This is a genomic window from Bradyrhizobium sp. 956_D2_N1_4 (assembly GCF_052076025.1).
GTDB lineage: Bacteria > Pseudomonadota > Alphaproteobacteria > Rhizobiales > Xanthobacteraceae > Bradyrhizobium > Bradyrhizobium barranii.
Genome location: NZ_CP197237.1, coordinates 56,104 through 112,028, shown reverse-complemented (window position 1 = coordinate 112,028; position 55,925 = coordinate 56,104). Strand labels below are relative to the sequence as shown.

Sequence of the window (55,925 nt, the reverse complement as noted above, 5' to 3'; positions counted from 1 at the left end):
AGCTTGCCGGTCTCGAGCAGGCTCTTGAGCTGGGACAGGATCGCCGGCCAGCCGTTGGAGACGGCGCCGAGATATTTGCCACCCTCGACGAAGCCGTCATGCAACACGGTCAAACGCACGAGCGAGCCGAACGGTTCGATCGTGAAGACGACGCGCGATATCGGCTCGCCGCGCAGCTCTTCGAACTTCTGGTGCTTGAAGCTGTAGGACAGGCGGCGCGGCGGATCGGCCTCCAGAATCTCGCCGGAATCGGTGACCTCGCCGTCGAGCGTGAGCGCGAAGGGTGAGCCGACCTTCCAGTCCGACCTGACCTCGGCGCCGAACCAGTATTGCCTGGTGAATTCGCTCGACGTCAGCGCCTCCCACAGTCTTTCCGGCGTGGTCTCGATATAGCTAACATAGACGAATTGGGGCTTACTCATCGCGCTTCTCCAACTGACGTTTCAACTCGCTGAGCGCGGCGAGCTTGCTGCGCTCGAATTTCCTGATCCAGCGTTCGCCGATCTGATGGATCGGCACCGGATTGAGGTAATGCAGCTTCTCGCGGCCATGCCTGACGGTCGTGACCAGGTTGGCCTCTTCGAGAATGACAAGGTGCTTGGTCACGGCCTGGCGCGTCATCGCGAGGCCCTCGCAGAGTTCGTTCAGCGTCTGGCCGTTCTTGGCGTGAAGCCTGTCCAGCAGCGACCGTCGTGACGCATCGGCGAGCGCTTTGAAGACCTCATCCATGGCGGCGATAATAGGCAACCAAATGGTTGCATGTCAAGATGGTGTCTTTGGCGCCCGGAAATGGCTGTGCTAGCCTCGAAGCTCAGCCAACGCAGATTGGTTCCGGGAGAGCTTTGATGTTCCGTTGCGTCCCACTCGTTGCAGGCCTTGTCCTTTTCGCCTGCAGCACCACGGCCCAGGCACAACAGAAGCAGACCATCGGCGCGCCGCCGGAAGCGTCCAATATGAAGCTGGTCGGCACCAACGACCTGCAGGCGCGCAGCGCGTACCAGCCGACCATCCATCATCAGGGCGATCGCTGGATCGCCTATATCGGCCATCACGGCGGCACCGACGACGTGCCCGCGCCGGTCAACCCGATGACGGGGCAGGCCGAACCGAACGGAACGTCCATCGTCGACGTCACCGATCCCGCGCGTCCAAAATATCTGCGGCATCTGCCGGGCCAGGAAGGCAAGTACGAATCCGGCGGCGCGCAGATGGTACGGGTTTGCGACGGCAAGTCGCTGCCGAAGGGCGATCCCAATGCGGTCTACATGCTCCGCACCTTCGGCAGCGAGGCGCATGAGATCTGGAACGTCGCCGATCCCGCCAATCCCGTGCTCGTTACCCGCATCGGCGGGCTGAAGGACACCCACAAGAGCTGGTGGGAGTGCGACACCGGCATAGCCTTTCTCGTCTCCGGCGCGCCGGACTGGCGCACGCGGCGCATGACGCAGGTCTACGACCTCAGCGATCCCGCGCATCCGCAGAAAATCCGCGACTTTGGCCTGCCCGGCCAGGAGCCCGGCTCGACCGGCGCCGTGCCGACCGAATTGCACGGGCCGATCTCGACCGGACCCGACGGCAATCGCGTGTTCTTCGGCTACGGGACCAACAAGGGCGGCATTTTGCAGATCGTCGATCGCGACAAGTTGCTGAACGGGCCGAAGGAGCCGATGCCGGACAATCTGCGCTATCCCGAGATTTCGCGCATGCCGATGTCCGCCTTCAACGGCGCGCATACGACGTTCCCGATGCTCGACATGCCCGTCGCCGAATTCGCCGAGGACAAGGACGGCAAGACCCGCGACATCGTCATGATCGTCGACGAGGCGATCTTGAACGAATGCGGCGAGGCGCGGCAGATGGTGTGGTTCGCCGACGTCACCACCGAGACGCGGCCGATGATGATCTCGAGCTACACCGTGCCGGAGGCGGGCGGACAGTTCTGCCAACGCGGCGGCCGCTTCGGCTCGCACTCCTCGAACGAGAGCATGGCGCCGGTCTATTACAAGAAGATGGCCTTCATCGCCTTCTTCAATGCGGGCGTGCGCGCGCTCGACATCCGCGATCCCTATCATCCGAAGGAGGTCGGCTATTTCATCCCCGCGATCACGCCGGCCACCGACAAGCGCTGCATTCCCGTCGAGGGCGGCGAGCGTTGCAAGGTCGCGATCCAGACCAACAATGTCGAGACGGACGATCGCGGCTACATCTACATCGTCGACCGCGCCAACACCGGTCTGCATATCCTCGAACTGACCGGACCGGCGCGCGCGGCCGCCGGCCTGCCGAGGAACTGACGATGCGGCGCGGGGCGGCGATTGCGGCCGTGGCCATCGCGCTCGGTGCATCCGGCGTCGGGGCCTATCGGCTTGCGCCGGCGCCGGCGGCGGAATCGGCGGGCTGGCGCGAAATCGCATGGCCGTTCCCGCGCGACGGCTGGCCCGCCGGCCGCGCGTTCCGCTGCGACGGTGTCTGCGCGGGCACCCTGCTCTACGTGCGCGCCAAGCGCGGCTTCTGCAATTGCGACCGCGGCGTCGCCGACGATGATGAGGTCGATCGCGTTGCCGACATCGATCTGATCACCCCGCGCTTTGCCGCCGTCGCGCCGGGTGAGGAAGTGGGACTTGGCGAGATGCGTGGTCGTGCCAGGCGCTATGATCTCGATATGGCCGACGGCGTCCGTCATGCCGCGATCGGCATCGCCGTCTCGCGCCGCTGCGATCTCTTCGTCGCTGCGGCCCAGGGGCGTGGCGAAGCAGGCGCCGTGCAGCGCGCAGCGCTGGCGTTCCTGGAGACGCCGGAGATGAAGCTATGGGCGACCGCGGCGCTGGACGGACAGTGAGTGTCATGCATTAATGCGCCAAACCGCTCTCAGCGAGTCCTCCCCATGATGTCCATGCAAGCCTATTTCGCCTTCGTCGCCGCCTGCATTGCGCTGGCCTTGCTGCCGGGGCCGATCGTCACCCTCGTCGTCGCCAACGGCCTGCGTCACGGCACGCGCGCGGCGTTGACCAATGTCGCGGGCGCGCAGGCCGGGCTTGCCATCGTCATCGGCATCGTCGCGGTCGGCCTGACCTCGCTGATGGCGACCATGGGTTACTGGTTCGACTGGGTGCGCTTTGCCGGCGCCGCCTATCTGATCTGGCTCGGCATCAAGCTGATCTGGGCGCCGGTCGAAGGCCTCAATGTCGACGAGCCGCCGGCGCCGCCGCGCGGCGGGTTCTTCCTGCAAGGCTTCCTTGTGCTGCTGTCGAACCCGAAAGTGCTGATCTTCTTCGGCGCCTTCATTCCGCAGTTCATGGACATGAACCGCGATCACTTCCCGCAAGTCGCGCTGCTGGGCGCCACGTTCATGGTCACCGCGGCGATGACGGATGCGCTCTACGCTCTCGCCGCGGGGCGCGCGCGAAAATTCTTTTCGGCCCGCCGGACGCGGCTGATGTCGCGCATCTCCGGCGGCTTCATGATCGGCGGCGGTATCTGGCTGGCGCTGACACGGGCAAAATAACCTCCCTCGTACCGGTTCGCGCTTGAACCCTTCGCGGCGGCGATGCGTCCAATCGGGCATTGCCGCTGACGAAGGAATTTGGCCGTGCCCGATCTGCCCTGGTTCGTCTATGCGATGCTGTTCGCACCGCTCGGGCTGTTACTGGTCGCCGCCGTCGTGAAGACCTGGCAGGCGCGCGAGGCGCGAAGCTGGCCGCAGGCATCGGGCAAGGTCGTCCGCTCGGTCGCCGAGGTGCGCGAGGTCAGGGTGTCCGACAGCGACCGCGAGGAAGGCTATCGGCTCGAGAGCCGCAATTTTGCGAACGTGACTTACGAATATCCGGTCGGCAGCCGCAAGCTGAGCTGTAACCGCATCTCGATCGGCGAGGACCTCGGCAATTTCGAGGTCGCCGAGAAGCTCGCAAAATATCCCGCCGGCAGTGTCGTCACCGTCTATTACAATCCGCGCCATCCCGATCAGGCCGTGCTCGAGCGCGACCTGCCCAAGGGGCTGTGGGGCTGCCTCGGCATCGGCACGGCGATCGCGTTTGGCATCGTGTTCGGCTCGGCGTTCGGTCTCAACCAGACTTATGCCTACCTTGCGCACCACATCGGGCGGCCCGATCTCGCCGGCCTCGTCGTCGGCTTCGGCGCGTTCGGCTTCGTCATCGCGCTGATGGGTTATGGAGTGCGGCGGCAGGCGTTGAAGGCGGCGCGCTGGCCGGTGGTGCCGGGCACGATCAAGCTGTCGGGGATCGAGCAATATCACGAGGCCAGCGAGCCGGGCGAGCGCCGCGGCACCGAGATGTTCGGCAAGCGCGTGACCTACACCTATCGCTATCAGAATATCAGCTACACCAATGAATGCGCGCGCGTCTCGGCCGGGACGCAGTCCGGGTCCGACGAGATGTTGAAGAAGCTGATGTCGCGCTACAAGCACGGCGCGACCGTCGAGGTGCGCGTCAATCCCGACAACCCGGCCGAGGCAACGCTCGATACAAGCGGCCCCGTCCGCATCGCCTGGCTGCTGTGGGGGATCGCTGCGATTTTCGCTGCGCTCGCGGTGTTCGTCGCGACGCGGGGCGGATGAGCCTGAGACAGTTGCTCAGCAGCTTCGTCGTACTCCGCTGCGTTCCCTCCCCCGCAAGGGGGGAGGGAACGCAGCGTGCCCTACACCAACAGCTCCGCCTTCAACTCCAGCTCGATCTCCGCAAAAATCCTCGCCAGCCGCTCCGCCCATTGCTGCTGGCCGGACTGATCCGCGATCAGATCCTGGCGGATCTCGATGCCGGTGTTGACGAGACCGCGGGCTTCGCCGTGGACGGGGATGGTGTAGTCGCTGAGGTCGCTCACCGCATAGGGCTCGTTGTCGCCGACGACGAGATCGCCTTCAGCGCGCAAATGCTTCAGCAGCAGCTGCGGCAGCACGGTGTCGCGGTTATACAGCGCGGCGATGTGCCAGGGCCGGGCGACGCCGGCATAAACCGGCGTGAAGCTGTGCAGCGACACCAGCACCGCCGGCCGCGTGTCGTGCAGGCGGCGGTCGATCGCGGCATCGATGCGGCGGTGATAGGGCTCGAAGATCTCGCGCCGCCGCGCCGCGCGCTCGCCCTCTGAGATGCCCTCGTTGCGCGGGATCGCGGTCGCCTCGGATATCACGGGAATCGAGCTTGCTACGCCGGGCGAGCGGTTGCAGTCGATCACCAGCCGCGAATAGCGCTGCGCGATCAGATGCGCATCGAGCATTTTTGCCAGCCGCTCGGCGACGCCGGCAATGCCGATGTCCCAGGCGATGTGCCGCGTCAGCTCGCTTTCCGCGACGCCGAGGTCGCCGAGCGCGCGCGGCAGAATCCGTCCGTAATGATCCGAGGTGAGCAGGAAAGGCGATGCCCCATCCGCATTGACCTCATGCACCGGCGGAATGTCCCCCGCGCCGAGCAGTTGATCGGTCGCGTCGGCCGTGTTCAAGTCCATCCTGATTGCCTATGGAAAAAGCAGGTACCGTCCAAATTGGGCAGCAATCGCTTGCAGGTCGGTCCACCCAAAATCATCATGATCGCCAGACGATGCCGTTGCCGGCGATTCATCACAAGACCAAATCTCGCTTGCCCCCGGGACTTCGCTCGGACGTGGAAATGTGCGGCTGTCGTTTCGCTCGATTGACGGCTATAGACACCCCATGACCTCCGATCGTCTTTTCGTCTACGGCACCCTGATGCGCGGCTTCGACCATCCGATGGCGCGGCTGCTTGCAGGGCATGCGGACTTTTTGGGTGACGCGACGTGTCGCGGGCGGCTCGTTCTCGTGAAGCATTATCCCGGATTGCTGCTGTCGAACGCGGCCTCCGATGTCGTCCATGGTGAGCTTTTTCAATTGCGCGTGCCCGATGAGCTCCTGCGCGAGCTCGACATGTACGAGGCCTGCGGCGAGGGCTTTCCGGAGCCGACCGAATATCTGCGCAAGCTGATCGACGTGACGCTGCCTGATGGCACCACGGAGAAGGCCTGGACTTACGTCTACAATTGGCCCGTCACCGATCTGCCGCGCATCGAGTCCGGGCGCTTTCTCGAGCACTAGGCGCGGATGCGGACTTCACCTCTCCCGCGCAAGCGGAGCGAGGGATCGCACCTTCATCGTGGCCGGCGTTCGATCACTAAGCCGACAGCACTTCCTTCACCAGGCGCACGTCGATCTCGTGCTCGACGTAGCTCCACTCCTCGGTCTGCCTCAGCATCGCCACCAGCTCCTCGAACAGCGAGGCATCGGGGGGCGCGAACTCGAACCATGTCAGGAAGTCGAAGGGACCGCCGAGATCGCGGCTGTGATAGAGCTGCCGCGCGATGGCGGGCAGGAAACGAAGAGTGCTGGCGATGTGGTGCGACTTGTCCTCGAAGATCTTGCGGCGCTCTTCCTGCGTCAGCTCCCACCACGCCTCCGATTTGCGGATCGGAATCAGCGCCGCGGAAGTGGCCTCTAACCGGCCGAGCTCGGCCTGCACCGCGGTGAGCTGCTGCTTCTCGGCGCGCTCAGTGTAGCGCGTCGTGCTCGCAACGCCGACCAGCCGCCACGCATTGCGAGAGGGCACCAGGGGCAATGAAATCGCCTCGCTGTCGGTCACCGACAGCGCCGGCACGAAGGGCAGGGGCTCGCCCACCACGGGTGAAATCGAGGTCACACGCCAGCCCCCGCTGTGGCCGCCGCGAAACATCCTGAACATGGCCTATGGAAGCGCGGAACCGGTCCGGGTTCAAGTCTTTCCGCGGTCATTCCGGGCTCGATGCTTCGCATCGCCCCGGAATGACGCCTGTGCATAGGTCGAATAACCCGGATAAGCCGGACAAACCTGACTTTTGGGCAGGCCGCGCCTATATCCGTAACCCTTCGCCCGACTTACGTTGATTCGCGCCAGACCCAGAGCCCATGCGCTTCACGCCCCAGTTCCTCGACGAGCTTCGTGCCCGGCTTTCGGTCTCCGAAGTCGTGGGCAAGCGCGTGAAGCTGAAGAAGGCCGGGCGGGAATGGAAGGGGCTGTCGCCGTTCCAGCAGGAGAAGACGCCCTCCTTCTACGTCAACGACCAGAAGGGATTTTACCACGACTTCTCCTCCGGCAAGCACGGCGACATCATCACCTTCGTGATGGAGACCGACGGCCTCCCGTTCGCGGAGGCCGTGGAGCGGCTCGCCAACATGGCGGGGCTGGCGCTGCCGGCGGTAACGCCGGATGCGGCGCGGCACGAGCAGCGGCGCCGCACGCTGCATGACGTGATGGAGCTCGCTGCAAAATTCTTCGCCGAGACGCTCGCCTCGCGCGCCGGCGCCAAGGCGCGCGGCTATCTCGCTGACCGTGCGATCTCGCCGGCGACGCAAGTGCAGTTCCGCCTCGGCTATGCGCCGCCGCCACCCGAGCGCTTCGCGCTGAAGGAGCATCTCGGCAAGCTCGGCGTCTCCGTCGAGGACATGATCGAGACCGGCCTGCTCGTAGCCGGCAACGACATTCCCGTGCCCTACGATCGCTTCCGCGATCGCGTGATGTTCCCGATCACGGATCTGCGTGGCCGCGTCATCGCCTTCGGCGGGCGCGCGCTGGAAAAGGACGTTCCGGCAAAATATCTAAATTCGCCGGAGACGCCGCTCTTCCACAAGGGCGACAATCTCTACAATCACCAGACCGCGCGCAAAGCCACCCACGATGGCAGCGCGCTGATCGTGGTCGAAGGCTATGTCGACGTCATCGCCATGGTGACGGCAGGCTTTGTAGGTGCCGTGGCGCCACTCGGCACCGCGCTGACCGAAAACCAGCTCGCGCTGCTCTGGAAGATGGCGGACGAGCCGATCCTCTGCTTCGACGGCGATCGCGCCGGACAGAAGGCGGCTTACCGTGCCGCCGACCTCGCCTTGCCGTTTCTTGCGCCGGGCAAGAGCCTGCGTTTTGCGCTGCTGCCGGAAGGTCAGGATCCCGACGATCTCGCCCGCTCGGGCGGCCGCGGTGCGATCGAGGATGTGATCGCGGCGGCGAAGCCGCTCGCCGAGATGATTTGGTCGCGCGAGCTCGAAGGCGGCAACTTTGCCACGCCCGAACGCCGCGCCGCGCTCGAGGCGCGCGTCAAGGAGCTGTCCAACGGCATCCGCGACGAGGTGGTGCGGCGCTATTATCGCGACGATTTTGCCGAGCGGCTTCGGCGTACCTTCGCGCCTGAAGGCGGCCGCGGCGGATTTGCCGGCCGGGGCAATTTTCAGGGCAATTCCGGCCGCTCCTTCCAGCCGCGCAACGGGGGGCAGGCGAATCGATTCGGGGGGCAGGGATTCGGCAGCCAAGGGCGGCGTGGGGGCCCCGGTCCCGCCTTTATTCCCTCCGGCCCCTACCAGGCGGCGAGCCCCCAGCTGGCGGCCAGCCCGATCATGAAGGGCCAGCGCAGCGCCATATCCCGGCGCGAAGCCCTGATTCTGCAAATCCTGATCAACCACCCCTGGCTGCTGCACGACCACCTTGAGGAGGTCGCCGCCCTGGAGCTGGCCCATCCCGAGGCCCATAAGCTCCGGGCCGGCATCATCGCCGCCTTTGCCAACGACCACCACCACTCGCCGGACCCCGGCGAGCTGGCCGAGAAGATGCGAGCCGACATCGAGAAGGGTGGATTTTCACAGCTTCTTCAAAGGGTTGAGAACGGTATCACGACCGCGGCGGTGTGGGGTGCCCGCGAGGGCGCCGCCCGGGACGACGTTCTCTCCACCTGGCACCAGCTCGTTGCCTTGCATCGGCAATACCATTCACTACTTAGAGAACTGAAGGACGCCGAGCTGGCCTTGGGGGAGGACCCCAGCGAGGCCAATTTGGCGTGGCTGCGTGACGTCAAGGCTCGGATAGGAGAAGTCGACGGTACCGAGGCCCTGATCGAGGGTTTTGGCGAGCTGTCGGGCCGGTTCCAGAAGAGCGTGTGATGAAAGAATCATGCGGACGGCCGGGACCGGAACCGCTAAAAGACTCGCCAAATCCAAGGTTTGGCGGCAAAAACAGGGTTAATCGAGGCTTAACGGTCTTGTAGCACTTTGGCCACCAGGCGGCCGCAGGCAGAACAGACGCGTCAGGAATAAATCCGCGCAATCGCTGTTGGCACTACACCTGCATCCGCTGCGACAAAGAGGCTCACGAAGCGTTAGGCAAATCCGGCGAGAGAGAAGGTCGGGGTGGCGAGAGATATCCGCGCCGCCCTTTCCGTGTCGCGATCTGACGAAGCGAGAGCGTCGAACAACAGGTTCAAGTGAATTCAGGCGGGCGGGCCGTTCGGCCTTCTGCATGAAGCGCGTTTAGGAGCAATGGATGGCCACCAAGGCAAAGACGCTGCAGGCGAAGGACAAAGAGAAAGACGACAAGGCAGCGGACGCGCCGGAGAAGGACTCCCAGGACGCGCCGTCGCCGTTGCTCGATCTGTCCGACGCGGCCGTGAAGAAGATGATTAAGCAGGCCAAGAAGCGCGGCTTCGTGACCTTCGATCAGCTCAACGAAGTTTTGCCGTCCGACCAGACCTCCCCCGAGCAGATCGAGGACATCATGTCCATGCTCTCGGACATGGGCATCAACGTCACCGAAGCCGACGATAGCGACGGCGAGGAGGACAAGGACGAGGGCGGCGAGGACGAGACCGACAACGAGCTCGTCGAGGTCACCCAGAAGGCCGTCACCGAGGTCAAGAAGAGCGAGCCGGGCGAGCGCACCGACGACCCCGTGCGCATGTATCTGCGCGAGATGGGCACGGTCGAGCTCCTGTCCCGCGAAGGCGAAATCGCGATTGCGAAGCGCATCGAGGCCGGCCGCGAGGCCATGATCGCAGGCCTCTGCGAAAGCCCGCTGACCTTCCAGGCCATCATCATCTGGCGCGACGAGCTCAACGAAGGCAAGATCTTCCTTCGCGACATCATCGATCTCGAAGCGACCTATGCCGGGCCCGACGCCAAGGGCGGCATGAACACCGCGATGATCGGCGGTCCGACCGGCGAGAACGGCGAAGCGTCCGCCGAAGGCGGCGAAGCCGTTGTCGTGAACGGAGCTGCGCCGGCGCATGTCGCGCCGCCCGCCGCGCCGCCGTCGCCGACCCCGTTCCGCGCCGCGCCTGCGCCCGGCAATGCCGGCGAAGGCGAGAAGGATCCGGGCGAAGCCGCCGCCGAAGCCGACATGGACGAGGACGACGAGTTCGAGAACCAGATGTCGCTCGCGGCCATCGAGGCCGAGCTCAAGCCGAAGGTCGTCGAGATCTTCGACAAGATCGCCGACAGCTACAAGAAGCTGCGCAAGCTTCAGGAGCAGGACATCCAGAACCAGCTCGAGAGCACCTCGCACGGGCCCTCGCTGTCGCCGCACCAGGAACGCAAATACCGCAAGCTGAAGGACGAGATCATCGTCGAGGTGAAGTCGCTGCGCCTGAACCAGGCGCGTATCGACTCACTGGTCGAGCAGCTCTACGACATCAACAAGCGCCTCGTGTCGCACGAGGGCCGCCTGATGCGCCTTGCCGACAGCCATGGCGTCGCGCGTGAGGACTTCCTGCGCAACTACACCGGCTCGGAGCTCGACCCGCGCTGGCTCAACCGCGTCTCGAAGCTCTCAGCCAAGGGCTGGAAGAACTTCGTCCATATCGAGAAGGACCGGATCAAGGACCTCCGTCACGAGGTGCACCAGCTCGCCGCGCTCACCGGCCTCGAGATCGTCGAGTTCCGCAAGATCGTGCACTCCGTGCAGAAGGGCGAGCGCGAGGCCCGCCAGGCCAAGAAGGAGATGGTGGAAGCCAACCTCCGTCTCGTGATCTCGATCGCCAAGAAGTATACCAACCGCGGCCTGCAGTTCCTCGACCTGATCCAGGAAGGCAACATCGGCCTGATGAAGGCGGTCGACAAGTTCGAGTATCGCCGCGGCTACAAGTTCTCGACCTACGCCACGTGGTGGATCCGGCAGGCGATCACCCGCTCGATTGCCGACCAGGCGCGCACCATCCGCATCCCCGTGCACATGATCGAGACGATCAACAAGATCGTGCGTACCTCGCGCCAGATGCTCAACGAGATCGGCCGCGAGCCGACCCCGGAAGAGCTCGCCGAGAAGCTCGGCATGCCCTTGGAGAAGGTCCGCAAGGTCCTCAAGATCGCCAAGGAGCCGCTGTCGCTGGAGACGCCGGTCGGTGACGAAGAGGATTCACATCTCGGCGATTTCATCGAGGACAAGAACGCGATCCTGCCGATCGACGCCGCAATCCAGTCGAACCTGCGCGAGACCACGACGCGTGTCCTGGCGTCGCTGACGCCGCGCGAAGAGCGCGTGCTGCGCATGCGCTTCGGCATCGGCATGAACACCGACCACACGCTGGAAGAAGTCGGCCAGCAGTTCTCGGTGACCCGCGAACGTATCCGTCAGATCGAAGCGAAGGCGCTGCGCAAGCTGAAGCATCCGTCGCGGTCAAGGAAGCTGCGGTCGTTCCTGGATAACTAATTCGGATCGTCGTGCCCGGGCCTGATCCGGGCATTCATCCAAACGCAAACGGCGGGCCGAAAGCCCGCCGTTTTCTATTTGTACTGACGCTTCGCAAGTCGGGCGGAGCCTACTTCTTCTTCGCGCCGACCCGGTCGAGGGTCTTGATTGCCAGCGGCGGGCGGCCGGACTTTTCAGCGATCTCGCGGTCCTGCTCCATGATGAAGCCGCGCGCGGGCTCGTCGCCGTCCAGGCCTCCGAGCAGCTCCGCAGGCACGCGCCGGTTGGAGCGTTGGGAGCCGTCTTCGTAGAAGACGTTGAAAAAGGCAAACTCGCCCTTGGGATTGGTTCCAGGTTTTTTGGCCATGGCGGGCTTGTCGTCGATCAGGACGCTATAGTCAAATGACTTTGGCCGGTTTTCCGGTGGTCACACGGACCTGTCGCGGCGGTATCGGCTGCGCAATCGATCGATGAAGTCCGTTTGCGGGATGTTCGGATGCATCCGGCGCTTCGTAAAATCCGATGCGACCCCTCGCTCAATAAACGGCGGGCCGCAAAGCCCGCCGTTTATTTTTGGTCTTCAGCGTCGCCCGGGGCTGGCGGGGCGACAACCTAGACTAGAAGACTATAACTTGCGCCATAACGTGGCAAGGCAAATCGTTGACGCTGTGATGTCGCATCGAGCGCGTCAGATATGCGCCGGTCGCGACATCTGGTTTCGATGCACATCAAAGCAATTGTTTGGATGGCCAAATCACTTTGTTCATATTTCCCGCTCTCGCAACGCAACGAGAGGTGCGTGCTTTGTAAAAAAGCGCGTTCGCCTGCACGTCTTCCGTCCGCGTGCACAGGTTGTGTTCCATTGTGCGAACGAGTTCCATGTCCACGGTTGCACATCTCACTGCGTACACGTGACGAGTTCCGCTACGACGAACCACTTCTCCACCGACAACGCCATTCAAGAGATACTCAGCGTGCAGGTGGGAAGATGAGTGAGGCCGTCACGGTGCTACCAGCTCCACGCGCCGGTTGAGCGCGCGGCCGGCGTCCGTAGCGTTGGAACCGACTGGTGCCAGCAATCCGACGCCGGCGGTGCGCAGCCGCGTCTGCGCGATCCGAAAGCTTTTCACGAGTTCGGCTGCGACCGCTTCGGCGCGGCGCTTCGAGAGATCGAGATTGTATTCGTAAGCGCCCTGGCCGTCGGTGTGGCCGACGATGAAGACGTTGAGCTGCGGCTGACTCGTCAGCAGCTTTGCGATCTGCTCCAGCGTCGGGCGGCTCTCCGGCTTCAGAACCGCCTTGTCGGTATCGAAATAGATGCCGTAGAGCGCGATGTGGCCGGTCTCGCCAAGGCCCTTCGCCATCGCGGCAGCATCGACCATCTTGTTCGCGATGGCGCCGAGCTCGGCGACCGTGACCTGCGCGGTGATGTCCTGGTTGTTCTGGCTGACGATGACGCTGGCATAGGTCTCGCGTCCGCCCTCGCTCTTGCGGCCAGAAAAATAGCGGTAGTTGAAACCGTCGACCCACATCTGCGGGACCGGCAGCGTGTCGATGCTTTCCGTGAAGGGAATGGCGCCGCAGGCGTCGGTGTCGCAGGCGAGTAAGGTCTCGAAGCCCGCTTTCGCAAGCTGCGTCTCGAAATTGCGCGACACTTCCAGGATCGAGGGGCCGGGATTGGTGCGATAGGCGATGCGGAAGATTCGGCCTTCGAGCCGCCGCGCATCGGCCGGCTGGCCGTCCCTAAAGGCGGCCGCCTGCATCCGTGCGGCGTCAAAATCCTTCGTCACGTAGCCGGTGATGACGCTGCCGGTGAAGCGGCCGATGCCGGGATAGTCGCGGCTGCCTGCGACATCGCGGGTCTGCGCGGCGGCGGCGGTGGCGGTGAAGGAGAGCAGGGCGAGGACAGCGAGCATCCGGTGCGGAATGGGCATGGTCATCTCGATCGGTTGGGGACGGGGCGAGCGCAATTCATTTGTCGCTCCCAAGATGCGATCGGTTCTGGTGAGGATCTGCCGCTTTGACGCGAATCCGGTTCCCGGGCATGATCCACATCCGCTGCGCACATTTTTAGGAGTTTCTCGCATGTCGAGATACTCCCTGGCTACCGCTTTCGTCGTCTGGCTGCCGGTTGGATCGGCAAACGCGACGGGGCGAGAGTGAATTTCGCGGTACAGCCTTCGGACGCATCTGGGACAGCAAGATTGCGCCGCGCCAAGCTGAGGTCGACTCTTGCGGACTAGCGCGGCACTTCGAGATAAGCGCAAGCGGCTGCAATCACCTTACGGCCAGCGTGAAGCAAGCTTCGATCTCGCTAAGTATACTTTCAGTTTCTCGAGCCGATCTTGGAAAAGCGTTTGCCTCGTGGGCGAACCGGTTTCGCGCGACGCGGACGTTTTGTCCAAAACGGCGAGCATTGGCTGCATTCAAATACCCAGGTTGTCCATACGGGATGCTCTCGAGTTGCCGGAAGATTGGGCCCAGCGAATGACCAGGCGAAATTCCGTGACTTCGGACAACTTCCTTAAGGGCAGTTTCAAGTGATCTGATCGCGTGCAGTAATTGCAAGAGGTTCTTGCGTTTTTCCGGATTGATGCGCGCGACTGCGGCAAGCTCCTGCAGTTCTTGGTCGACATGATTGAAGATGTTTGAACCAATTCGGGTGCGAGCACTCTTTGCGATTGCGCGCAAGGTATTTACTCTGCGAAGTGAACTCATGACCTTCGTCCTTGGCGCATTCGTTTCGCAAACCGAGGAAGTTCGCTGCGAAGCTCGGCAAGCACAAAAGCCCATCCGCCAAACGCGGCAGAAAGAATCAGCTTTTCTGAATCTCGAGGTCTGGCCGGCCAATCTTCAATCACCGCTATTCCTAATGGTTCTCTCGCGGCGAATGGAATCCCGCCGTCCAATGAAAAATAGTAATTGGCTTGTTCATACACGAGATCGTTCACCGTCGATGAGTCAACGTCGGCATCCGATAATTCTGACAAGTCGACCTGCTGCTCCGTCGAGGCGGAATTTCTATCTATCTGCGGTCGTCGCTTGCTGTGTCTTATCGCAGATCTGATCGGGCGCCTAAGTTCTGAGACTTTTTCGTCAAATGCCGCGCTGAATGGTCGGTTTGTCAGTCGACTACTCAGTCGCATCACAGCCATTGCATTTGCGAAACGTATCTGGGCGTCGCCAGAAATGTCTGGCGGGACATCCTTATGATGGCCAAAAGCAGTCACGTCCGTAATCATTTCGGAAATTCCTGCCCGATTGTTCCATTCCAGAATATTTGCAAAATCGTTCGCGAAAGAGTTGGCAATCGAGTAGTCCTTTTCTTCAGCTACTAGTATGCAGCGAACATAAGGAGGTAAAGCCAGACGACTAAGTATAAAGCGCGCTTTGAGTAGACCTTGGTTTGTTCGCTCCGCGGCTAGAGGCATAAAGACGGCAGTCGTCGCTCTCTCTCCCGCAACAAGGAGATCCGGGCCACGAAGTAACAGAGGATGGTCGGGATTGGGTACAACTAGGAATTCATTTGGTAGCTCCCGACGCAACAACTGGGTGAGCGTCTTTCTCCGATAATAAATGTTGGCCATGCCGGTCCGCGCGGAGTTCTTGTGTTCAACCAAAAATAGAATCTAAGCAATGCTCCACTGGTCTGACAACCGATTTCTGCTATCAACTGCCGACGCCTTCTGAGATTCTCGTGGAAAGATGTGGCTTTGACGATCCTATTTCCTGCAGGATTAAGGCTCGCGCGAAAATTTGAAAGGACACTTAGGGCATGTGGCGGTTTGGGCTAATCTGTCTGTTTGGGTCTGTCCTCTGTCTGGCCGGCGGATCGGCGCAGGCCGCGCGCTGCGGCGGCGACTTCAACAGCTTCGTCGCCAGCATGAGCTCGGAAGCGCAAGGAGCCGGCGTCTCGGCGAGCGTGACCAGCGCGGCCTTCAGCGGCATCGCCCAGGACGGCGCCGTGCTCGCCTTCGACCGGCGCCAGCGCTACACCTTCAACAAGAGCTTCGAGCAGTATGTCTCGACCCGCGTCGGCCCCGGCCGCATCAATGGCGGCAAGGCACTGTTGCAGCGTCACGCGGCGCTGCTCTCGCGCATCGAGCGGCAGTTCGGCGTGCCCCGCTATATCCTGGTCGCGATCTGGGGGCTGGAGAGCGATTTCGGCAAAGGCGACATCGGCAAGCTGCCGGTGATCCGCACGCTCGCCACGCTCGCGCATGATTGCCGCCGCACCGAGCTGTTCCAGGGCGAGCTGCTCGCCGCGCTCAAGATCGTGCAGCGCGGCGACCTGCCGCTGCGCGACCTCATTGGCGCCTATGCCGGCGAGATCGGCCAGACCCAGTTCCTGCCGTCGTCCTACATCAAATACGGCGTCGATTTCGACGGCGACGGCCACGTCGACCTGCGCCACAGCGTGCCCGACGTACTCGCCTCGACCGCGAACCTGCTTCACACCAGCGGCTTCAAGATGGGCCAGCCCTACGGCGAAGGCACCGCCAATTTCGAGGCGATGCGGGAGTGGAACAGGGCGGTGATCTACCGCAAGACGATCGGCTATTTTGCGGACCGGCTGGCGGGGCAGTGACCACATACTCGGTGTCATCGCCCGCCTTGTGCGCACTTGCGCACTGGGGCGGGCGATCCAGTATTCCAGAGGAGGCGCGGCTAGAACCGAGAAGCCGCGGCGTACTGGATGCCCCGGTCAAGCCGGGGCATGACAGCGGTGGTGTGGCGACAGCGGAGCACGCAGCGGCGATGCCGTCGCGTCACGCCTACTTCGCCGTCCCCTTCGCCATCTTCTCCAGCTTGCGCTGCAACGGCGCCCAATAGGTGCCCGGGCGGAAGCGCTGCAAAATGTCCATGAAGCGGGCGTCGTTGCCGATCAGGATGCGGGGCTGGTTGTTCTCGATGCCCTTGATGATGCGCAGCGCGGCGTCTTTCGGCGTGGTCTTTGCCGCGTTCTCGAACCGCTCGATCGATTGCGCGCGGCGCGCATTGTCGGTGACGCCGACCCCGGTGCGCGAATTGCGCGCGATGGCAGTGGCGACGCCACCGGGATGCACCACCGACAGTTTTACGGGGCTGCCCGCGACCGCAAGCTCGTGCCGCACGCTCTCGGAAAAGCCGCGCACCGCGAACTTGGCGGCGGCATAGGCCGACTGTCCCGGCGGCGCGATGATGCCGAAGATCGAGGAGACGTTGACGATGTGCGCCTCTGCCAGCGTCTTCAGATGCGGCAGGAAAGCGCGCGTGCCGTGCACCACGCCCCAGAAATTGATGTCGAACAGCCACTCCATCTGCGCCTGGTCGATCTCCTCGAACGTCCCCATCAGCGCCACGCCGGCATTGTTGATGACGATGCCGAGCGCGGGATGTGCCGCGATCGCATCACGCGCGAACTCTGCGATGTCGCCGGGCTCGCTGACGTCGACGCGATGCACGCTGACCTTGCGTGCGGCACCGATCTCGGCGGCGAGCGTCTTCAATCCGGCCTCGTCGCGATCGGCGAGCGCGAGATCGCAGCCGCGATTGCCGAGCTCGATTGCCAGCGCGCGCCCGATGCCGCTCGCCGCTCCCGTGATTGCGGCGGCACCGCGAATGGCAGTCATGATGTCCCCCCGTCAAGCCGGTCGTGTGGAACTATGATCTACATTTTTCATGATGGAACTGAACCACCGGCGAACTGGCTCCTTAACATAGGTTACGCAAGCAAGCACTGGAGCGGCCCCATGGGACAGGCAGAACCATTTCGCGCGACGGCGCTGATCGTCGAAGACGACGTCATGCAACGGGAGATGCTCAGTCTTCTGCTGGAGGAGAGCGGCTACCAGGTCATCCAGTGCGATAGCGCCGAGGCTGCCCAACGGGTGCTCGACAGAAGCGCCGGCGCGCTCTGTCTGATGCTGACGGACGTTCAGCTTGCGGGGCACATGACCGGGGTCGAGCTCGCGCACGTCGCCAAGGACCGCAATCCAAAGCTCGACATCGTCGTCACCTCCGGCCGCCCCTTGGCGCAGCCCTTGCCCGATGGCGCGAAATTCTGGGCCAAGCCATGGGCGCCGCTCGACGTGCTCCGCGAAGCCGAGCTCGCGCAGCCGTCCTGATGGTCGATGCGGGGGCTCGCTTTCTTGCCGTGAGGCACGGTGATAGGGTCTGCCCATGACCTTTTCCTTCCTGCTCACCTCGCTCATCGTCGTCGCCTCGCCCGGCACCGGCGTGCTTTACACCCTGGCTGCGGCGCTGACACGCGGCTCGCGCGCGAGCGTCGCTGCCGCCTTCGGCTGCACGCTCGGGATCGTGCCGCACATGATAGCTGCGATGCTCGGGCTTGCCGCGGTGCTGCATACCAGCGCGCTTGCCTTTGCCGCGCTGAAATGGGGCGGCGTCGCCTATCTGCTCTACATGTCCTGGCAGGCGCTGCGTGAGACCGGGGCGCTGGCGGTCGATGGCGAGATCAGGGAGCGGTCGAGCCGCCGCGTCATCGTCACTGGCTTCCTGATCAACATCCTCAATCCGAAACTGTCGATCTTCTTCCTGGCCTTCCTGCCGCAGTTCATCGCGGTGGACGAAGCCCATGTGCTGGCGCGGATGCTGGAATTGAGCGGCGCCTTCATGGCGATGACCTTTGCGGTGTTCGTCCTCTACGGCCTCTGTGCGGCGTCGGTACGCGAGCGCGTCATCTCCCGCCCACGTGTCATGGCCTGGCTGCGCCGCAGCTTCGCCACCGGCTTCGCCGCGCTCGGCGCCAAGCTTGCGTTTGCGGAGCGGTAGGCTTCGCCTTCACCTCTCCCCGCTTGCGGGGAGACGCCGCAGCTGAGTGCGGCCAATAAAAAAAGCGGGCCTTGCGCCCGCCATCTCCAAACTCTCTCGACCTTTTACCCGACGCCCGGGCGGAGCGAGGCTCCACCCGGGCAAAGAACATGCTGGCTACTTCTTCTTCGCGGCCTTCTTGGCCTTTTTCTTCGTCGCCTTCTTCGCCTTCTTCGCTTTCTTAGCCATAGTATCCTCTCAAGGGTTCATGGTTAAACGCGACACGAGGGATGCTCGGCGGAGGGCCAGCCTCGCAACATCCTCGACCACAAACTCAGCAGATTCGCGGGCGGCTGCCCCGTGCTGTCACATCTGTGTCATTACGTTATCCACAGCTCAGATGCATTTTCGGGTGATTTTTGCCCGCGAATCCGCATCGCAATGCGCATCGGCGTGGCCGCGCAGGGAGGCCGCGACATGCCTAACGATCCGATAATCGCGGCGCACTGTTCATGAATCCAAAACCAAGGGCGAGCTTTCGCAGATCGCAGTGAGGTTCCGTTAAGTGCAATCCGCGCATTCTTCCCCGCAAGAACGCGGGGAAGGGTCATGGACGAACGGCTGCCAGAGACGGGGGGGGCGACGCTGCGCGTGCCGCACGCGCCATGCTGAACGTACCGACACTCTGGACGGTCTTCGTCGTCAACTTCCTGGCGCTTGGCCTGATCTGGGCCTACGTGACGCGCTCCTATCCGAAATTTGCAGCGGCGCGATTCTGGATGGCATCGTCGTTCGTCGGCGCCGCCGGCGCGATGACAGCCCTGGTCCGCCTGTTCGTCGCCTCTCCCCTGCCGCTTCTTGTCGGCGCTGCCGGTATCATCGCGGCGAGCTGCCTCGCCGCCATGGGCATTCAGCGCTTCTATGACCGGCCGGTCTCATGGCGCGTCATGGCCGCAACGGGGGTGCTAAGCCTCGCCGGCGTCGTGTTCTTCATGGTCGGCTTCGAGCACATGCAGCTGCGCATGCTCAGCTACACGCTCGGCCAGGCCTTGCCGCTGGTGCTGGCGCTGCGTCTGCTCCTGGCGCCGCCGGAAGGCCGCGTCAGCCCGGGTGCGCGGCTGTCCGGCATCGTCATCCTCACCATCATCGGGATCTTTGCGGTTCGCACGCTGGGCAATCTGCTCGGCCACGATTTCTCGGCGCGCGCCGGCGGTCAGGCTCATGGCGTCATGGTGCTGGGCCTCCTGTTCCTGTCGATGACGCTCAATTTCGGCTTCCTGCTGATGGCGATGGATCGCCTGCGCAACGAGGTCGCCGACCTCGCGCTGCTTGACGATCTCACGGGCGTCGCCAACCGGCGCCATTTGTTGCAGCGCCTGTCCGAGGAATGCGCCCGGTCTGAGCGCAGCGGCGAGCCGTTCTCGCTGCTGGTGATCGATCTCGACGGCTTCAAGGCCATCAATGACTCCCATGGTCACGCCGCGGGCGATGCCTGCTTGCGGCACTTCACCCTGATGGCGCAAACGCGGCTGCGGCCGGGCGACATGCTGGCCCGCACCGGTGGCGACGAGTTCTGCGTCGTGCTGCCGTCCTCGTCCCTGCGCGAGGCTGCCGCGATCGCCCGCCGCGTGCTCGAGGTCTGCCGCCAGGACGCCGCGGCCTGTACAACCAGGGACATCCCGATCGCGATCTCGATCGGCGTTGCCGAATGGGACCGCGGCATCGGCCAGTTTCCGGACCGCCTCATCGCCCATGCCGACCACGCCCTCTATGCCGCCAAGAAAAACGGCAAGAACGACTTTGCCGTCTACGATCCGGCTCCGCCGCTCTCGCCTGAGCGGCCCGGGCTCGGCGAGGCCACGCGCAAATTCGCATAAAGCCTGCTAGGATTTGGGTCCGCCTTGGACCCGTATGATGATATTCCGCCTGCTCGCGACTTTTCTCGCCGCCCTTCTTCTGCTCACCCCAGCCGCCGCAACGGACGCCGAACTCGCGAAGATCGCGCGCGTCTCCGGCACGCCTGACATTCCCGGCCTGAAAATGGTCTGGCTCGCGCCATGGGGCGATGTCCGCGACGCCCATCCCTGGCGCAACATCATCGTGCACCAGACCGAGGGGCCGACAGGCTCGGCGCGCGGCGGCGCGGCGGAGCAGTCGAAGAACCCGACGCGCCGCGGCGTCACCGTGTGGGTCGAGACCGACGGCACGGTCTATTGGGCGGTCGCCGAGAACCTGGTGCCGACCCATGGCGACGGCGCCAACCGTAACGACAACAAGTACATCGACAACAGATCGACCTATCGCCAGGTCGTGCGCGACAACTCGATCGGCGTCGAGTTCGCCGGCAACTATCCGGATGTCACCACAGGCCCGACCGAGGCGCAGGTCGCGGCATGGAAGATCCTCGTGAAGGTGCTGCGCGCGCGCTACGGCATCCCGCTCGACCACGTCTATGCGCACAACTGGATCGACTACAAGGACGCCCGCTATTGCGAAGGCTGTTGGCTCGCGACGCTGGCGCGGACTTGGGGGGAGTGACGAGCAGGCGCGTCCGGCAACCGAAGGCCGAAACCTCCGGTGCCGGACGGCCATCGAGAGCGATCGCTATCGGCTCTCATCGCCATCCTAAGTCCACCGGTCTTCCCGGGCTCAGGGGAATGCCTTGGGAAGATCGGCGGAAGGCTTCGTGACGATCTGGTGCGCGTCGCGCCAGATCACTTCGCGCTGGCGTGAGGTTGTAATCGTGCGCACCGGCAGGCCGCCCTCCTCGAGCAGCCAAGCGCAGTAGCGCGCGCAGCTGACAGCCTCGCGGGCTTGAGGATCGAACCAGCAAATGCCCCAGATCGAATCGCGCCGCTTGAAGTGACGCGCGATGCGTCCAGGAAGCGGCAGATGCTGCGCGAACCAATTGAACTGGTCCGAGAGCTCATGCCGGATCCAGTCCGGACAGTTGTTTCGCTGGACATACCAGGACGCACGAAAGAAGCCGCTCTCCACGCGACTGTGCGGGTGGATGAGCGGTGTAACGAACCGCAAATGCATGACGACACGGCGCGACGCCTTGTTGCGTCGCGCCCCTCGCAGCCAGATGCAATGAATGGAGAACAGCGCGCGAAGCGGCGTTCAGCTTATGACCGATTGCCGATCAAAGAGTTCGGCGGTCAGAACGTATCGATCTACTTTTCATGCCGCCTCCCTTGGTTGCGCTGAACAACAAAGGCGCGATAGCGCGCCGGGCGGCAGCACATACATCAGCAATCGTCCTGCGGCAAGCGTGATCGACAAGGACGATTGAGCGGGAAGCATTCATGACGCGCTCCGGAATGACGAGCTAAACCGGCTGCGCCATCCAGCCGAACAGCCGTCGCATCAATCCCGGCCGCCGTGGCAATTCCGGCGGGCCGTCCGACGCCAGCACGCGTTTGAAGAAGTAGTCCAGGAACACCATGTCGTTCGGCTCGGTGACGGTGAATTGTTCGTCGCCGAAGAACACGCTGTAATTATAGAAGAACGGGCCCATGAGCGGGATCGTCGCGGTCGAGGCATAGTCCTTGGAGATGACGAACTCTGCGGGATCGAGCCCGTGCTCGCGCATCGCCTGCTCGACCAGCGGCAGCTTGCGCATGAACTGGGCGGAGAAGCCGCCGACGGTGGATTGCAGGATGATCGACACGGTTGGTGTCCGTTCAGTTGAGGCCGCCGGCCCGATCATTCTGGGTCGGTCGACCGGACGCGCGGGTTCAAGGCAAGCCCGGTTCTACGTCGGCCAGGGGAAGGAGACTGTGACGGCGGTCTCACTTGGCAGGACCTTCCGCCACAACCACCGCTGTCATCGCCCGGTTCAACCGGGCGATCCAGTATTCCAGGGGCCTGCGTTCGAGATCTCGCTGCCGGTACCGGTTCAAGCCGGGGCATGACAGCGAGTGCGGCGCGCTTCGCATCGCGCAGAGAAAGCACGGCGGATCACTCAAACAGAGCATCGCCACAAACAAAAAAGCCGGCGTTGCCGCCGGCTTTCTGTCTCTTGTCGATCCGCCAATATCTACCGCGAGAAGAGCCCGCTTAATGCGCGGCTTCCAGCGCGGCCTGTTCCGCCCGTGCGATCGTGCCCTTGACCGCGGCCTGCACCTTTTCGAAGGCGCGGACTTCGATCTGGCGGACGCGCTCGCGCGACACGCCGAACTCGGCGGCAAGGTCTTCCAGCGTCATCGGCTCATCGGCGAGGCGGCGCGCCTCGAAGATGCGGCGTTCGCGCGGGTTGAGCACGCCCATGGCGCCGTTCAGCGCGTCACGGCGTTCGTCATACTCCTCGTGCTCGGCCAGCATGGCTTCCTGGTTGGGCGTGTTGTCGACCAGCCAGTCCTGCCATTCGCCGGCTTCGCCGTCATCGCGGATCGGAGCGTTGAGCGACGCGTCACCACCGAGGCGACGGTTCATGTCGATCACGTCCTGATCGGTGACGCCGAGGCGCTTGGCAATGATCTTCACCTGGTCGGGGCGGAGATCGCCCTCGTCCAGCGCGTTGATCTTGCTCTTCGCCTTGCGCAGGTTGAAGAACAGCTTCTTCTGGTTCGCGGTGGTGCCCATCTTCACGAGCGACCAGGAACGCAGGATGTACTCTTGAATCGACGCCTTGATCCACCACATCGCGTAGGTGGCGAGACGGAACCCCTTTTCGGGTTCGAAACGCTTCACCGCTTGCATGAGGCCGACATTGCCTTCCGAGACGACCTCGGAGATCGGCAGGCCGTAGCCGCGATAGCCCATGGCGATCTTGGCCACGAGGCGGAGATGGCTGGTGACGAGTTGGTGCGCCGCGTCGCGATCGTCATGCTCACGCCAACGCTTGGCGAGCATGTATTCCTGCTGGGGTTCCAGCATCGGGAACTTGCGGATCTCGGCGAGGTAGCGAGAAAGGCCGGATTCTCCATTGAGGACCGGCAAAGCAGCGGTACGGGCCATGATGAAGCCCTCCAAGGTTCAGGCCCCCGATAGCGGCGGGCCAGGCAGACGACCGCTGTGTTAAAGCCGGCCGTAGCTGCGATGTTCCGTTGGTCATTTCCAACGCAAGCGCAATATACCCCAAGGGGGGTCAAAAAGGGAAGGATTGCTGACGTCACGTCCCCGTGTGGCAGCTATAACTTTTTGTAATGTAACGCTTTTCCAAGGTGGCCTGCGTCATAGCGCCGCTTTCAGAGCGCCCTGAAGGAGAAGCAAATCCTTCGGCAGAGGCGCTTCCCAGTGGAGTAATTCTCCGGTTCTCGGGTGCTCCAATACCAGCAAATAGGCATGCAGGGCCTGCCGTCCAAGCGTGGCCAGAGTCGCCTGCGACTCCGGGCCGAGGTGGTTCGCCTTGGTCTTGAAGTGCGGGCCATAGACGGCGTCGCCCATCAGGGGATGGCCAATATGGGCGAGGTGGACGCGGATCTGGTGGGTGCGTCCGGTCTCGAGCTCGCAGGCGAGCAGGGAGGCGATCGGCTTGCCGTCACGCCCCGCAAAACTCTCCAGAAGCTCCCAATGCGTCACCGCCTCGCGGCCGCCCTGGCGCACCGCCATCTTCTCGCGCGCATACGGGTGGCGGTCGATCGGCGCATCGACGGTGCCGCGGTGGCGTCCCGGCAGCCCCCAGGCGAAGGCCATGTAGCCGCGGCGCATCGCGCCCGTCCGGCCGTGGTCGGCGAATTGCGCGGTGAGCGAGGCATGGGCGAGGTCGTTCTTGGCGACTACCATCAGCCCGGTCGTGTCCTTGTCGAGCCGGTGCACGATGCCGGGCCGGCGTACCCCGCCGATGCCGGAGAGCGAGCCGCCGCAATGGGCGATCAGCGCGTTGACCAGCGTGCCGGTCTCGTGCCCGGCCGCGGGGTGCACGACGAGGCCCTTCGGCTTGTTGAGGACGACGATGTCGTCGTCCTCGAACACGATATCGAGGGCGATATCCTCACCCTTGGGCTCCGGCGGGGCCGCCTCCGGCACGTCGATTGTGATCGTATCGCCGGATGTGACGTGATAAGCGGGGTCGCGGATCGCGGCGTCCTTGAGGCTCACCGCGCCCGCCAAAATCAGGGCTTTCAGCCTCGATCGCGACAGGTCGGTGAGGTGCGCCGCCAGCACGCGGTCAAGCCGAGCCGAGCCCTCGTCGCCGGCGACGACAACTTCCAACCTTTGCGCAGAGCCTGAGCTATCCATGACGACGTCTGATACCGCTGTTCCCGAACCGAGCCCCGAGCAGGCCGCGCTGTTCGCGCGGGTGCGGCGGATGATGCTGATCGCGGGGTTGACCACGGCGCTGGCAATCTGCGCCGTCCTGATCGCGGTGGGCTACCGCCTTTTCAAGTCGGAGGGAAGGGCGTCCGAAATGGCCGGCGACGTCACCGCCGCCCTGCCCAAGGGCGCCAGGATCGTCTCGACCGGGGTCGCCGGCGACCGCCTCGTGGTCACGCTGGACGTTGGCGGGGTCATCGAGATCCGCACTTTCGACGCCCACACCCTGAAGCCGGCCGGAAAGCTGAAATTTGCCAATGAGCCGTAGGGCTGGCCGCGGCTGTTGATCGTTCTCCGGTCCAGTTTGTCTTGCCGCGCAACTTCTGATTTAGCTCTCGGGCTTGGGAAGTTGGGCTGGGACTGGGAATGGGACGTATCAAGTCGCGCGTCGTCGCAATTGCACTCGTTGTCGGGTCGTACGGATGCGCTGGATTTGCGGCGCTCGCAGAGCCGGCCAAGCAGCCCACAGCGCCAGCCAGGCAGGCTGGACTTGCCGCGCCGGCCAAACAACCCGCGGCGCAGGCCAAGCCAACGGGCTCGCGGAACGCACGGCTCTATTTCTTGCGCGAGAAGGGCATTTTCGGCGCGATGGGCGGAATGGCGGCCTCGTCGGAAATCCTGATCGACGGCAAGTCCGTCGGTAAGGTCGACATGGGGACGTTCTTCTTCGTCGACCGGCCGCCGGGCGTCCACAAGATCGCTTCCCACATGAAGATGTCGATGACGGACTATGAGGTCGAGGTCCCCGTCGAGGCCGGCAAGACGTATTATTTCGGCGTCGGGACGCAGCGGACAGGCGCCATCGGCCAGGACCTGCTCAACCAGGCCGTCGCCGGCAGCAGCGGCCAGCAGATCCGCTCCTCATCGCCGTTCAAATCCGCCTTTGCGGGCGCGGGCCTGTTCCGCCTTGAGCCGGCCGCGGGCGCTGCGGCGATCGAGAAACTGAAGCAGCCGTGAGTGTTCCCGGCGGTTTCGTAGGGCGCGCGGCGGCCCGCCGCGCAATTAAGCCTAAGCCGCATTGACCGTGCATATCCGGGGTTCTCGCCCCCGATCGAGGCTTGCCGCCGACAAAATTCGCGGCTATGTCCTGTCCCTCACGCTCCCTTCGTCTAGCGGTTAGGACGCGGCCCTCTCAAGGCTGAAACAGGGGTTCGATTCCCCTAGGGAGCGCCATTGCCTTGAAGCTACCTTCCCTTGATCTCGATTTGATTGTTCCCCCCGCTGGGTGAGCGCTTGTGGCATTGGCGATCAACGTTCGAGCCGATAACAATTCAGCAAGTGAGATCGAGCGGCTGTGGGATCAGGTCGTAGCGTTCGAAGTCGAGCCCTCGATGCGCGCCCTTGGCTATCGGCCACATTTTACATTTGCGATCTACGACTCGCTTGCGATCGACGAAAAGATAGCATGGGCCGCCATGCTGGCGGCCGTTGCTGGCGAAGCGCAATTTCGCATCGAGTTCAAACGGATTCGTTGGTTCGCAGGCTCGCCTCTCGTTCTCTGGGCGGAGCCGAGCTCCAATGAGGCGCTAACCCGCATCCACAGCTCGGTCAGCGCCGCAATCGACCCGGCGCATTGCCGCCCTCATTACCGGCCCGGGGCATGGACGCCGCATTGTACGCTCGGCTTGCGCATCGCCGATGAGCGGCGTGATGACGCGATTGCTTTTGCGCGATCGTTTGATCGAAGCATGGAAGTGCTGTTCGACGTGGCAGATTGCGTTACCTTTCCGCCGGTTCAGGTAATCGCTGAGCAGCGATTGCCCCCGTAGTCGATGGCACGGCCACGGCGGGCAAGGTCGGTAGCTTCGACGCCAAGTCGCTAGCAAACATGTTGCAGGCGAAGGCGCGATCACTGCGCCTGCAATCGCTTCAGGTCGGCAATGGCGGCACGATACTCTCGAAACGAGGTCGGGCATCCGTCTCGCGCGGCTGCAAACTCGTTCCGGGCCGCCACTGTATCTTTGCTCTTGAGCTGAGCGATCCCAGCGTAATAGTGTGCCTCGCAAGTTTGATCTGAATTCCTGACCGAAGCCAGGGCTGCGGCGGGCGTGATCCGGCCGACAAGCAATTCGCCGACGGTTCTCGGCCAATCCCTGAGCTGGCCCTTGTCGAGTGCAGCGGACAGCGCGATGCCGGCATCGGCAGATCGTCCCTGCATCCGCGCCACCGATCCCCAAATCACGCCGTAGCCATCGGGATCGGAAAACCGCGCCTCCCGGTCGTAGTCCGAAGCGGCATCCCTGAAATCGCCTCTCCGATAGTACGCATCTCCCCGGGCCGCGTAGTAGTCAGTCGCGACGCGATCGGCCTCCGGACGACTCACCTCCTGGTCTTTGGCAAAGGTGGTGTTCTTGTCGGGTCCAAGCCTGATGGCATCGGTGAAATCCCGGATCGCCTCGTCCAGCCTGTCCTCGGACATATAAATCTGCCCGCGAATGAACCGGCTTGCGGCACCTGAGGGATCAAGATTGATGGCCTCGGTGAGCGAAGCGATTGCGCGTGTGGTGTCGCCCTTTTTGGCCAAGGTCAGTCCCAGCTCGTGATGAGCGTAGTTGTTCTTCGGGTTGAGCCTGACCGCCTCGGTGAAGTCGGCTTCAGCCGCATCCATGTTGCCGAGTGCAAAATTTCCGAAGCCATGCTTGAGCAATGCCATGGATCTTGCACCGGGAGGTAGTCTGGCGTCCTGGGAGAGGCTGCTGCACGCTGCCATCATGCGCGGGACATCGGTGCTGTCCTGACAATCGTTCAGGTCTTGTGGGGTGGCCGCAAACGCGCTTGCCGCCGAGACGACGATGGAGATGATCAAAGCTGCCCTGCAGCTGATGCGCAGGCCCTGATTTGACATTGCAGACATTTCGCTCCCTTGCACGACACACTTGGCCGATGATCCCGACGCAGGCAACGCGACCTGCCGCGACGACAACCTTATAGAGATCTTTTCCATCATTCTACCGGAGGTTTGTTGGGCCGTTGCCCTTCGGGCAAGGCACGCCGCGAGGTCGCGAGCGCATGCAGCATCGGCATCAGTGCCGGTAGTCGTTCTCCCCAAAATCTGCACTATGCGCTCCGCGCCTCCGGAGCTTCTGCAGGGCTTTCGGAGGTTCTGGCAATAGCATGCGGAGTGACGACATGAGCGGTTTGGTGATCTCTGGCGGCCGGGTGGTGGATCCCGCGAGCGGAATGGACGCCATCGGTGATGTAGCGGTGATGGACGGCAAGATCGCCGGCGTCGGCACGGGCCTCGGCGGCGCCGAGCGGGTGATCGACGCGACGGGGCTCGTGGTCGCGCCGGGCTTCATCGACCTGCACGCGCATGGCCAGTCGATCCCGGCCGACCGCATGCAGGCGTTCGACGGCGTGACGACGACGCTTGATCTCGAGGCCGGCGTGCTGCCGGTCGCCTCCTGGTATGAGCGCCAGGCGCGGAAGGGACGCGTGCTGAACTACGGCGCCGCCACCAACTGGGCCTTTGCGCGCATCGGCGCGATGACCGGCTCGAATGCGGAGAGCTCGCTGGAAGCGTTCGGCAACGCCATGCGCGATCGCCGCTGGATGGACAACGTCGCCAGCGATGCGGAGGTCGCCGGCATCCTCGAGCGTCTTTCGCGCGGCCTGAACGAGGGCGGCATCGGCATCGGCATCCTGAACGCCTATGCGCCGGGCGCCGGCGTGCAGGAGCTGACCGCGGTCTGCCAGCTCGCGGCCAGGCAGGACGTGCCGACCTTCACCCACGTCGCCTACATGTCGCGCGTCGACCCCGAAAGCGCCGCGGAAGCCTATATCCGCCTGATCGGCTATGCCGGCGCCACCGGCGCGCACATGCACATCTGCCATTTCAACTCGTCGAGCAAGACGGATATCGAACGCTGCCGCGTGCTGGTCGAAAAGGCGCAGGCGCAGGGCTTGCCCATCACGGTCGAAGCCTATCCCTACGGTACCGGCTCGACCGTGCTGGCCGCGGCCTTCTTCAGTGATCCCCAGTTCGTCGAGCGCAACGGCACCGGTTACGATTCAGTGCAGCGCGTGACCGACGGTCACCGCTTCCGCGATCGCGAGGAGCTGCTGAAGGCGCAAGCCGAAGAGCCGTCCTCGCTGGTGCTCTGGCACATCCTCGATACCGACAACAATGCGCATCATCGCGATCTGCTCGATATGTCGGTGCTGTATCCCGGCGGCGCGATCGCGTCCGATGCGATGCCGTGGACGACGTCGGACGGCAAGACCTACACCGGCGATGCCTGGCCGCTGCCGGATGACGCCACCTCGCATCCGCGCTCGGCCGGCTGCTTCACGAAGTTCATCCGCGAATGGGTGCGCGAGCGCAAGGCCGTGTCGCTGCTCGAAGGCGTGCGCAAATGCGCGCTGATCCCCGCAGAGATCCTTTCGCAAAGCACGCCCGCGATGCGGGCCAAGGGCCGCCTTGCCAAGGACGCCGATGCCGACATCGTCGTGTTCGACTACGAGAAGCTCTCGGACCGCGCGACCTTCACGGCGATGAACCGCCCCTCGGACGGCGTGCGGCATCTGATCGTCAGCGGCCAGCCGCTGATCAGCGATGGCGTGCTGGACGTGGCGGCGCGGCCCGGCCGCCCCGTGCGTCGCCCCGTCGTCGAGGGCTGATCCCATGCCGGTCCCCATTCTCCTGGTGACGGGCTTTCTGGGGGCGGGCAAGACCACGGTCGTCAACCATCTGCTGGCGAACGCGGAGGGACGGCGTATCGCGGCAATCGTCAACGATTTCGGCGCGATCAACATCGACGCGGAGTTGATCGCGGGCGCGAGCGACGGCGTGGTCAGCCTCGCCAATGGCTGCATCTGCTGCTCGCTCGAAGGCGATCTCCTGCGCACGCTCTCGACGCTGCTTCGGCGCGATCCGAAGCCCGAATATATCGTCATCGAGACCAGCGGCGTCGCCGATCCCGCCGACATCGTCCGCAACCTGATGGACCCCGTGATCCTGCGCGAGGCGCCGCTGGAAACGGTGCTCTGCGTGATGGATGCGGCGACGCTACCTGCGGCCCTGGATGATGCGCTGATGCGGTCGCAGCTGCGCGCCGCCGATATCGTGGCGCTGAGCAAGCTCGATCTGGCGGACGAGAGCGCAGGCGCCCGCATGCGCGAAGCCATCCGCGCGCAGCGTGTCCCCGCCGTGGTGGTCGATGCCAGGCACGGCGAGATTCCGTCCGCGCTGTTGTTCCCCGCGGCTGTTGATCGCGCGCCCGCGCCGCGCGACCCTGGACCACGACGGCCGTCCGAGGAGCGCTTCGAGACGCTGAGCTGGACCTCGGATCAGCCGCTGTCGCTGCAGCGCCTGCAGCCGGCGATCGGCCGCCTGGCGCCAAAGCTTGCGCGCGCAAAAGGCCTGTTCGAGACCGTCGAGCAACCCGGGCGCCAGATGGTGTTTCAGTTCGCCGCCGGCCGCGCGACGCTCGCGACGGGCGGTGCACCGGCGGAAGGCGTGCCGCGATCGCGGATCGTCTTCATCACCGAGCTCGGTGTGCTCTCGAAGGCCGAGCTCGACGGGATCATGGCGGCGTGCGTTGCGGGTGGGTGAAGCAAGCGATCACGCCAGAAGCACGCCCCTCACTTCACGCGAATTGCGCGATGCCGTTTCCGACGGACCAGTTCTCCGCGGGGGCATCGAGCACGTTGACGAACACGTCCTCCGGCCGGATGCCCGGGTTTTCGCCGAGTAGGTCTGCGATCCGCCGGTACAGCACCATCTTCTGCTCCGCCGTGCGCGAAGCGAACACGGTGATCTGGATCAGCACGGCGTCGTCGCTGCGTTTGACGCCATAGGCATTGCCGCAGCGGAAGTTCGAGGCGTCATGCTCGCTGATGGTCATGAACTCGTCGCCCTCGGGCACGTTCAGTGCCTCGCGCATGGCGCGGTACAAACCATCGAGGATCGCCTGCCGATAGGCTTCCGGTTTGCCGGCGCGCATCGAGATGTGAAGGAGAGGCATGGGCGGGTCCCTTTTGGCATGCGAGCCCGATCGGCCAGGGCGCACGCAAGCGCCGGCCGTTGGGCCCATTGACGGAACGGGCTATCAATCCCAATTAGTTTTTGACACGATGTCGAGAAAACACGTTATTGACATCGTGTCAAATATTTTTGCCGTACCGAGGAGCAGGATTTGAGGCCGCGCGAATTCGACCACGACGACGTCCTGCGTATCGCGTTCGACCAGTTCTGGCGCAAGGGCGTGCGCGGCACGTCGCTGTCGGACATCGCGCGCGATGCCGGTGTTCAGCGCGGCAGCCTCTACAATGCCTTCGGCAGCAAGGAGGCGCTGTTCCTCCAGGCCTATGAGCGTTATGCGGGCGATTATCTCCTCGCCCTGCAAAAGGCGCTCGGCGCGGGCTCACTGCGAAAACGCCTTACCGCGTTCTTCGACCTGACCATCACCAACTTCCGCTCGGGCTCGCCGCCGCGGGGATGTCCGACCACGCGCGGATTGATGGAGCTCGGCGCGGCCGAAGGGGAGGGCTTGGATGAAGACGCGCGTCAGGCCTTTGCGGGCCTCATCTCGCGCATCACCATGCTGGTTCAAGAGACGTTGGCGGCAGGCGCAGAGCGCGGCGAGTTCAATGGCAATCCCGCGGCCGCAGCGCTGCATATCATCACGGTGACGCGCGGCCTTGGCGTGCTCGAACGTGCCTTCGGCGACGAGCCGCAGCTGCGCAAGATCGCGGCTCACACCATCGATCTCGTGCTTGGCAAGAAGGGCGGTTAGGCCAGGCCGCAAAACGACGACCCCAGCGGTGGTGATCCCTGGGGCCGTCTGGAGGTTTTATGGAGGGCATCGAACACTGCGTCTCCATGGCGATGTTGATAGCGCAAGGTCGCTTGAGATGCGACTAGAACCCATCAAAGCGTCAGCACAAGGCAAGCGCGTTGACGGCCCGCGTCGTCGCGATCTCGTTCTCGTTCCCGACGTACTGGCAAACGATGGATTCGAGTTCGCCCGGCTGGTTGCGGCGTGCGACCGCCAGCAGTCGCATCAATTCCGCCTCGTCCTGCGACAGGCGCCGGCACGAGGGCGGCATGAAGCACAGTTCGCACGGCCGGCCGCTGCGCAGGATCCTGACGAGCGCAGCAGCGCGCGCCACCAGCAGCGGACTGTCGGCGATGCCCGGCGCCTCGTCGGCGAAGCGATAGGCCGCTTCCCAGCAATCGGAGGCGCCGGTCGTATAGGCCGCTCCGATGAATCGGAACAGCGACAGCGCAACGCGGGAAAATTCATCGTAGCTCTCGACGCAGGGACGCGCCGCAAGCGCGGCCTGGAGCGGACAGAGCCGCGGCTGGCCGGCTGTTTCGACTGGCGCAGAACCGCACGTATCGTGGAGCATGAACGATCCCGTCAGTGCAGCGTGGGACTTCCGACCAGCCAGCTCTTCATTGCCATCGTCCGGTCATGGTCGAAAGACTGAACGTGTCGGTCGGGCAGGATGAGGCCGGCCATGCGGAAGATCGTTGCAAGCCCCCGCACGGGCGCGAGAGCCCAATCGGCACCGACCGGCGGCAACCAGCTCTCGAACTGCTCGCGCGCGACGTCGATGCGTTCCTGTTGTGCCGCGGCGATCGCCCGCAAGATTCCGTGCTCGCTGTCCGACATCTTCGGACAGGTCGGACAATGAACTTCGATGGCCGTATGCGCCGTGCACGCGAAGATCTCGATGATGGATTCTAGCGACGGCACGGCGTCGCCCACGCGAAAGTGGTCGTACACTTGCTGGATATCGGCCGCAGTCGGAACGGCGCTTCCGCTGCGTGCCTTGGCCCGAAATCCCCAGATGAAAAGCCGCTCCGCCGCGCACAGCGCAGGAAGGTCGAGGGACTTGCCATATGTCGATTGATGCATTGAGCCTCTGGCCTTCTGTGCAGCTCACGCCACAGCTGGCGCTGATGATCTGCGCCGATCGTTCCGCCAGAGCCGACCGCAAGTCAACGCTCGCAGCGGCGATATCGAGGTCTTCTAGATCTAAAGAGCCGGGATCCCGGATGCAGCCAAGCCTCGCCAGCCTGCCAAGTCGCACGCCGCGCGCCGGCTGCCTCCAACGCAATTTCGTGGGGATTTGGGGAACCCGAATGCTTAAAGCTTCGCTAAGGGGTGCGGGATAAACTGGCATATCAGCCCTTCCAATTCTTGCGAGCTCCGATGTTTTTCTCCCGCATCAGTTTCAAGCTAGTCCTGATTGTCGGCATCAGCCTCCTCGGCATGATCGCTCTGGCGCCGATCGCGCTCTCGACCCTGCGTGCGCAGATGATTGCCGACCGCCAGGCCAAGACGCAGCACATGGTCGATGTCGGCTACGGCATCCTGGCGCACTATCAGAAGCTCGAGAGCGAGGGGAAGTTGCCGCGCGAGCAGGCGCAGGCCGCCGCGATCACAACGATCAAGAGCCTGCGTTATGACAAGGTCGAGTATTTCTGGATCAACGACATGGCCCCCAAGATGGTCATGCACCCGATCAAGCCCGAGCTCGACGGCAAGGATCTCTCCGGCATGAAGGACCCCGCCGGCAACGCGCTGTTCATGGGCTTCGTTGACGTCGTCAACAAGCAGGGCGCCGGCTTCTACAGCTATCTCTGGCCGAAGCCGGGCTTCGAGCAGCCGGTCGGAAAAATCTCCTATGTGAAGGGCTTTGCGCCCTGGGGATGGATCATCGGCACCGGCATTTATCTCGACGACGTCGACGCCGTTTTCCGCCAGAACGCGACGACATTCGCCTACATTTGTCTGGCCGTCCTGGTCCTGGTGCTGGCCTGCTCCTTCGTGATCGGCCGCAGCGTGACCCGGCCGCTCGCGAAAATCACCGCGCTGACCGAGCGACTCGCCGCCGGCGACAGCGCGTTCGAGGTGCCCTACACCGGCCGCAGCGACGAGGTCGGCGGGCTCGCCAAGGCGCTTGCCGTGTTCAAGGACAATGCGTCGGCGGTGAGCCGCATGCATACCGAGCAGCAGGAGACGAAGCAGAGGGCCGACGACGAGAAACGCAAGACGATGGGCGATCTCGCCGGCAAGTTCGAGGCGAGCGTTCAGGCCGTCGTCCGCGACGTCTTCACCGAGGCGCGCGCGATGCAGCAGGCCGCGCAAGGCATGTCGGAGACCGCGAACAAGGCGACCGACCGCGCAAGCTTCGTCGCGACCGCCTGCCAGCAGGCGTCGAGCAATGTGCAGACGGTGGCGTCCGCCGCCGGGCAGCTGTCGTCCTCGATCACCGAGATCAGCCAGCGTGTCGCGCAGGCTGCAAGCGTGGCCGACAAGGCGGCCGCGGACGGTCAGCGCACCAACGACACCGTGCAGGGGCTGGCCGCCGCCGCGCACAAGATCGGCGAGGTCATCGACCTCATCAACCAGATCGCCTCGCAGACCAACCTGCTCGCGCTCAACGCCACCATCGAAGCGGCGCGCGCCGGCGAGGCCGGCAGGGGATTTGCCGTGGTCGCGAGCGAGGTGAAATCGCTGGCGAGCCAGACCGCGAAGGCGACCGACGAGATCGGCGCGCAGATCACCGCGATCCAGGCCGAGACCAACCAGGTCGTCGGCAACATCGAGAGCATCCGCAAGACCATCATGGAGGTCAACGAGATCTCCTCGTCGATCGCCGCCGCGGTCGAGGAGCAGGGCGCCGCGACGCAGGCGATCGCCCACAGTGTGCAGGAGGCGGCGTCCGGCACCGACCAGGTCTCGCAGAACATCTCCGGTGTCACCGACGCCACGGCGGAAACGGGCCAGGCCGCGGGCCTCGTGCTGCAATCGAGCGGCCGGCTGTCGCAGAAGCTGCAATCACTGGAGAACGAGGTCAGCACCTTCGTTGCGGGCGTGCGGGCCGCCTGACATCGCGCTCATACTATCTGCCGTGGCGCGGATTATGCGCCTCGTCGCCGCGCGCGCCGGCAACTGATATTCCGGCCCGCGGGACCGGCTATTGCGACGGGCGTTCTCGCCCTTGACGAGCGCGGTTAAAGTGAAGAAGCAGGATCATCGAACCTGCCGACCCGCGCCTCGGCCCGCGGGCATGGAGACGCCGCATGTCGTTCAAGAAACTCCTGATCGCCAACCGTGGCGAGATCGCCATCCGCATCGCGCGCGCGGCGGCCGATGCCGGCATCGCGACGGTCGCGATCCATCCGGCCGATGACGCGCTGTCGCTGCACGCGCGTGTTGCCGACGGGGCGGTCGAAATCCCCGGCCGCGGCGCACGGGCCTATCTCGATATCGAAGCGGCGGTGAAGGCGGCGAAGAGCGCCGGCTGCGACGCGGTGCATCCCGGTTATGGCTTCCTCAGCGAGAATGCCGCGTTCGCCAAGGCCTGCGCGGATGCGGGCATCGCCTTCGTCGGGCCGAAGCCGGCCGCGCTTGAACTGTTCGGCGACAAGGTCGCGGCGCGGCAACTGGCGAAGCGTTGCGGCGTGCCGATCATCGCCGGCACCAGCGGGCCCTCGTCGCTGGAGGAGATCACGGCATTCTTCGAATCCCTCGGCAAGGGCGCGGCGATCGTGATCAAGGCGATGGCCGGTGGCGGCGGCCGCGGCATGCGCGTCGTGGAGAATGCCGCCGATCTCGCGGAAGCCTATGCGCGCTGCCAATCCGAGGCCAAGGCGGCGTTCGGGTTCGACGGCGTCTATGCCGAGCGCCTGATCCGCCAGGCCCGCCACATCGAGGTGCAGATCATCGGCGATCGCCACGGCGCGATCTCCCATCTCTGGGAGCGCGAATGCACCATCCAGCGCAGGCACCAGAAGCTGATCGAGGTGGCGCCGAGCCCGTCGCTCAGTGACGCCTTGCGCGGCCGCATCATCGAAGCTGCGAAGCAGCTCGCGACCGCTGCGTCTTACGACAATCTCGGCACCTTCGAGTTCCTGGTCGACGGCACGGCCGAGGACAGCTTTGCCTTCATCGAGGCCAATCCGCGGCTTCAGGTCGAGCATACCGTGACGGAGGAAGTGCTCGGCCTCGACCTCGTCCGCGCCCAGCTCGCGGTCGCCGCCGGCGCAACATTGGCATCCCTTGATCTGGCACAGGGCGCCATCCCAAAGCCGCGTGGCTATGCCATGCAGCTCCGCGTCAACATGGAGACGCTGGACGAGCTGGGGGCGACGCATCCGACCGGCGGCGTGCTCGCCGTGTTCGAGCCGCCGTCGGGGCCCGGCGTCCGCGTCGATAGTTTTGGTTATGCCGGCTATAAAACCAGCGCGGCGTTCGACTCCCTGCTGGCCAAGGTCATCGTGCACACGCCGGGCGAAGCCTGGCACGACGTCGTGGCAAAAGCCTCGCGCGCCTTGCGCGAGTTCAGGATCGACGGCGTCGTGACCAACATCGCCTTCCTCCAAGCCGTGCTCGCACATCCCGATTTCAGGACTAACCGCATCGCGACCGATTTCATCGATCGCAACATCGCAAAGCTGGTCGAGGCGGCCGATGGCGCGGCAAAGCCGCTCTATTTTGCCGCGACCGAGCGAAGCGGCCATGGCGCGGAGACGCACGTCGCGCAGATCGTGCCCGAAGGCGCGGTGATGGTCGCTGCGCCCTTGCAGGGAACCATCGTCATCATCCAGGTGAAGGAAGGCGAGATCGTGCGCCCGGGCCAGCAGCTCGCCGTGATCGAATCCATGAAGATGGAGCATCTGGTCATGGCCGAGCAGGGCGGCCGCGTCATGAAGCTCGTCGCCGGCGATGGCGTGACCCTGATGCATGGCGAACCAATCATGTATCTGGAGCCGCTCGACGTCGCGGCCGATGCGTCGGCAGCGGAGGCCGATGTCGATCTCGACCACATCCGCCCTGATCTCGCCGAGATGATCGCGCGCCAGGCCAATACGCTCGATGCGAACCGGCCGGCCTCGGTCGAGCGCCGCCGCAACACCAACCAGCGCACAGCGCGCGAGAACGTCGCGCAGCTCGTCGACGACGGCTCGTTCATGGAATATGGCAGCCTTGCGATCGCAGCGCAGCGACGCCGCCGCAAGCTCGACGATCTCATCAAGAGCACACCGGCCGACGGCCTCGTGATGGGTGTTGCGACGGTGAATGCCGAGAAGTTCGGCGCCGAGGGCGGCCGCTGCATCGTCGTGGCCTACGACTACACCGTGCTCGCGGGCACGCAGGGCCACATGAACCACAAGAAGATCGACCGCATGCTGACGCTGGCGGAAGACTGGCGTGTGCCCTTGGTGTTTTACGCCGAAGGCGGCGGCGGCCGGCCCGGCGACACCGACCGACTCGGCATGACCGGCCTCGACGGCCCGTCCTTCGTGCAGTTCGCACGGCTCTCCGGCCTCGTGCCGGTTATCGGCGTGGTCTCCGGCTACTGCTTTGCCGGCAACGCCGCGATGCTCGGCTGCTGCGATGTCATCATCGCTACCAGGAACGCCTCGATCGGCATGGGCGGTCCGGCGATGATCGAAGGCGGCGGTCTCGGCGTCTATCATCCGGCCGAGGTCGGCCCTGTTACGTTCCAGTCGCCGAATGGCGTCATCGACATCCTGGTCGAGGACGAGGAGGAGGCGACGCGGGTGGCTCAAAAATACCTGTCCTACTTCCAGGGTGCGGTGACGGAGTGGCAAGCGGCCGACCAGCGCCTGCTTCGCCGCGCCATCCCGGAGAACCGCCTGCGGGTCTACGATATCCGCAGCGTCATCGATCTCGTCGCGGACAAGGATTCCGTGCTGGAGTTGCGCCGCGACTACGGCGTTGGCATGATCACCGCGCTGATCCGCATCGAGGGCAAGCCGTTCGGACTGATCGCCAACAATCCGCGCCATCTCGGCGGCGCGATCGATGCCGACGCCGGCGACAAGGCCGCGCGCTTCCTCCAGCTCTGCGACGCCTTCGATCTGCCGATCGTCTCGCTCTGCGATACGCCCGGCTTCATGGTCGGTCCGGAGGCCGAGAAGACCGCGATCGTGCGCCACGTCTCGCGCATGTTCGTCACCGGCGCGAGCCTTACCGTACCGCTGTTCGGCATCGTGCTGCGCAAGGGCTATGGTCTCGGCGCGCAGTCGATGATCGGCGGCGGCTTCCACGCCTCCTTCTTCACCGCGGCCTGGCCGACCGGCGAATTCGGCGGCATGGGCCTGGAGGGGTATGTCCGCCTCGGCTTCCGCAAGGAGATGGAGGCGATCGCCGACCCCGAGGAGCGCGAGACCTATTATCGGAACAAGGTCGCCGAGCTCTATGCCAACGGCAAGGCGGTCTCGATCGCCTCGGTGTTCGAGATCGACAACGTCATCGACCCCGCCGAGACGCGGCGCTGGATCATGGCGGGCGTGCGCTCGGTGCCGAGGCCGCCCGCGAGGACGAAGAAGAAGCGACCCTGCATCGATACGTGGTGAGCGCAGTGCAGCAATAGCTGCGTCCCGGTTCCCGATTGACATCCCCGCCTGTGCTGCCAGACTTTGCACAATAATGCAGGGTGGAGACGTCCGCGATGGCCAGCCTTTCGGCCTCGAACCATGTCGCCCGTGTCTTGTCCGTCGCCAATCACGTGGCCGACGTCGATGCCTCTTCGCGCATCGCCAATTCCTGGCGGCGCTGCCTGGTGAGCCACAAGCTCGACCCCGCCCGCCAGGGCCCGCCGCAGACGCTCACCGAAGCCGAGATTCGCCACGTCGCCGGGCCCATGGAGGAGACGATCAGGCTCGTGACCCCCGAGCTCGACGATCTCGCCCGCGTGCTGCGCGACGCCGGCTACTGCGTCAATCTCGCTGACGTGAACGCGACCATGCTGTTCAGCCGCCTGCCGGCCGAAGCCGACGCAAAGATGTTTCTGGACTGGAAGATCTACACCGGCTCGAATTTCGCCGAGACCTTCGAGGGCACCAACGGGCTCGGCACTGCGCTTGCCGAAGAGAAGCCCATCCTGGTGCATCGCGACGAGCATTTTCGCGCGCAGTGGCACATGTTCTCCTGCGCCGTGGCGCCACTGTTCGATCAGGCCGGCCGGCTCGCCGGTGCCGTGAACATCACCTCGTGCCGCGAGGATCTCGAACGCGCCGGGCATCAGCTCGCGCTCGCGGTGACGATGGAGGCGACGCGGCGGATGGAGGGCGCGATCTTCCGCGGCCATTTCCACAACGCCTGGATCGCCACCGTGCCGGGCGACGGCGGCAGCGGCCTGCTTGCCTATGACGACGATCGCCGCATCGTCGGCGCCTGCCGTTCGGCGCGCGCGCTGCTGGGCCTCACAGACGGCTTGATCGCATCGGGCATCGATCTGTCGCGCTATATCAAGTTCGATCATCACGCGGCGCGTGGTGCGGACGAGGTCGTCGAACTGCGCCGCGCCGACGGCAGCGCGCTCGGGCAGGGACATGTCGCGCCGCCGCTGCGGGCGAGGCCGTCCACTCAGCGTCGTGACGTTCCCGTCGATCGTTTCAATTCGCTGCATCGGCTCGCAGGTCGCGATCCCGGCCTGATCAAAAGCGTCAAACGGCTGAGAAGCATCGGCGACCACAATCTGCCGGTGCTGCTGCATGGCGAGACCGGCGTCGGCAAGGATGTGTTCGCGCGCGCCATTCACGCGGCGAGCAACCGCGCCCGCAACCATTATGTCGCGCTGAACTGTGCGGCGATGCCGGAGAGCCTGATCGACGCCGAGCTGTTCGGCTATGAGGCCGGCGCCTTCACCGGCGCGCGCCGCGACGGCTCGAAGGGTCTGATCGTGCAGGCCGACGGCGGCACGCTGTTTCTCGACGAGATCGGCGACATGCCGATCGCGCTGCAGACGCGCCTCTTGCGCGTGCTCGAAAACCGCGAGGTCTGGCCGCTCGGCGCGCTCAAGCCGGTGCCGGTCGACATCCGCCTGATCAGCGCGACCCATCGCGACCTCGGCCGCATGGCGGAGGAGGGCGCCTTCCGCGCCGATCTCTACTTCCGGCTGCGCGGCATGGACGTGCGACTGCCGGCGTTGCGCGAGCGCGCCGACAGAGACGATATCATCCGCCAGATCGCGCGCGAGGAGGCGCCGGATTGCCGCCTGTCGGACGAGGCCTGGGCGTTGCTCTCGGCCTATCCCTATCCCGGCAACATGCGCCAGCTGCGCCACGTGCTGCGGCTTGCCGGCTGCACCGCGGAGGACGGCGTCATCATGGATGCCGATCTCGATCTGCCTCCGTTCGGTGGGTGGACGGCAGAGCCCGATCTCGCAACGGCCGAGCGCGCGACGATCGTCGAGGCGCTACGCAAGCATGGCGGCCGCGTGACGGAAGCTGCCCGCGCGCTGAAGCTGAGCCGCGCCACCCTGTACCGCAAGATCAAGCAGTTGAAGATCGAGACGGCGCAGTAGCGTTCAGTCGCATGCGGCGTTCTTTCTTCCTCTCTCCCCTTGTGGGAGAGGGTGGATCGCCGCGTAGCGGCGAGACGGGTGAGGGGTCTGCCTCCGCGATTACTCCCTTTCGAGTTTGCGGAGACATACCCCTCATCCGGCGCTTCGCGCCACCTTCTCCCACAAGGGGAGAAGGGAAAACAGCAAGCGAGAAGCTTACGAAAAATCGCTCCAGCTCAGATGCCGCGAATCGAGGTCGCCGACTGAAACGGTGCCGCGGATTTCGTGAGGGACGTGGAAGCTGCTGCGCAGATACACCAGCGGCGCGGCCTCGTCGGAATGCGTGACGCCACGCACCTCGCCGACGAAGATCGAATGCGTCTTGGTCTCGAATTCCTGCGCCAGCACGCAGTCGAATGCGGCGACCGCATCCGTCAGCACCGGTGCGCCGGTCACCCCGCGCGTCCATTGCCCGAACGCAAATCGGTCGTCGCCGTTGACGCCCTTCTGGCCGCTGAAGGTGAGCGCGAGCACGGCGTGGTCCTCGTGCAAGAAGTTGATCGCGAAGGCGCCTTCCTCGCGGATTCGCGCATGTGCGCTGGCGTTACGGTTGACGCAGACGATCAGGGACGGCGGATTGTCCGATAGCGAGCAGGCTGATGTCACAGTCAGCCCGGTGCGCTTGCCGTGCTCGGCGCCAACCGTGACCAGCGCAACCGCGCCGGCGCATTGGCGCATTGCCAGTTTGAAATCCTTTGCGTCGACGCTCACGCCGAAATCTCCGAAACGGGGCGGGTGCGACACGATTGCGCCGCACCCGCCGCGCGTCAAGCGGCCTTCTTCGCGGAGCCGAGATGCTTCAGGCGCGGCATCACCTCTTTGCTGAGCAGCGAGAGCGAATGGCGCCAGGCCTCCGGCTTGTGCTTGTAGTCGAAGCCGAACACCAATAGCACGCCGAAGCCGCCGACCTCGTCGTAGATCTTCTCGATCTTCTCGGCGACGGTTGCGGGTGAGCCGACGATCCAGTTCCGCTTGGCGCAATATTCGACGGTGACGTCGCTGTCGGGCACGTCGGGCGCGTGCTTCAGATAGTCCTTGAAGCCGAAATGGCCGAGCAGGGGCAGGAAGTACTCGCCCATCATCCGGCCCATCATGTCACCGGTCGAGAGCTTCCACGCCTCTTCGTCGGTGTCGGCGACGAACACCTCGCGTACGAGGCGCCAGTCCGCCCGGTTCGGCTTGCGTCCGGTCTTGGCGGCGCCGATCTCGACCGAGTCCCAATGGCTGCCGACATAGGCAGGGTTGAGGTTGAGGCTCATTGGAATGAAGCCGCGCTCGCCGGCGAGCTTCAGCGTGTCCGAGTTCTTAGAGAGCCCGGCAACGCCGATCGGCGGATGCGGGGCCTGGAGCGGCTTGATGTGGGGCTTGAGGAAGTCGAACATCGTGTCCGGCTTGGTCACCGTCCAGAACTTGCCCTTGTAGGTGAAGGGCGCGGGATCGGACCACAGCTTCAGGATGATCTCCAGCGCCTCGCGGGTCATGTCGCGGTTCTGTCCGCTCATGCCGTCGACGTTGAACATCGCCCAGTCGCTCGGCAGGCCGCTAGCGGCGACGCCGAAATTGAGTCGACCCTCGGAGAGATGGTCGAGCATTGCGACGCGGTTGGCGAGCTCGGCCGGATGGTGATAGGGCAGCAGGAAGCCGCCCGGCCCGATGCGGATATTCTTGGTCTGCATCAGCGCCTGCGCGATCAGGAGGTCCGGCGTGGGATTGGGTTCCCAGGGCGCGGTGTGGTGCTCGCCGACCCAGGCCTCCTGATAGCCGAGCTCATCGAGCCAGCGCATGACTTGCAGGTCCCAGTCGTTTCCTTCCTTCAAGCCGCACTCCGGCGGGTGCGAAGGCATCGTGAAATAGCCGATCTCCATGGGTTTCCTCATCTGATGTTGACGCGTCTTGTTGCGCGTTCCCGGACTTGAACAGGACAGCTTTAGCAAGCGGTGTGCCACCGCATCGCAAGCGGTGTGCCAGCGCGGCGAGCGCCTCAGACCCGCGAAAAATCGCTGGTTTGAGGCGGCAATAGCCGATATCCCGGGGCGGATTTGCGCGCCGTCGTCTCATTGTCGCGAGACGGCGTCTTGGCCGTGAGACTAAGGATACGTGTTGAGATGACCGAACCCGCCTATGTCGCGGTGGACTGGGGCACCAGTAGCTTCCGCCTCTGGCTGATCGACCGTGCCGGCAAGGTGCTGGCTGAACGTCGCAGCGATGAGGGCATGCTGGCCGCGGCCAAGGCCGGCTTTGCCGGCGTGCTGCAGTCGCATCTCACAGCTGTCGAGGCCCCGGCCCAGCTGCCGGTGCTTGTCTGCGGTATGGCCGGCGCCAAGACCGGCTGGGTCGAGGCCGGCTATGTTGACACACCTGCGCCGCTCTCTGCCGTGCTGAAGCAGGCCGCGCTTGTGCCCGGCGAGACGCGCGATATTCGCATCCTGCCCGGGATCGCGCAGCGCGATACCAGGGCGCCGGACGTGATGCGCGGCGAGGAGACGCAGCTGCTCGGTGCACTCGGTCTCGGGGCCCCTGGCGAAGCGCTGGTCTGCATGCCCGGCACGCATTCGAAATGGGTGCGCGTGAAGGACGGCACGGTCGTGCATTTCTCCACCTTCATGACCGGCGAGCTCTTCAGCGTGGTCTCGCGCGAGACGATCTTGTCACTCGCGGTCGCCGGTGCCGATGACGCCGAGGATGTCGCGAGCTTCAAGGCGGCCGTGAAAGCCGCGTATGAAGCGCCGGCCTTCGCGGCCAACCTTTTGTTCACAGCGCGGTCGCGGCAGCTCCTGTTCGGCGGCACGCCGGCCGCCGCGCGCGAGACGCTGTCGGGCACGTTGATCGGCGTCGAGCTGGCGGCAGGGCTCTCCGGCACGGTGCCGAAAGCGGGCATCACGCTGATTGCCTCCGGGCGGCTCGCGATGCTGTACCGGCTGGCCTTCGATGCGCTGTCGGTCACCGTGCAGCCGATCGATGCCGATGAAGCCGTTCGCCGCGGCCTGTCGATGGCCGCTGCCGCGATCTGGACGAAATGAGAGGAATCTTGAGATGAGCGTTCCCTTTCCGCCGATGAAGCGTCCGCTGGTCGCGATCCTGCGTGGTGTGAAGCCCGAGGAGACCGAGGCGATCGTCGGCGTGCTGATCGAGGCCGGCATGACCGCGATCGAGATCCCCCTGAATTCACCGGAGCCGTTCCGCTCGATCGCGATTGCCGCGAAGCTCGCGCCGGCCAGCGTCCTGATCGGCGCCGGCACGGTCTTGACCGCCGCAGATGTCGATCGTCTCAATGACGTCGGCGGCAAGTTGATGGTCTCGCCGAATGTGGATACGCAGGTGCTCACGCGTGCACATCAGTACGCCATGGTGACGTTGCCGGGCGTGTTCTCGCCGACCGAGGCGCTGCTCGCGGCGCGCTCCGGAGCATCGGGCCTGAAATTCTTTCCGGCCAGCGTGCTCGGTGCGTCCGGTATTGCCGCGATCCGCGCCGTGCTGCCGGCGGGCGTGATGATCGCCGCCGTCGGCGGCGTCTCCGACCAGAATTTTGCCGAGTACATGAAGGGCGGCGTGACCGCGTTCGGGCTCGGCTCCAGCCTCTACAAGCCCGGCATGACGGCCGCCGATGTCGCCGCTCGCGCAAAGGTGACAATCGCGGCCTATGATCGGGCGATTGTGAAAGACTGACCCAGCAATAAACAAGCCGTGATCCCGTCATAGCCGCGCTTTATCCTATCTTGCTGCACCAGCGAGATCAGGAGACCGACATGGCGATCAACAACGTAGCCGATCTGTTCGTGGCAACGCTCGAGCAGGCCGGCGTCAAGCGCATCTACGGCATCGTCGGCGACAGTCTGAACGGTCTCACCGAGGCGCTGCGCCGCCGCGGCACCATCGAATGGATTCATGTCCGCCACGAGGAGGTGGCGGCCTTCGCGGCTGCCGGCGAAGCCGAGATGACCGGAAGCCTTGCGGTGTGCGCAGGCTCCTGCGGCCCGGGCAATCTGCATCTGATCAACGGGCTGTTCGACGCGCATCGCAGCCGTGTTCCCGTGCTCGCGATCGCCGCGCAGATCCCCTCGGCGGAGATCGGCGGCGGCTATTTCCAGGAAACCCATCCGCAAAACCTGTTCAGGGAGTGCAGCCATTATTGCGAGCTGGTGTCGGATGCGAGCCAGCTGCCTTACGTGATCGAGAACGCCATTCGTGCGGCGGTCGGCCTGCGCGGCGTCGCGGTTATCGCGATGCCCGGCGACATCGCGTTCCGCAGCCCGCCCAAGCGCGCGCTGTCGACGACGCGCGGGCTCGCGCTGTCGGCGCCGAAGGTTGTGCCGCAGGCCGACGAGCTGAAGGCGCTCGCGGACCTCCTGAACGGCGCCGAGCGCATCACCCTGTTCTGTGGCCGCGGCTGCGCCGGCGCGCATGCGCCGCTGATGCAGCTGGCCGAAGCACTGAAGAGCCCGATCGTGCATGCGCTCGGCGGCAAGGAGCATGTCGAGTACGATAACCCCTACGACGTCGGCATGACCGGCTTCATCGGTTTCTCCTCAGGCTATGCCGCCATGCACGCCTGCGACGCGCTGGTGATGCTCGGCACCGATTTCCCTTACAAGCAGTTCTTCCCCACCGATGCGCAGGTCGCGCAGATCGACATCCGCCCGGAAAATCTGGGACGGCGCTGCAAGATCGATCTCGGCCTCGTCGGCGACGTCAAGCTGACCATCGAGGCGCTGCTGCCGCTGCTCAAGACCAAGACCCAGCGGAGGCATCTCGACGACGCCATCGCGCATTACAAGAAGGCGCGCGAAGGGCTCGACTCGCTTGCGAAGGGGACACCGGGCAGCAAACCGATCCATCCGCAATATCTGGCAAAAGTCATCAGCGACCATGCCTCCGACGACGCCGTCTTCACCGCCGATGTCGGCACGCCCACGGTGTGGGCCGCGCGCTATCTCGACATGAACGGCCGCCGCCGGCTGATCGGCTCGTTCGTGCACGGCTCGATGGCCAACGCGATGCCGCAGGCGATCGGCGCGCAGGCCTCGCAGCCCGGCCGCCAGATCATCTCGCTTTCCGGTGACGGCGGCTTCGCCATGCTGATGGGTGACCTGATCACGCTGACCCAGATGAAGCTGCCGGTGAAAATCGTGGTCTTCAACAACGGCGTGCTCGGCTTCGTTGCGCTGGAGATGAAGGCGGCCGGGTTCGTCGACACCAATGTCGATCTTGAGAATCCTGATTTCGCGGCGATGGCGCGCGCGATGGGCATTTTCGCCAAACGCGTCGAGGACCCCGGCGAGCTTCCGGGCGCCGTGAAGGAGATGCTGGCGCATGACGGACCCGCGCTGCTCGACGTCGTCACGGCGAAGCAGGAGCTGTCGATGCCGCCGACCATCACGCCCGAGCAGATCAAGGGTTTCAGCCTCTGGGTGTTGCGCGCCGTGATGAACGGGCGCGGCGACGAGGTGCTGGATCTCGCTAAAACAAATCTGCTACCGCGCTAGCCCCGCTTCACCGAAGGCGCGGGCAGCCGCTCGTGGCGGTGCTGGAAGCGCTGCCAGTGCAGCACGATGCCGATCAGCAGGGCCGGCACGAAGCCGAGTGCGATCAGGAAATACGGCAGCTGCGTCGGCGAGATGAATGCAATGGCGATATCGGAGATCAGCCAGAGCGCTGCGAACATCACCGCGAAATCGGTGCGCGGGCAGCGCAAATAATAGAACACGGCGGTGATGACGATGGCGGGCCCGATCGCGATGCCGATCATCACCGCGGTCAGCTCCTTCGGCGTCAGCGCGTCGAGCACCATCGACGCCAGCAGCCAGAGCGCGGCGAACATGGCGATGATGTCGAGCGGATGCCGCAATCCAATACCTCTCGCAGGAACCGCGCTATCGTTGTGGCCGGAACTCCGGTCGTCAAGGGAAAATACGCCTATTCCTCGTCACTTCCGGGCGTTGGCCGCAGCATGAAATGGCCGAAAGCGGTGGCGATCGGCTTGTTCGCATCGTCCTGCCAGGCCCGCGCCTCGAAGGCGACGATACGCCGGCCCTGTTTCACGATCGAGACATTGGCGACGGTATCGAGGGCGCGTCCGGAACGCAGATAGTTGACGGTGAGTCCGATCGGCTTGGGCAGCGCGGCGATGCCGAGCTCGCGCCTCACGCCGAGGATCGCGGAGGTCTCGAGGAAAGCACCGGTCATGCCGCCATGGATCGCGGGCAGGATCGGATTGCCGATGATCTGCGGCGAGAACGGCATCGTCAGCGTGCCGTCGTTATTGACGCGAATGCCGAGGCAGCGCGCGAACGGGCTGTTGGCGAACGGGCCGTCCGGATCGTCGGGCGCCTCCAGCGTCGGGATGCTGCGCGAGTCCATCCTGCGGTCCGCGAGCATGTTGGTGCGATTGGCGCCGATCATGAAGCAGGCGGTCGCGGTTGCAACCGGATCGTCCTCGGAGTCCTGATAGGCGGTGGAGCGCACGAAGGCGATCGAGCGCGTGGTGCGGTAGCAGACCGAATGCGCCTTGATGTCGAGGCCCGGTGTCGCCGGCTTCTGATAATCGATGCGCAGATCCAGGGTTGCGATCGCGCGCGTGCCGTCGAGCGCAAGTTGCACCGCCATGCCGCAGCTCTCGTCCAGCATCGCGGTGACGACGCCGCCATGCAGCACGCCGGTCTCGGTGTCGCCGACGAAGACCGGACGATAGGGCAGGCTGGACCAGGCCTCGGCGGGGGCGAAGCGGTCGAGCTGGAGCCCGCTGATATGGCCGTAGTCGGAGCGGCGGCCCTTGATCGCCTCGGCGAGATCCTCGAACGGCAGCGTGGTGGGTGAAGTGGACATGACGACGTTCTAGACCAGGTCGGGCGCCGCGCAAAACCCCGAAAGGGGCTCATCAGGCAGGTTCGCAGGCTGGTCTGCCTGGGCCGGTTTGGCCTCGACATGGTGTGCCGAAGCAACGATGGTGGGCGCTTCGTCCGTCGACTAGCCCTAAGGAGTGCCCATGGCCGACCCCGAAACACCCGCCACCAATCAGGGGCCCGTGACCATTTCGAGCTCCAGCTCGGAACGGGCACCGATCATCTATTTCGACGGCGCATCCTGCTTCGGACACCACAACGGCGCGATCCAGATCGAGCTCGCCGCGAACCTGCTGATGCCGGTCGGTGCCGCCGTCAGGGTCGACGTGGTCCAGACCGCGCACTTGCGTTGCAGCGTGGCCGCAGCGCTGGCGCTGCGCGAGGCCCTCGACAAGGCGCTGGCGATGTACAGGCAGGGTCAGCAGCAGCCGGCGGAGGTGATCCCGACGGTGAAGAATTGAGATCGCGGGCGATCGCTTTTGAATGCGATCGCAATCTCTCAGCCCACATGCACCTTCGGCTTCTTGCCGCCGTTCCACTTGCCGTCGAGCGCGCGCTCGATCTGGGCGGCGAGCTGCAGGAGCAGGCCGTCATTGGCCTGCTTGGCGATGGCCTGGATGCCGAGCGGCAGGCCGTGGTCTTGCTCTGCCATCGGCATCGAGATCGCCGGCATGCCGCAGAGATTGGCGAGCGGCGTGAAGGCGAAGAAGCGCCAGAGATTGCCGAACCAGTCGAGGACGTCAGGATTTTCGGAGATGGTGAGATATTCCCTGGTGCCGACCTTCGGCGTCGGCAACGCGGTGATCGGCGTCAGGATCACGTCCCACTGCTCGAAGAACGCGCCGAAGCCGCGTGACGTGGTGTTGAACACGCCTTGCATCTTCGCCCGCTCGGCGAAGCTCGTGTGCCGACCGGCTTCCCAGATCCTGATGTTCATGGGCTCGATCAGATCTTCCGGTGGCTTTTCCATCCCGCGTGCGGCGAGCATGTTGGAGATCACCACGGCAAAATTGCTGATGTAGCAGGTGGTCTGCGCCGCGAACGCGGCGCGGAAGTCGAGTTCGGGCAGCGCGTATTCGACGTGATGGCCGAGGCCTTCAAGGAAGCGGCCGGTTTTCTCCAGCTCGGCGGCGATCTCCGGCGTCGCAGTGTAGTCGCCCCAGGTGTGCGACAGCGCGATGCGAAGCTTTGACGGGTCGCGCTTGATCATCTCGGAATAGGGCTGCGCCGTGGTCCAGAACGGCATGAACTCGCCGGGCGCAGGCCCGCGCGCGTGATCGACGAAGGCAGCGGTGTCGCGCACCGAGCGCGACTGGCAGCCCTGGATCGAGACGAGACCGGTGAGGTCGGACATGTGCGGGGCCAGCGAGAACACGCCGCGCGACACCTTCAGCCCGATATTGCCGTTGACGCCGGCGGGAATGCGGATCGAGCCGCCGCCGTCGGTCGCATGCGCGATCGGGACGACGCCGGCCGCGACCATCGCCGCGCTGCCCGCGGACGAGCCGCAGGTGGTGTAGTCGGTATTCCAGGGATTGCGCGTCACGTAGACGGCGGGATTGTCGGCCGAGCTGCACACGCCGAATTCCGGCGTCGTGGTGCGTCCGATCAGGTTGAGGCCTGCCTGACGGAATTTACCGGTGAGGAACGTATCGGCCGCGGCGCGATTGCCGCGCATCAGCAGCGAGCCCATCTCCTGCAGCCGGCCCTTCATGGTCGGTCCGAGGTCCTTCATCAGGAAGGGCAGGCCGGCGAACGGGCCGGCAAGATTGGCTCCGTCCTTGGCCGGATCGGCGATCACGTCCTCGAACAGCTCGACCACGCCCGACAGTGCCGGATTGACCTTGGCCACGCCCGCGGCGGCCTGGCGCGCCAGTTCCTTCGCCGTCAGCTCGCCCTTGCGGACGCGCGCTGCCAGTCCGACGCCATCGTGCTGCGCCCATTCGTTCCAGCTCATCGGCAAAGTCATGAAGTCAAAATCCCCGTGGGTAGCGGCGTCACCTTTTTCGCAAGGGCCCGCGTGAATCAACTGAGCCGGCGCGAAGGGCAGGGTTGCGCCGGGCGGAGAGGTCGCCGCGTCATTAAGACAGCCTTGCGATCACCGCAACCGGGCCGCCGCCCGCCGGCCCCTGATGCTCGGCACCACCGGAGACATAGACCGCGCCGGTGCCGGCGAGGCCGGCGATCAGGCCGCCGACGGCCGCGCGGGCGTGGCGCGTCGAGCTGATGTCGGTATCTTCGAGCATGGTGTGGCGGAAGCCGCGCACGCTGCCATCAGGCGAGGCCTCGGCCTTGGCGAAGATGTTGACGAGCTCGCGGCCCTCGGTGGCTAGCGGCGCGACGCCAAGCCCAACACCAAGGCCAACACCAAGCCCGACGCTGTTCAACGCCGACACCACCGCCGGGGCATCGATCGCATCGTTCATCACGGCGTGGCCGATCTCGAACTCGCCTGCTGAAGACGCCGAGTTGCCGAGCACGATGATGACGTTGTGCATCAGCTCGATCCCGGACGAGGTGGACGCAACCGACGAGAACAGATCGTAGCGCCGCAGCACGTCGTCGTCGCCAACATCGGAAGCGATCTCGTCGAGCGCGACCGCGACCCCAAGCGCGGAGGCGCCGCGCGAATAGGCCATTGAGCTGTAGGCGCTGGTCGTGGCCGTCTTGTTGCCGCGCGCGTTTGCTGTTTCGACGCGGTCGCTGGTGAGCAGCGGGCATTTGATCTGCACGAAATGGACGTCGGCGGGATCGGTGATGCCGGCATCCGCCATCGCGGCAGTCACCGCCTTGGCCGTTTCCATGATCTGTGCGGAGCGGCCGATCTCTTCGGGGAGGAAGTCCCGCGTGTGCGCCATGCCGATGCTCAAGCGCTTGCCGGACATGCCTGCCGGGCGCTCAGCCTGGCGCCGCGTGAACACCGTGATATGCGGGCTGAGCACGCCTTCGGTGCCGCCCGATATCACGAAGGCGATGCGCTGCTCGACCGCCTCTGGCGAAAGGCCGAGTTCTGGCGCCAGCGCGGTGCACAACGCAGCAACGGCATATTCCCGCGTAAAATCGTTGACGCCGCCATTGCCTTCGGTCTTGCCGAGGATGGCCAAAATCGTTGTCGGGTCGATCGCGCCGGAGCCGATCATGGCCATGAGGCCGGAGACGTCGCCGGGGCCCTTGGTGGCGACCCTGAAGACGCCGACCGATGCTGTCCGCATTGCAGTCCTCGTGTGGAGTTCGGTGGTCCGGCGGATGAACCAGCCGTGGAACGGAGGCGCATGTCAAGGCACAAGCGGGGGTGCAGGCACCCACGAATGTGGCGAGATCGCATCCGGTTCAACAAAAAAATCCTCTGTCGACGGTTGCGCGCCGCACCTTGATGAATCAACCTCGGTTGGTCCATAAGCGGCGTCCCGCTGCCGGTGGTTCGCCCCCGCGTCGCGTGCTTGGATAGAGGGATTCTCGCGTGGCAAATATCAACCAGAAAATTGCGCAGGAGCTTGGGGTACGGGCGGAGCAGGTCGAGGCGACGGTGACGTTGCTCGACGGCGGCGCCACGGTTCCCTTCATCGCCCGCTACCGCAAGGAAGCGACCGGTGCGCTCGACGACGCGCAATTGCGCACCCTGGAGGAGCGCCTGGGCTATCTGCGCGAGCTCGAAGACCGCCGCAAAGCCATCCTCGAATCGGTCCGCGAGCAGGGCAAGCTCGATGCGGCGCTGGAAGCCTCCATTCTCGCCGCCGACAGCAAGGCGCGCCTGGAAGACATCTATCTGCCGTTCAAGCCGAAGCGCCGCACCAAGGCCGAGATCGCCAAGGAAGCCGGTCTCGAGCCGCTGGCCAATCAGCTGATGGCAGAGCCGGGCAACGATCCGAAGGTCGTGGCCGAAACTTTCATCAACGCCGAGAAGGGCGTTGCCGATGCCGCTGCCGCGCTCGATGGCGCCCGCGCCATCCTGGTCGAGCGCTTCGACGAAGACGCCGACCTGATCGGTGCTTTGCGCGAAGAGATGTGGACCAACGCGCGCATGGCCTCCAAGGTGCGCGAGGGCAAGAAGACCGAGGGCGAAAAGTTCGCCGACTATTTCGAGTTCTCCGAGCCGCTGACGAAGCTCCCGTCGCACCGCATCCTCGCGATGTTCCGCGGCGAGAAGGAGGAAATCCTCGACCTTCAGATGCAGGCCGAAGCCGAAGCGTCGCCGCCGGGCGTGCCGAGCGCTTATGAATTGAAGATCATGAAGCGGTTCGGCATCGCCGACCTCAAGCGCGCCGGCGACCGCTGGCTGATCGACACCGTGCGCTGGGCCTGGCGCACCAAGATCCAGGTGCATCTCAACATCGACCTGCGCATGCGGCTGTGGAATGCCGCCGAGACCGAGGCCGTGCGCGTGTTCGCTTCCAATTTGCGCGACCTGCTGCTCGCGGCACCCGCCGGCACCCGTGTCACCATGGGCCTCGATCCGGGCTACCGCACCGGCGTCAAGGTCGCCGTCACCGACGCGACCGGCAAGGTGGTCGATACTGCCGTGATCTATCCGCACGAGCCGCAGCGGCAGTGGAACGAGGCGCTTGCGATCCTCGGCAAGCTTGCGCTGAAGCATCGTGTCGAGCTGATCGCGATCGGCAACGGCACCGCCTCGCGCGAAACCGACAAGCTCGCAGGCGATCTCGTCAAGGGCCTGGCCGAGCTGAAGATGACCAAGATCGTGGTGTCGGAAGCCGGCGCGTCGGTCTATTCGGCCTCGGCCTTCGCCTCGGAGGAGTTGCCGGGTCTCGACGTCACCCTGCGAGGCGCAGTCTCGATCGCCCGCCGTCTCCAGGACCCGCTCGCCGAGCTCGTCAAGATCGAGCCCAAGGCGATCGGCGTCGGCCAGTACCAGCACGACCTCGGCCAGGCCAAGCTCGCCAAGTCGCTCGATGCCGTGGTCGAGGACTGCGTGAACGCGGTCGGCGTCGACGTCAACACCGCCTCGGCGCCACTTCTGGCCCGCGTGTCGGGTGTCGGCTCCGGCCTGGCCTCGAGCATCGTGGCCCACCGCGACGCCAACGGCCCGTTCAAGTCGCGCAAGGCGCTGAAGGACGTGCCGCGGCTCGGCCCGAAGGCGTTCGAGCAATGCGCCGGCTTCCTGCGCATCCTCGGCGGCGAGGACCCGCTCGATGCGTCCGGCGTGCATCCGGAAGCCTATCCCGTGGTGCGCCGGATTCTCAGCGCCACCAAGAGTGACATCAAGGCGCTGATCGGCAGCAGCGAGATCGTGCGTACGCTGAAGCCGAAAGATTTCGTCGACGAGACCTTTGGTCTGCCGACCGTCACCGACATCCTGCGCGAGCTCGAGAAGCCCGGCCGCGATCCGCGTCCGGCGTTCAAGGCCGCGGTGTTCAAGGAGGGTGTCGAGGAGATCAAGCATCTCCAGAAGGGCATGATCCTCGAGGGGACCGTGACCAACGTTGCCGCCTTCGGCGCCTTCGTCGATATCGGCGTGCACCAGGACGGCCTGGTTCACATCTCGGCGATGTCCAGGAACTACATCAAGGATCCGCGCGAGGTGGTGAAGCCCGGAGACATCGTCAAGGTGAAGGTGCTGGACTTCGAAGTCGCCCGCAAGCGCATCTCGCTGACATTGCGCCTCGACGACGAGGTCGGCGCCAAGAAGGACGCGCCCGGCATGCAGCGGGACAACAGGTCGCGAAACCCCGCGCGCATGACGTCGTCGGCCCCGCGCAACCAGGAATCCTCCGGCGGCGGCGCCCTCGCGGAGGCCATGCGCCGGGCGGCCGAGAGGAACGGCGGCAAGCGGGCGTGATACTTTAACCTCTCCCCGCTCTTGCGGGGAGAGGTCGGATCGCGCTAGCGATCCAGGTGAGGCAAGGCATGCGGCTGACCGGATCAAAGGCCCCTCCGGCTCGTAACTTGACGGTGCACGGGACAAGCGTTGCGATCACTTTTTAGATCACCTTGGCGGGACGCAGCCTCTCACCCCACCCTCTCCCCGTCAGAACGGGGTGAGGGAGCGAAAGAGCGTTCGTCCCTAACACCTGCGTCAGAATCTGGCGCGTTTGTAAGTTGAAGGTGCCTGTCCCTTCCTCTCATCTGATCCTCCTCGCGCGGCAGAAAGATCGCCGCGCAGCACGGAGGATGCTTCGATGGACAACAGGCTTCTCAAAGGCGTCACTGCGGTGACGCTCGCCGCAATGATGGCGCTCGCTTCACCTGCGCTTGCCCGTGGCGGCGGTGGCGGAGGCCATGGCGGTGGCGGCTTCGGCGGTGGCGGCCATGGCGGCTTTGGCGGTGGCGGGCATTTCGGTGGCGGCGGAATGCATGCGGGTGGCTTCGGCGGCATGCGCGCGGGTGGTTTCGGCGGCATGGGTGGCGCGCGCTTTGCTGGCGGCCCGGGCTTCGGTGGAGCCCGCTTCGTCGGCTCGCCAATGGCTGCCCGCGCCGCCATCGGGCCGCGCTTTGCCGGTGCACCATTAGCGACCCGCGCCGCTTTCGGCCCGCGGTTTGCTGGCCCGGGCTGGCACGGCAGGCCGTTCATTGGCCGCCATGCCTTCTTCCACCGTCACCGCTTCAACCGGTTCGCTTTCGTCGGCGCGCCGTTCTTCTATGCCAACTATGCCAACTATTACGACGATGGTTGCTGGCGCAGGAGCTTGACGCCCTATGGATGGCAATGGGTCAATGTGTGCGGAGACTATTGGTAGTCGCATCGCGGTACCGCACCATTGTCGCGATCGCCACCGGGCGGTTCCGCTCAGCCCCGGAACGGGATAGTCTGGTGGCGATCGTCGCGCGGAGTTTTGCATGACCGGAGGTCACCGCCGCATTCTGGTCGTCGAGGACGATCCGGAAACCGCAGGCCAGCTCGTCGAGGAACTCACCACCTCGGGCTACGACGTCGATCTTGCCGCGACGGGTCGTGAAGCCCTGAGCCACGGCGTCGCCCGCGACTATGCCGTGATCACCATCGACCGCATGCTGCCCGACATCGACGGCATCGCCGTGATGCGCCAGTTGCGCGACGACGGCATCGCCGCACCCTTCCTGATCATCTCCGCGCTCGGCGAGGTTGACGACCGCGTGCGCGGTTTGCGCGCCGGGGGCGATGACTATCTCGTCAAGCCGTTCTCCTTCGTCGAGCTGCTGGCGCGCCTCGAGGCGCTCGGCCGCCGCAGCGAGACCGTCGCCAAGGAAACCATCCTGCGGGTCGGCGATCTCGCCATCGACCTGATCGCGCGCAACGCCAGCCGGCGCGGCCGGAAAATTCCGCTGCTGCCGCGCGAGTTTCAGCTGCTCGAATATCTCGTCCGCAACGAAGGCCGCGTCGTCTCCCGGGCGATGCTGCTCCAGCATGTCTGGGATCTGCATTTCGATCCCTCCACCAACATCATCGACGTCTATGTCGGGCGGGTCCGCCGCAAGGTCGACGATGCCCAGGCCTATCCGCTGATCCATACGATCCGCGGCATCGGATATTGCATCCGTGCTCCTGGCTAAGACGCTCCGCTCCTCCACCTTCCGTCTGGCACTGATCGCGATCGCGGCGTTCGGCCTGATCGTCGCGGCGATCATGGCCTATGTCTATTTCGGCACGATCGCCTATGTGCAGGGCCGGGTCGGCGACGCCGGCGATCACAGCGGCTTCACCGCGATGATCGAGCTCGCGATGGTCGCCGTCGCCGTGCTGCTGGCCGTGCTGGCCGGGGTCGCGGCCGTGCTGGTGACGCGGCGCACGGTCGGACGGATCGAGGAGATCAATGCGACCAGCCGCGCCATCATGCTGTCGGGGCTCGACCGGCGCATTCCCTTGCGCGGCAGTCACGACGAGTGGGACCGCGTCGCCGAAAACCTCAACCAGATGCTCGACCGCATCGAGACGCTGATGGGTGAGGTCAAGCAGGTCAGCGACAACGTCGCCCACGATCTGCGCACGCCGCTGACGCGCATGCGCGGCCGGCTGGAAAAGGCCTATCACACCCCGCGCAATGGTGAGGCCGATGCGGTGCTGATCGGCGACACCATCGCCGATCTCGATTCGGTGCTCGGCATGTTCGCTTCCATCACGCGGATCTCGGAGATCGAGACCCGCGCCCGCCGGAGTGCGTTTCGTGCGCTCGACCTCGCTGAAATCGCCGGCGAGGTCGTCGAACTCTATGACGCCGCGGCCGAGCAGGTGGCGACCCGCCTCAGCCTTGACGGCGACCGCCAGGTGGCGATTACGGGGGACCGCGACCTGCTGTTCGACGCCATCGCCAATCTGGTCGACAACGCGATAAAGCACGGCCGCGCGGGCGGGCAGGTCACCGTGACCTGTCGCAGCGCCGGTGGCGGGGCGGTGATCGCGATCGCCGACGATGGCCCGGGCATTCCCACCGGAGAGCGCGATCACGTGTTCAAGCGCTTCTACCGGCTCGAACAGAGCCGTTACACGCCGGGCAACGGTCTGGGCTTGAGCCTGGTCGCGGCCGTTGCCGGTCTCCATGGCGCCGAGATTGCACTGCACGACAATGCGCCGGGCCTCACGGTCCGGCTCAGCTTCCCGGCGACATCAGCGCGATAGGAGCTGACGGCGTCATAGCTCGATCACGCCGCGGCGTGCCGCATGCGCGACCGCGTCGGTGCGGCCGGTGGCATCCAGCTTGTCGAGCAGCGAACCGACGTGGAATTTGACCGTGTGCACGGAGATGCCGAGCTGGCGCGCGATCAGCTTGTTGGACGCGCCTTCCGCCATCAGCGCCAGGACATCGAGCTCGCGCTGCGTCAGCGCGATGTCTTCCGGCATGCTGCGCGGATCGCGCGCCATGACCGTCGCCGTGGCGGCCTCGCCGGGCGCGGCGAGCCGAAGCCCGGCGATGTTGCCGAGCAAGACCGCCAGGCGATCGGCGAGGGCGGGATCGTCGATCTCCAGGGCGAGCACGATCTCGGGCGCGTTGTCCTCGCTCACGCCTCGGGCCTCTCGCCGATCGTGACCTTGAAGCTGACTGGCTCGCCGCCGCGGCGCACCGCGACATCGACGACCGTGCCGACGCTCGCAGGTCCCAGCGTCCGCGACAGCGCACGCACGCCGGAGAGCTTCTGGTCGTTAACCGCCACGATGACGTCGCCCTGGCGGATGCCGGCCGCAGCCGAAGGGCCGGCCTTGTCGACATTCATCACCATCGCGCCGATGCCATCGTCGAGCCGCACCGGCTGGAGCCCGAGGCCGAGATATCCGCGGGCGATGCGGCCGCGCGCCTCGAGCTGTGCCGCGACCCGCTCGATTGTCGCCGTCGGGATCACCAGGACCCGCCGCGGCCCGAGCACGGCC

Annotated in this window: 54 protein-coding genes and 1 tRNA gene (2 of these 55 only partly in view); 30 read left to right on the top strand and 25 right to left on the bottom strand. The window is 64.8% G+C overall.

Annotated elements, in window-relative coordinates; translation table 11 throughout:
• Together AB7535_RS00515 and AB7535_RS00510 are read right to left on the bottom strand one after the other, a co-directional pair.
• Positions 1–422, bottom strand: partial view of an SRPBCC family protein gene (locus AB7535_RS00515; RefSeq protein WP_085400444.1) — the 5' portion only. 49 nt of this gene lie to the left of the window's left edge; the window shows 422 of its 471 coding nt (coding positions 1–422); it begins with the start codon at positions 420–422; its stop codon lies beyond the left edge, outside the window.
• Complete coding sequence (locus tag AB7535_RS00510) at positions 415–729, bottom strand: ArsR/SmtB family transcription factor (protein WP_439037207.1); 315 nt, start codon at positions 727–729, stop codon at positions 415–417. Before AB7535_RS00510 ends, AB7535_RS00515 begins: the two co-directional genes overlap by 8 nt.
• A 116-nt stretch (positions 730–845) precedes the next feature.
• On the opposite strand from AB7535_RS00510, the gene AB7535_RS00505 reads away from it, so the two are divergent.
• The 4 genes from AB7535_RS00505 to AB7535_RS00490 all read left to right on the top strand — a co-directional run bounded on the left by AB7535_RS00505 (position 846) and on the right by AB7535_RS00490 (position 4,573).
• Complete coding sequence (locus AB7535_RS00505; RefSeq protein WP_085400447.1) at positions 846–2,294, top strand: LVIVD repeat-containing protein; 1,449 nt, start codon at positions 846–848, stop codon at positions 2,292–2,294.
• 2 nt (positions 2,295–2,296) lie between these two features.
• Positions 2,297–2,839 (top strand): hypothetical protein, encoded by a 543-nt coding sequence (locus AB7535_RS00500; protein ID WP_085400449.1) that lies wholly within the window; start codon positions 2,297–2,299, stop codon positions 2,837–2,839.
• A gap of 45 nt (positions 2,840–2,884) precedes the next feature.
• Positions 2,885–3,505, top strand: a complete 621-nt coding sequence (locus AB7535_RS00495; protein WP_081369126.1) for a LysE family translocator — start codon at positions 2,885–2,887, stop codon at positions 3,503–3,505.
• Between the two features lie 84 nt (positions 3,506–3,589).
• Positions 3,590–4,573, top strand: coding sequence for a DUF3592 domain-containing protein (locus AB7535_RS00490; RefSeq protein WP_085400488.1), 984 nt, complete (start codon positions 3,590–3,592; stop codon positions 4,571–4,573).
• 80 nt (positions 4,574–4,653) lie between these two features.
• On the opposite strand, the gene AB7535_RS00485 is transcribed toward AB7535_RS00490, so the two are convergent.
• A complete protein-coding gene (locus tag AB7535_RS00485) occupies positions 4,654–5,457 on the bottom strand; it encodes an N-formylglutamate amidohydrolase (RefSeq protein ID WP_135215187.1) in 804 nt (267 codons plus the stop codon).
• Positions 5,458–5,662: 205 nt separating this feature from the next.
• On the opposite strand from AB7535_RS00485, the gene AB7535_RS00480 reads away from it, so the two are divergent.
• Positions 5,663–6,061: a gamma-glutamylcyclotransferase family protein gene (locus AB7535_RS00480; RefSeq protein WP_028150696.1), complete on the top strand. Its 399-nt coding sequence runs from the start codon at positions 5,663–5,665 to the stop codon at positions 6,059–6,061.
• Between the two features lie 76 nt (positions 6,062–6,137).
• Here AB7535_RS00480 and AB7535_RS00475 read toward each other — a convergent pair whose 3' ends face one another.
• On the bottom strand, positions 6,138–6,701 hold the full coding sequence (locus AB7535_RS00475) for a chlorite dismutase family protein (protein ID WP_085400452.1): 564 nt from the start codon (positions 6,699–6,701) through the stop codon (positions 6,138–6,140).
• A 203-nt stretch (positions 6,702–6,904) separates the two neighbouring features.
• Here AB7535_RS00475 and dnaG point away from each other — a divergent pair, with 203 nt between their 5' ends.
• A complete protein-coding gene (dnaG, locus tag AB7535_RS00470) occupies positions 6,905–8,923 on the top strand; it encodes a DNA primase (RefSeq protein WP_085400453.1) in 2,019 nt (672 codons plus the stop codon).
• 379 nt (positions 8,924–9,302) lie between these two features.
• Entirely contained in the window at positions 9,303–11,462 is a 2,160-nt protein-coding gene (gene rpoD, locus AB7535_RS00465) for an RNA polymerase sigma factor RpoD (protein ID WP_038942760.1), read from the top strand.
• A 109-nt stretch (positions 11,463–11,571) separates the two neighbouring features.
• Here rpoD and AB7535_RS00460 read toward each other — a convergent pair whose 3' ends face one another.
• The 4 genes from AB7535_RS00460 to AB7535_RS00445 form a co-directional block, all read right to left on the bottom strand.
• Entirely contained in the window at positions 11,572–11,808 is a 237-nt protein-coding gene (locus AB7535_RS00460) for a hypothetical protein (protein WP_028150700.1), read from the bottom strand.
• A gap of 634 nt (positions 11,809–12,442) precedes the next feature.
• A complete protein-coding gene (locus tag AB7535_RS00455) occupies positions 12,443–13,375 on the bottom strand; it encodes an OmpA family protein (RefSeq protein ID WP_434057393.1) in 933 nt (310 codons plus the stop codon).
• Positions 13,376–13,718: 343 nt separating this feature from the next.
• Positions 13,719–14,159, bottom strand: coding sequence for a hypothetical protein (locus tag AB7535_RS00450; RefSeq protein ID WP_135215188.1), 441 nt, complete (start codon positions 14,157–14,159; stop codon positions 13,719–13,721).
• Complete coding sequence (locus AB7535_RS00445; protein ID WP_144030688.1) at positions 14,156–15,028, bottom strand: hypothetical protein; 873 nt, start codon at positions 15,026–15,028, stop codon at positions 14,156–14,158. Before AB7535_RS00445 ends, AB7535_RS00450 begins: the two co-directional genes overlap by 4 nt.
• 188 nt (positions 15,029–15,216) lie before the next feature.
• On the opposite strand from AB7535_RS00445, the gene AB7535_RS00440 reads away from it, so the two are divergent.
• Positions 15,217–16,029 carry a lytic murein transglycosylase gene (locus AB7535_RS00440; protein ID WP_085400458.1) on the top strand — a complete coding sequence of 271 codons (813 nt, stop codon included), beginning with the start codon at positions 15,217–15,219 and terminating at the stop codon, positions 16,027–16,029.
• Between the two features lie 187 nt (positions 16,030–16,216).
• Here the strand turns inward: AB7535_RS00440 and AB7535_RS00435 are convergent, their stop codons facing one another.
• The gene (locus AB7535_RS00435; protein ID WP_085400459.1) at positions 16,217–17,053 is read right to left on the bottom strand and encodes an SDR family NAD(P)-dependent oxidoreductase; all 837 of its coding nucleotides are present in this window, start codon (positions 17,051–17,053) and stop codon (positions 16,217–16,219) included.
• 120 nt (positions 17,054–17,173) lie between these two features.
• Between AB7535_RS00435 and AB7535_RS00430 the strand changes: the two genes are divergently transcribed.
• The 4 genes from AB7535_RS00430 to AB7535_RS00415 all read left to right on the top strand — a co-directional run bounded on the left by AB7535_RS00430 (position 17,174) and on the right by AB7535_RS00415 (position 20,732).
• On the top strand, positions 17,174–17,548 hold the full coding sequence (locus AB7535_RS00430) for a response regulator (RefSeq protein WP_085400461.1): 375 nt from the start codon (positions 17,174–17,176) through the stop codon (positions 17,546–17,548).
• A 55-nt stretch (positions 17,549–17,603) separates the two neighbouring features.
• Positions 17,604–18,215: a LysE family translocator gene (locus AB7535_RS00425; RefSeq protein ID WP_085400463.1), complete on the top strand. Its 612-nt coding sequence runs from the start codon at positions 17,604–17,606 to the stop codon at positions 18,213–18,215.
• A gap of 644 nt (positions 18,216–18,859) precedes the next feature.
• Complete coding sequence (locus AB7535_RS00420) at positions 18,860–20,071, top strand: GGDEF domain-containing protein (RefSeq protein WP_085400465.1); 1,212 nt, start codon at positions 18,860–18,862, stop codon at positions 20,069–20,071.
• A 34-nt stretch (positions 20,072–20,105) separates the two neighbouring features.
• Entirely contained in the window at positions 20,106–20,732 is a 627-nt protein-coding gene (locus AB7535_RS00415) for a peptidoglycan recognition protein family protein (RefSeq protein ID WP_085400466.1), read from the top strand.
• Positions 20,733–20,843: 111 nt separating this feature from the next.
• On the opposite strand, the gene AB7535_RS00410 is transcribed toward AB7535_RS00415, so the two are convergent.
• From AB7535_RS00410 to AB7535_RS00395, 4 genes are all read right to left on the bottom strand, one after another.
• Entirely contained in the window at positions 20,844–21,191 is a 348-nt protein-coding gene (locus tag AB7535_RS00410) for a hypothetical protein (protein ID WP_245344046.1), read from the bottom strand.
• 334 nt (positions 21,192–21,525) lie between these two features.
• On the bottom strand, positions 21,526–21,867 hold the full coding sequence (locus AB7535_RS00405; protein ID WP_063985480.1) for a hypothetical protein: 342 nt from the start codon (positions 21,865–21,867) through the stop codon (positions 21,526–21,528).
• Positions 21,868–22,256: 389 nt separating this feature from the next.
• Positions 22,257–23,156: an RNA polymerase sigma factor RpoH gene (rpoH, locus tag AB7535_RS00400; RefSeq protein WP_014492123.1), complete on the bottom strand. Its 900-nt coding sequence runs from the start codon at positions 23,154–23,156 to the stop codon at positions 22,257–22,259.
• A gap of 216 nt (positions 23,157–23,372) precedes the next feature.
• Positions 23,373–24,380, bottom strand: a complete 1,008-nt coding sequence (locus AB7535_RS00395; protein WP_063985479.1) for an RluA family pseudouridine synthase — start codon at positions 24,378–24,380, stop codon at positions 23,373–23,375.
• Here AB7535_RS00395 and AB7535_RS00390 point away from each other — a divergent pair.
• The 4 genes from AB7535_RS00390 to AB7535_RS00375 all read left to right on the top strand — a co-directional run bounded on the left by AB7535_RS00390 (position 24,379) and on the right by AB7535_RS00375 (position 26,224).
• Positions 24,379–24,723: a hypothetical protein gene (locus AB7535_RS00390; protein WP_063985478.1), complete on the top strand. Its 345-nt coding sequence runs from the start codon at positions 24,379–24,381 to the stop codon at positions 24,721–24,723. The genes AB7535_RS00395 and AB7535_RS00390 overlap by 2 nt on opposite strands.
• A 98-nt stretch (positions 24,724–24,821) precedes the next feature.
• Entirely contained in the window at positions 24,822–25,412 is a 591-nt protein-coding gene (locus tag AB7535_RS00385) for a DUF2846 domain-containing protein (protein ID WP_085400470.1), read from the top strand.
• A 141-nt stretch (positions 25,413–25,553) separates the two neighbouring features.
• A tRNA-Glu gene (locus AB7535_RS00380) sits at positions 25,554–25,628 on the top strand.
• Between the two features lie 62 nt (positions 25,629–25,690).
• Positions 25,691–26,224 (top strand): 2'-5' RNA ligase family protein, encoded by a 534-nt coding sequence (locus tag AB7535_RS00375; protein ID WP_354114250.1) that lies wholly within the window; start codon positions 25,691–25,693, stop codon positions 26,222–26,224.
• 80 nt (positions 26,225–26,304) lie between these two features.
• On the opposite strand, the gene AB7535_RS00370 is transcribed toward AB7535_RS00375, so the two are convergent.
• Positions 26,305–27,261, bottom strand: a complete 957-nt coding sequence (locus AB7535_RS00370) for a tetratricopeptide repeat protein (protein ID WP_439037208.1) — start codon at positions 27,259–27,261, stop codon at positions 26,305–26,307.
• Between the two features lie 323 nt (positions 27,262–27,584).
• Between AB7535_RS00370 and AB7535_RS00365 the strand changes: the two genes are divergently transcribed.
• On the top strand, positions 27,585–29,075 hold the full coding sequence (locus AB7535_RS00365) for an amidohydrolase family protein (protein WP_244623205.1): 1,491 nt from the start codon (positions 27,585–27,587) through the stop codon (positions 29,073–29,075).
• A gap of 4 nt (positions 29,076–29,079) precedes the next feature.
• Positions 29,080–30,009 (top strand): CobW family GTP-binding protein, encoded by a 930-nt coding sequence (locus tag AB7535_RS00360; RefSeq protein WP_085400477.1) that lies wholly within the window; start codon positions 29,080–29,082, stop codon positions 30,007–30,009.
• A gap of 34 nt (positions 30,010–30,043) precedes the next feature.
• On the opposite strand, the gene AB7535_RS00355 is transcribed toward AB7535_RS00360, so the two are convergent.
• Complete coding sequence (locus AB7535_RS00355; protein WP_085400479.1) at positions 30,044–30,421, bottom strand: tautomerase family protein; 378 nt, start codon at positions 30,419–30,421, stop codon at positions 30,044–30,046.
• A 171-nt stretch (positions 30,422–30,592) separates the two neighbouring features.
• On the opposite strand from AB7535_RS00355, the gene AB7535_RS00350 reads away from it, so the two are divergent.
• A complete protein-coding gene (locus tag AB7535_RS00350; protein ID WP_063985470.1) occupies positions 30,593–31,192 on the top strand; it encodes a TetR/AcrR family transcriptional regulator in 600 nt (199 codons plus the stop codon).
• A 142-nt stretch (positions 31,193–31,334) separates the two neighbouring features.
• On the opposite strand, the gene AB7535_RS00345 is transcribed toward AB7535_RS00350, so the two are convergent.
• Together AB7535_RS00345 and AB7535_RS00340 are read right to left on the bottom strand one after the other, a co-directional pair.
• Positions 31,335–31,808: a hypothetical protein gene (locus AB7535_RS00345; RefSeq protein WP_135215193.1), complete on the bottom strand. Its 474-nt coding sequence runs from the start codon at positions 31,806–31,808 to the stop codon at positions 31,335–31,337.
• Positions 31,809–31,819: 11 nt separating this feature from the next.
• On the bottom strand, positions 31,820–32,188 hold the full coding sequence (locus tag AB7535_RS00340) for a hypothetical protein (protein WP_439037209.1): 369 nt from the start codon (positions 32,186–32,188) through the stop codon (positions 31,820–31,822).
• A gap of 429 nt (positions 32,189–32,617) precedes the next feature.
• On the opposite strand from AB7535_RS00340, the gene AB7535_RS00335 reads away from it, so the two are divergent.
• The 3 genes from AB7535_RS00335 (at position 32,618) to AB7535_RS00325 (ending at position 39,749) form a co-directional block, all read left to right on the top strand.
• Positions 32,618–34,300 carry a methyl-accepting chemotaxis protein gene (locus tag AB7535_RS00335; protein WP_085400483.1) on the top strand — a complete coding sequence of 561 codons (1,683 nt, stop codon included), beginning with the start codon at positions 32,618–32,620 and terminating at the stop codon, positions 34,298–34,300.
• Positions 34,301–34,494: 194 nt separating this feature from the next.
• Positions 34,495–37,797 carry an acetyl-CoA carboxylase family protein gene (locus AB7535_RS00330; RefSeq protein WP_085400485.1) on the top strand — a complete coding sequence of 1,101 codons (3,303 nt, stop codon included), beginning with the start codon at positions 34,495–34,497 and terminating at the stop codon, positions 37,795–37,797.
• Positions 37,798–37,892: 95 nt separating this feature from the next.
• Positions 37,893–39,749, top strand: coding sequence for a sigma-54-dependent Fis family transcriptional regulator (locus AB7535_RS00325; RefSeq protein ID WP_085400487.1), 1,857 nt, complete (start codon positions 37,893–37,895; stop codon positions 39,747–39,749).
• 195 nt (positions 39,750–39,944) lie between these two features.
• Here AB7535_RS00325 and AB7535_RS00320 read toward each other — a convergent pair whose 3' ends face one another.
• Positions 39,945–40,499 (bottom strand): flavin reductase family protein, encoded by a 555-nt coding sequence (locus AB7535_RS00320; protein ID WP_094183977.1) that lies wholly within the window; start codon positions 40,497–40,499, stop codon positions 39,945–39,947.
• 56 nt (positions 40,500–40,555) lie between these two features.
• Positions 40,556–41,653, bottom strand: coding sequence for an LLM class flavin-dependent oxidoreductase (locus AB7535_RS00315; RefSeq protein ID WP_063985464.1), 1,098 nt, complete (start codon positions 41,651–41,653; stop codon positions 40,556–40,558).
• Between the two features lie 240 nt (positions 41,654–41,893).
• On the opposite strand from AB7535_RS00315, the gene AB7535_RS00310 reads away from it, so the two are divergent.
• The 3 genes from AB7535_RS00310 (at position 41,894) to poxB (ending at position 45,271) form a co-directional block, all read left to right on the top strand.
• Entirely contained in the window at positions 41,894–42,808 is a 915-nt protein-coding gene (locus AB7535_RS00310; RefSeq protein ID WP_085399798.1) for a 2-dehydro-3-deoxygalactonokinase, read from the top strand.
• Between the two features lie 13 nt (positions 42,809–42,821).
• Positions 42,822–43,454 carry a 2-dehydro-3-deoxy-6-phosphogalactonate aldolase gene (locus AB7535_RS00305; RefSeq protein WP_085399799.1) on the top strand — a complete coding sequence of 211 codons (633 nt, stop codon included), beginning with the start codon at positions 42,822–42,824 and terminating at the stop codon, positions 43,452–43,454.
• 80 nt (positions 43,455–43,534) lie between these two features.
• Complete coding sequence (gene poxB / locus AB7535_RS00300; RefSeq protein WP_439037210.1) at positions 43,535–45,271, top strand: ubiquinone-dependent pyruvate dehydrogenase; 1,737 nt, start codon at positions 43,535–43,537, stop codon at positions 45,269–45,271.
• Here the strand turns inward: poxB and AB7535_RS00295 are convergent.
• On the bottom strand, positions 45,268–45,633 hold the full coding sequence (locus tag AB7535_RS00295; RefSeq protein WP_038942774.1) for a hypothetical protein: 366 nt from the start codon (positions 45,631–45,633) through the stop codon (positions 45,268–45,270). The two genes, poxB and AB7535_RS00295, sit on opposite strands and share 4 nt — an antisense overlap.
• Positions 45,634–45,701: 68 nt before the next feature.
• Positions 45,702–46,610, bottom strand: a complete 909-nt coding sequence (locus AB7535_RS00290; RefSeq protein ID WP_135215195.1) for a PaaI family thioesterase — start codon at positions 46,608–46,610, stop codon at positions 45,702–45,704.
• 160 nt (positions 46,611–46,770) lie between these two features.
• Between AB7535_RS00290 and AB7535_RS00285 the strand changes: the two genes are divergently transcribed.
• Positions 46,771–47,088 (top strand): hypothetical protein, encoded by a 318-nt coding sequence (locus tag AB7535_RS00285; protein WP_028151536.1) that lies wholly within the window; start codon positions 46,771–46,773, stop codon positions 47,086–47,088.
• A 38-nt stretch (positions 47,089–47,126) separates the two neighbouring features.
• Here AB7535_RS00285 and AB7535_RS00280 read toward each other — a convergent pair whose 3' ends face one another.
• Complete coding sequence (locus AB7535_RS00280; protein WP_167768098.1) at positions 47,127–48,596, bottom strand: amidase; 1,470 nt, start codon at positions 48,594–48,596, stop codon at positions 47,127–47,129.
• Positions 48,597–48,708: 112 nt separating this feature from the next.
• The gene (locus tag AB7535_RS00275) at positions 48,709–49,839 is read right to left on the bottom strand and encodes a ring-opening amidohydrolase (protein ID WP_085399802.1); all 1,131 of its coding nucleotides are present in this window, start codon (positions 49,837–49,839) and stop codon (positions 48,709–48,711) included.
• 248 nt (positions 49,840–50,087) lie between these two features.
• Here AB7535_RS00275 and AB7535_RS00270 point away from each other — a divergent pair, with 248 nt between their 5' ends.
• The 4 genes from AB7535_RS00270 (at position 50,088) to AB7535_RS00255 (ending at position 55,178) form a co-directional block, all read left to right on the top strand.
• Positions 50,088–52,424 carry a Tex family protein gene (locus AB7535_RS00270; RefSeq protein ID WP_354114251.1) on the top strand — a complete coding sequence of 779 codons (2,337 nt, stop codon included), beginning with the start codon at positions 50,088–50,090 and terminating at the stop codon, positions 52,422–52,424.
• Between the two features lie 340 nt (positions 52,425–52,764).
• Complete coding sequence (locus AB7535_RS00265) at positions 52,765–53,322, top strand: hypothetical protein (protein WP_085399804.1); 558 nt, start codon at positions 52,765–52,767, stop codon at positions 53,320–53,322.
• A gap of 100 nt (positions 53,323–53,422) precedes the next feature.
• Positions 53,423–54,115: a response regulator transcription factor gene (locus AB7535_RS00260; protein WP_063985457.1), complete on the top strand. Its 693-nt coding sequence runs from the start codon at positions 53,423–53,425 to the stop codon at positions 54,113–54,115.
• Complete coding sequence (locus tag AB7535_RS00255) at positions 54,102–55,178, top strand: sensor histidine kinase (protein ID WP_085399805.1); 1,077 nt, start codon at positions 54,102–54,104, stop codon at positions 55,176–55,178. The genes AB7535_RS00260 and AB7535_RS00255 overlap by 14 nt, the downstream gene beginning before the upstream one ends.
• A gap of 12 nt (positions 55,179–55,190) precedes the next feature.
• On the opposite strand, the gene AB7535_RS00250 is transcribed toward AB7535_RS00255, so the two are convergent.
• A complete protein-coding gene (locus AB7535_RS00250) occupies positions 55,191–55,562 on the bottom strand; it encodes a response regulator transcription factor (protein ID WP_028151530.1) in 372 nt (123 codons plus the stop codon).
• Positions 55,559–55,925: the end of a S1C family serine protease gene (locus AB7535_RS00245; protein ID WP_354080841.1), read on the bottom strand. The gene runs 500 nt beyond the window's last position; 367 of the gene's 867 nt are visible here — the last part of the coding sequence; its start codon lies beyond the right edge, outside the window; its stop codon occupies positions 55,559–55,561. Before AB7535_RS00245 ends, AB7535_RS00250 begins: the two co-directional genes overlap by 4 nt.

Coding starts and splice junctions, on each gene's coding strand:
- AB7535_RS00390 (WP_063985478.1), top strand. CDS start 24,379: ATGACGACGTCTGATACCGCTGTTCCCGAACCGAGCCCCGAGCAGGCC.
- AB7535_RS00395 (WP_063985479.1), bottom strand. CDS start 24,380: ATGGATAGCTCAGGCTCTGCGCAAAGGTTGGAAGTTGTCGTCGCCGGC.
- AB7535_RS00445 (WP_144030688.1), bottom strand. CDS start 15,028: ATGGCCAACATTTATTATCGGAGAAAGACGCTCACCCAGTTGTTGCGT.
- AB7535_RS00360 (WP_085400477.1), top strand. CDS start 29,080: ATGCCGGTCCCCATTCTCCTGGTGACGGGCTTTCTGGGGGCGGGCAAG.
- AB7535_RS00285 (WP_028151536.1), top strand. CDS start 46,771: ATGGCCGACCCCGAAACACCCGCCACCAATCAGGGGCCCGTGACCATT.
- poxB (WP_439037210.1), top strand. CDS start 43,535: ATGGCGATCAACAACGTAGCCGATCTGTTCGTGGCAACGCTCGAGCAG.
- AB7535_RS00420 (WP_085400465.1), top strand. CDS start 18,860: ATGCTGAACGTACCGACACTCTGGACGGTCTTCGTCGTCAACTTCCTG.
- AB7535_RS00495 (WP_081369126.1), top strand. CDS start 2,885: ATGATGTCCATGCAAGCCTATTTCGCCTTCGTCGCCGCCTGCATTGCG.
- AB7535_RS00440 (WP_085400458.1), top strand. CDS start 15,217: ATGTGGCGGTTTGGGCTAATCTGTCTGTTTGGGTCTGTCCTCTGTCTG.
- AB7535_RS00280 (WP_167768098.1), bottom strand. CDS start 48,596: ATGACTTTGCCGATGAGCTGGAACGAATGGGCGCAGCACGATGGCGTC.
- AB7535_RS00355 (WP_085400479.1), bottom strand. CDS start 30,421: ATGCCTCTCCTTCACATCTCGATGCGCGCCGGCAAACCGGAAGCCTAT.
- rpoH (WP_014492123.1), bottom strand. CDS start 23,156: ATGGCCCGTACCGCTGCTTTGCCGGTCCTCAATGGAGAATCCGGCCTT.
- AB7535_RS00275 (WP_085399802.1), bottom strand. CDS start 49,839: ATGCGGACAGCATCGGTCGGCGTCTTCAGGGTCGCCACCAAGGGCCCC.
- AB7535_RS00310 (WP_085399798.1), top strand. CDS start 41,894: ATGACCGAACCCGCCTATGTCGCGGTGGACTGGGGCACCAGTAGCTTC.
- AB7535_RS00425 (WP_085400463.1), top strand. CDS start 17,604: ATGACCTTTTCCTTCCTGCTCACCTCGCTCATCGTCGTCGCCTCGCCC.
- AB7535_RS00485 (WP_135215187.1), bottom strand. CDS start 5,457: ATGGACTTGAACACGGCCGACGCGACCGATCAACTGCTCGGCGCGGGG.
- AB7535_RS00385 (WP_085400470.1), top strand. CDS start 24,822: ATGGGACGTATCAAGTCGCGCGTCGTCGCAATTGCACTCGTTGTCGGG.
- AB7535_RS00500 (WP_085400449.1), top strand. CDS start 2,297: ATGCGGCGCGGGGCGGCGATTGCGGCCGTGGCCATCGCGCTCGGTGCA.
- rpoD (WP_038942760.1), top strand. CDS start 9,303: ATGGCCACCAAGGCAAAGACGCTGCAGGCGAAGGACAAAGAGAAAGAC.
- AB7535_RS00480 (WP_028150696.1), top strand. CDS start 5,663: ATGACCTCCGATCGTCTTTTCGTCTACGGCACCCTGATGCGCGGCTTC.
- AB7535_RS00290 (WP_135215195.1), bottom strand. CDS start 46,610: ATGTCCACTTCACCCACCACGCTGCCGTTCGAGGATCTCGCCGAGGCG.
- AB7535_RS00305 (WP_085399799.1), top strand. CDS start 42,822: ATGAGCGTTCCCTTTCCGCCGATGAAGCGTCCGCTGGTCGCGATCCTG.
- AB7535_RS00315 (WP_063985464.1), bottom strand. CDS start 41,653: ATGGAGATCGGCTATTTCACGATGCCTTCGCACCCGCCGGAGTGCGGC.
- AB7535_RS00510 (WP_439037207.1), bottom strand. CDS start 729: ATGGATGAGGTCTTCAAAGCGCTCGCCGATGCGTCACGACGGTCGCTG.
- AB7535_RS00260 (WP_063985457.1), top strand. CDS start 53,423: ATGACCGGAGGTCACCGCCGCATTCTGGTCGTCGAGGACGATCCGGAA.
- AB7535_RS00505 (WP_085400447.1), top strand. CDS start 846: ATGTTCCGTTGCGTCCCACTCGTTGCAGGCCTTGTCCTTTTCGCCTGC.
- AB7535_RS00455 (WP_434057393.1), bottom strand. CDS start 13,375: ATGCCCATTCCGCACCGGATGCTCGCTGTCCTCGCCCTGCTCTCCTTC.
- AB7535_RS00265 (WP_085399804.1), top strand. CDS start 52,765: ATGGACAACAGGCTTCTCAAAGGCGTCACTGCGGTGACGCTCGCCGCA.
- AB7535_RS00325 (WP_085400487.1), top strand. CDS start 37,893: ATGGCCAGCCTTTCGGCCTCGAACCATGTCGCCCGTGTCTTGTCCGTC.
- AB7535_RS00435 (WP_085400459.1), bottom strand. CDS start 17,053: ATGACTGCCATTCGCGGTGCCGCCGCAATCACGGGAGCGGCGAGCGGC.
- AB7535_RS00430 (WP_085400461.1), top strand. CDS start 17,174: ATGGGACAGGCAGAACCATTTCGCGCGACGGCGCTGATCGTCGAAGAC.
- AB7535_RS00335 (WP_085400483.1), top strand. CDS start 32,618: ATGTTTTTCTCCCGCATCAGTTTCAAGCTAGTCCTGATTGTCGGCATC.
- AB7535_RS00475 (WP_085400452.1), bottom strand. CDS start 6,701: ATGTTCAGGATGTTTCGCGGCGGCCACAGCGGGGGCTGGCGTGTGACC.
- AB7535_RS00330 (WP_085400485.1), top strand. CDS start 34,495: ATGTCGTTCAAGAAACTCCTGATCGCCAACCGTGGCGAGATCGCCATC.
- AB7535_RS00345 (WP_135215193.1), bottom strand. CDS start 31,808: ATGCTCCACGATACGTGCGGTTCTGCGCCAGTCGAAACAGCCGGCCAG.
- AB7535_RS00415 (WP_085400466.1), top strand. CDS start 20,106: ATGATGATATTCCGCCTGCTCGCGACTTTTCTCGCCGCCCTTCTTCTG.
- dnaG (WP_085400453.1), top strand. CDS start 6,905: ATGCGCTTCACGCCCCAGTTCCTCGACGAGCTTCGTGCCCGGCTTTCG.
- AB7535_RS00365 (WP_244623205.1), top strand. CDS start 27,585: ATGAGCGGTTTGGTGATCTCTGGCGGCCGGGTGGTGGATCCCGCGAGC.
- AB7535_RS00450 (WP_135215188.1), bottom strand. CDS start 14,159: ATGAGTTCACTTCGCAGAGTAAATACCTTGCGCGCAATCGCAAAGAGT.
- AB7535_RS00460 (WP_028150700.1), bottom strand. CDS start 11,808: ATGGCCAAAAAACCTGGAACCAATCCCAAGGGCGAGTTTGCCTTTTTC.